The 53,134-nt window shown below is 64.5% G+C and carries 58 protein-coding genes and 2 pseudogenes; 31 read left to right on the top strand and 29 right to left on the bottom strand.

Features of this window, described 5'->3' with window-relative positions; translation table 11 throughout:
* Positions 1 to 76 precede the first annotated feature (76 nt).
* Genes RFM68_RS23355 through RFM68_RS23370 form a run of 4 tightly spaced genes read right to left on the bottom strand, consistent with a single transcriptional unit; the run spans position 77 to position 3,981 of the window.
* A complete protein-coding gene (locus tag RFM68_RS23355) occupies positions 77 to 322 on the bottom strand; it encodes a MoaD/ThiS family protein (RefSeq protein WP_320235375.1) in 246 nt (81 codons plus the stop codon).
* 54 nt (positions 323 to 376) lie between these two features.
* Positions 377 to 2,641, bottom strand: a complete 2,265-nt coding sequence (locus RFM68_RS23360) for a xanthine dehydrogenase family protein molybdopterin-binding subunit (protein WP_320235376.1) — start codon at positions 2,639 to 2,641, stop codon at positions 377 to 379.
* A gap of 3 nt (positions 2,642 to 2,644) precedes the next feature.
* Positions 2,645 to 3,121, bottom strand: coding sequence for a (2Fe-2S)-binding protein (locus tag RFM68_RS23365; RefSeq protein ID WP_320235377.1), 477 nt, complete (start codon positions 3,119 to 3,121; stop codon positions 2,645 to 2,647).
* On the bottom strand, positions 3,121 to 3,981 hold the full coding sequence (locus RFM68_RS23370; protein ID WP_320235378.1) for an FAD binding domain-containing protein: 861 nt from the start codon (positions 3,979 to 3,981) through the stop codon (positions 3,121 to 3,123). Before RFM68_RS23370 ends, RFM68_RS23365 begins: the two co-directional genes overlap by 1 nt.
* A 199-nt stretch (positions 3,982 to 4,180) precedes the next feature.
* On the opposite strand from RFM68_RS23370, the gene RFM68_RS23375 reads away from it, so the two are divergent.
* Positions 4,181 to 5,050 (top strand): tetratricopeptide repeat protein, encoded by an 870-nt coding sequence (locus RFM68_RS23375; protein WP_320235379.1) that lies wholly within the window; start codon positions 4,181 to 4,183, stop codon positions 5,048 to 5,050.
* Here RFM68_RS23375 and RFM68_RS23380 read toward each other — a convergent pair.
* On the bottom strand, positions 4,988 to 5,704 hold the full coding sequence (locus RFM68_RS23380; RefSeq protein WP_320235380.1) for a hypothetical protein: 717 nt from the start codon (positions 5,702 to 5,704) through the stop codon (positions 4,988 to 4,990). The genes RFM68_RS23375 and RFM68_RS23380 overlap by 63 nt on opposite strands.
* A 294-nt stretch (positions 5,705 to 5,998) precedes the next feature.
* Between RFM68_RS23380 and RFM68_RS23385 the strand changes: the two genes are divergently transcribed.
* The 7 genes and pseudogenes from RFM68_RS23385 (at position 5,999) to RFM68_RS23415 (ending at position 12,916) form a co-directional block, all read left to right on the top strand.
* Positions 5,999 to 6,979 (top strand): GlxA family transcriptional regulator, encoded by a 981-nt coding sequence (locus RFM68_RS23385; protein ID WP_320235381.1) that lies wholly within the window; start codon positions 5,999 to 6,001, stop codon positions 6,977 to 6,979.
* A 188-nt stretch (positions 6,980 to 7,167) separates the two neighbouring features.
* A pseudogene (locus RFM68_RS23390) lies at positions 7,168 to 7,926 on the top strand (aspartate aminotransferase family protein); the annotation flags it as partial.
* Positions 7,927 to 7,975: 49 nt separating this feature from the next.
* Positions 7,976 to 8,425, top strand: a complete 450-nt coding sequence (locus tag RFM68_RS23395) for a hypothetical protein (protein WP_320235488.1) — start codon at positions 7,976 to 7,978, stop codon at positions 8,423 to 8,425.
* 17 nt (positions 8,426 to 8,442) lie between these two features.
* Positions 8,443 to 9,615 (top strand): NAD(P)/FAD-dependent oxidoreductase, encoded by a 1,173-nt coding sequence (locus RFM68_RS23400; RefSeq protein WP_320235382.1) that lies wholly within the window; start codon positions 8,443 to 8,445, stop codon positions 9,613 to 9,615.
* A 216-nt stretch (positions 9,616 to 9,831) separates the two neighbouring features.
* The gene (locus RFM68_RS23405) at positions 9,832 to 10,113 is read left to right on the top strand and encodes a hypothetical protein (protein ID WP_320235383.1); all 282 of its coding nucleotides are present in this window, start codon (positions 9,832 to 9,834) and stop codon (positions 10,111 to 10,113) included.
* Between the two features lie 101 nt (positions 10,114 to 10,214).
* Positions 10,215 to 11,170: pseudogene (locus RFM68_RS23410) on the top strand (DMT family transporter).
* Positions 11,171 to 11,359: 189 nt separating this feature from the next.
* Positions 11,360 to 12,916: a bifunctional AfsR/SARP family transcriptional regulator/alpha/beta hydrolase gene (locus RFM68_RS23415; RefSeq protein WP_320235384.1), complete on the top strand. Its 1,557-nt coding sequence runs from the start codon at positions 11,360 to 11,362 to the stop codon at positions 12,914 to 12,916.
* Positions 12,917 to 12,934: 18 nt separating this feature from the next.
* Here the strand turns inward: RFM68_RS23415 and RFM68_RS23420 are convergent, their stop codons facing one another.
* From RFM68_RS23420 to RFM68_RS23460, 9 genes are all read right to left on the bottom strand, one after another.
* Positions 12,935 to 13,426 (bottom strand): MaoC family dehydratase, encoded by a 492-nt coding sequence (locus RFM68_RS23420; protein ID WP_320235385.1) that lies wholly within the window; start codon positions 13,424 to 13,426, stop codon positions 12,935 to 12,937.
* Positions 13,423 to 14,700, bottom strand: coding sequence for an NAD(P)/FAD-dependent oxidoreductase (locus tag RFM68_RS23425; RefSeq protein ID WP_320235386.1), 1,278 nt, complete (start codon positions 14,698 to 14,700; stop codon positions 13,423 to 13,425). The genes RFM68_RS23420 and RFM68_RS23425 overlap by 4 nt, the downstream gene beginning before the upstream one ends.
* 12 nt (positions 14,701 to 14,712) lie before the next feature.
* The gene (locus RFM68_RS23430) at positions 14,713 to 15,939 is read right to left on the bottom strand and encodes a flavin-containing monooxygenase (protein ID WP_320235387.1); all 1,227 of its coding nucleotides are present in this window, start codon (positions 15,937 to 15,939) and stop codon (positions 14,713 to 14,715) included.
* 65 nt (positions 15,940 to 16,004) lie between these two features.
* Positions 16,005 to 16,583 carry an OsmC family protein gene (locus tag RFM68_RS23435; RefSeq protein ID WP_320235388.1) on the bottom strand — a complete coding sequence of 193 codons (579 nt, stop codon included), beginning with the start codon at positions 16,581 to 16,583 and terminating at the stop codon, positions 16,005 to 16,007.
* Between the two features lie 267 nt (positions 16,584 to 16,850).
* On the bottom strand, positions 16,851 to 17,096 hold the full coding sequence (locus tag RFM68_RS23440) for a YjiS-like domain-containing protein (protein ID WP_320235389.1): 246 nt from the start codon (positions 17,094 to 17,096) through the stop codon (positions 16,851 to 16,853).
* Between the two features lie 205 nt (positions 17,097 to 17,301).
* Positions 17,302 to 18,462: an ABC transporter ATP-binding protein gene (locus RFM68_RS23445; RefSeq protein ID WP_320235390.1), complete on the bottom strand. Its 1,161-nt coding sequence runs from the start codon at positions 18,460 to 18,462 to the stop codon at positions 17,302 to 17,304.
* Positions 18,455 to 19,597, bottom strand: coding sequence for an ABC transporter substrate-binding protein (locus RFM68_RS23450; protein WP_320235391.1), 1,143 nt, complete (start codon positions 19,595 to 19,597; stop codon positions 18,455 to 18,457). Before RFM68_RS23450 ends, RFM68_RS23445 begins: the two co-directional genes overlap by 8 nt.
* Entirely contained in the window at positions 19,594 to 20,433 is an 840-nt protein-coding gene (locus RFM68_RS23455) for an ABC transporter permease (protein WP_320235392.1), read from the bottom strand. Before RFM68_RS23455 ends, RFM68_RS23450 begins: the two co-directional genes overlap by 4 nt.
* Positions 20,430 to 21,308, bottom strand: coding sequence for an ABC transporter permease (locus tag RFM68_RS23460; RefSeq protein ID WP_320235393.1), 879 nt, complete (start codon positions 21,306 to 21,308; stop codon positions 20,430 to 20,432). Before RFM68_RS23460 ends, RFM68_RS23455 begins: the two co-directional genes overlap by 4 nt.
* A 459-nt stretch (positions 21,309 to 21,767) precedes the next feature.
* On the opposite strand from RFM68_RS23460, the gene RFM68_RS23465 reads away from it, so the two are divergent.
* Genes RFM68_RS23465 through RFM68_RS23480 form a run of 4 tightly spaced genes read left to right on the top strand, consistent with a single transcriptional unit; the run spans position 21,768 to position 26,825 of the window.
* Positions 21,768 to 22,922, top strand: a complete 1,155-nt coding sequence (locus tag RFM68_RS23465; protein ID WP_320235483.1) for an acyltransferase family protein — start codon at positions 21,768 to 21,770, stop codon at positions 22,920 to 22,922.
* A gap of 2 nt (positions 22,923 to 22,924) precedes the next feature.
* The gene (locus RFM68_RS23470) at positions 22,925 to 24,034 is read left to right on the top strand and encodes a glycosyltransferase family 2 protein (protein WP_320235394.1); all 1,110 of its coding nucleotides are present in this window, start codon (positions 22,925 to 22,927) and stop codon (positions 24,032 to 24,034) included.
* Positions 24,031 to 25,050 (top strand): glycosyltransferase family 2 protein, encoded by a 1,020-nt coding sequence (locus RFM68_RS23475; protein WP_320235395.1) that lies wholly within the window; start codon positions 24,031 to 24,033, stop codon positions 25,048 to 25,050. Before RFM68_RS23470 ends, RFM68_RS23475 begins: the two co-directional genes overlap by 4 nt.
* Positions 25,047 to 26,825 (top strand): ABC transporter ATP-binding protein, encoded by a 1,779-nt coding sequence (locus tag RFM68_RS23480; protein WP_320235396.1) that lies wholly within the window; start codon positions 25,047 to 25,049, stop codon positions 26,823 to 26,825. Before RFM68_RS23475 ends, RFM68_RS23480 begins: the two co-directional genes overlap by 4 nt.
* 108 nt (positions 26,826 to 26,933) lie before the next feature.
* Here RFM68_RS23480 and RFM68_RS23485 read toward each other — a convergent pair whose 3' ends face one another.
* From RFM68_RS23485 to eglC, 3 genes are read right to left on the bottom strand one after another with little or no spacing between them, the layout of a single operon-like run.
* Positions 26,934 to 28,250, bottom strand: a complete 1,317-nt coding sequence (locus tag RFM68_RS23485) for an HlyD family type I secretion periplasmic adaptor subunit (protein ID WP_320235397.1) — start codon at positions 28,248 to 28,250, stop codon at positions 26,934 to 26,936.
* A gap of 3 nt (positions 28,251 to 28,253) precedes the next feature.
* The gene (locus tag RFM68_RS23490; protein WP_320235399.1) at positions 28,254 to 29,990 is read right to left on the bottom strand and encodes a type I secretion system permease/ATPase; all 1,737 of its coding nucleotides are present in this window, start codon (positions 29,988 to 29,990) and stop codon (positions 28,254 to 28,256) included.
* 11 nt (positions 29,991 to 30,001) lie between these two features.
* The gene (gene eglC, locus RFM68_RS23495) at positions 30,002 to 31,429 is read right to left on the bottom strand and encodes an endo-1,3-1,4-beta-glycanase EglC (protein WP_320235400.1); all 1,428 of its coding nucleotides are present in this window, start codon (positions 31,427 to 31,429) and stop codon (positions 30,002 to 30,004) included.
* Between the two features lie 383 nt (positions 31,430 to 31,812).
* On the opposite strand from eglC, the gene RFM68_RS23500 reads away from it, so the two are divergent.
* Together RFM68_RS23500 and RFM68_RS23505 are read left to right on the top strand one after the other, a co-directional pair.
* Positions 31,813 to 32,256 (top strand): SRPBCC family protein, encoded by a 444-nt coding sequence (locus RFM68_RS23500; RefSeq protein WP_320235401.1) that lies wholly within the window; start codon positions 31,813 to 31,815, stop codon positions 32,254 to 32,256.
* Between the two features lie 88 nt (positions 32,257 to 32,344).
* Positions 32,345 to 32,572 carry a hypothetical protein gene (locus tag RFM68_RS23505; protein WP_320235402.1) on the top strand — a complete coding sequence of 76 codons (228 nt, stop codon included), beginning with the start codon at positions 32,345 to 32,347 and terminating at the stop codon, positions 32,570 to 32,572.
* Positions 32,573 to 32,914: 342 nt separating this feature from the next.
* Here RFM68_RS23505 and RFM68_RS23510 read toward each other — a convergent pair whose 3' ends face one another.
* The 4 genes from RFM68_RS23510 to RFM68_RS23525 form a co-directional block, all read right to left on the bottom strand.
* Positions 32,915 to 33,619: an SDR family oxidoreductase gene (locus tag RFM68_RS23510; protein WP_320235403.1), complete on the bottom strand. Its 705-nt coding sequence runs from the start codon at positions 33,617 to 33,619 to the stop codon at positions 32,915 to 32,917.
* Positions 33,620 to 33,747: 128 nt separating this feature from the next.
* Positions 33,748 to 35,007: a patatin-like phospholipase family protein gene (locus RFM68_RS23515; protein WP_430694915.1), complete on the bottom strand. Its 1,260-nt coding sequence runs from the start codon at positions 35,005 to 35,007 to the stop codon at positions 33,748 to 33,750.
* Between the two features lie 124 nt (positions 35,008 to 35,131).
* Positions 35,132 to 36,394 (bottom strand): DNA polymerase IV, encoded by a 1,263-nt coding sequence (gene dinB / locus RFM68_RS23520; protein ID WP_320235404.1) that lies wholly within the window; start codon positions 36,392 to 36,394, stop codon positions 35,132 to 35,134.
* 309 nt (positions 36,395 to 36,703) lie between these two features.
* Positions 36,704 to 37,084: a cupin domain-containing protein gene (locus RFM68_RS23525; RefSeq protein WP_320235405.1), complete on the bottom strand. Its 381-nt coding sequence runs from the start codon at positions 37,082 to 37,084 to the stop codon at positions 36,704 to 36,706.
* 255 nt (positions 37,085 to 37,339) lie between these two features.
* Between RFM68_RS23525 and RFM68_RS23530 the strand changes: the two genes are divergently transcribed.
* Both RFM68_RS23530 and RFM68_RS23535 read left to right on the top strand, forming a co-directional pair.
* Entirely contained in the window at positions 37,340 to 37,501 is a 162-nt protein-coding gene (locus RFM68_RS23530) for a hypothetical protein (RefSeq protein WP_320235406.1), read from the top strand.
* Positions 37,494 to 37,685 (top strand): hypothetical protein, encoded by a 192-nt coding sequence (locus tag RFM68_RS23535; RefSeq protein WP_320235407.1) that lies wholly within the window; start codon positions 37,494 to 37,496, stop codon positions 37,683 to 37,685. Before RFM68_RS23530 ends, RFM68_RS23535 begins: the two co-directional genes overlap by 8 nt.
* Here RFM68_RS23535 and RFM68_RS23540 read toward each other — a convergent pair.
* The gene (locus RFM68_RS23540) at positions 37,661 to 38,170 is read right to left on the bottom strand and encodes a hypothetical protein (protein WP_320235408.1); all 510 of its coding nucleotides are present in this window, start codon (positions 38,168 to 38,170) and stop codon (positions 37,661 to 37,663) included. The two genes, RFM68_RS23535 and RFM68_RS23540, sit on opposite strands and share 25 nt — an antisense overlap.
* Before the next feature lie 215 nt (positions 38,171 to 38,385).
* Here RFM68_RS23540 and RFM68_RS23545 point away from each other — a divergent pair, with 215 nt between their 5' ends.
* The gene (locus RFM68_RS23545) at positions 38,386 to 38,685 is read left to right on the top strand and encodes a polymerase (protein ID WP_320235409.1); all 300 of its coding nucleotides are present in this window, start codon (positions 38,386 to 38,388) and stop codon (positions 38,683 to 38,685) included.
* A 71-nt stretch (positions 38,686 to 38,756) separates the two neighbouring features.
* Positions 38,757 to 38,993, top strand: coding sequence for a hypothetical protein (locus tag RFM68_RS23550; RefSeq protein ID WP_320235410.1), 237 nt, complete (start codon positions 38,757 to 38,759; stop codon positions 38,991 to 38,993).
* 65 nt (positions 38,994 to 39,058) lie between these two features.
* Here the strand turns inward: RFM68_RS23550 and RFM68_RS23555 are convergent, their stop codons facing one another.
* Positions 39,059 to 40,276 (bottom strand): TadE/TadG family type IV pilus assembly protein, encoded by a 1,218-nt coding sequence (locus RFM68_RS23555; RefSeq protein ID WP_320235411.1) that lies wholly within the window; start codon positions 40,274 to 40,276, stop codon positions 39,059 to 39,061.
* 251 nt (positions 40,277 to 40,527) lie between these two features.
* On the opposite strand from RFM68_RS23555, the gene RFM68_RS23560 reads away from it, so the two are divergent.
* The 4 genes from RFM68_RS23560 (at position 40,528) to RFM68_RS23575 (ending at position 43,815) form a co-directional block, all read left to right on the top strand.
* A complete protein-coding gene (locus RFM68_RS23560; protein WP_320235412.1) occupies positions 40,528 to 41,808 on the top strand; it encodes a TadE/TadG family type IV pilus assembly protein in 1,281 nt (426 codons plus the stop codon).
* Positions 41,809 to 41,813: 5 nt separating this feature from the next.
* Complete coding sequence (locus RFM68_RS23565; protein ID WP_320235413.1) at positions 41,814 to 42,254, top strand: TadE/TadG family type IV pilus assembly protein; 441 nt, start codon at positions 41,814 to 41,816, stop codon at positions 42,252 to 42,254.
* 19 nt (positions 42,255 to 42,273) lie between these two features.
* A complete protein-coding gene (locus RFM68_RS23570) occupies positions 42,274 to 42,669 on the top strand; it encodes a TadE/TadG family type IV pilus assembly protein (protein ID WP_320235414.1) in 396 nt (131 codons plus the stop codon).
* A 360-nt stretch (positions 42,670 to 43,029) separates the two neighbouring features.
* Positions 43,030 to 43,815, top strand: a complete 786-nt coding sequence (locus RFM68_RS23575) for a hypothetical protein (protein ID WP_320235415.1) — start codon at positions 43,030 to 43,032, stop codon at positions 43,813 to 43,815.
* 351 nt (positions 43,816 to 44,166) lie between these two features.
* Here the strand turns inward: RFM68_RS23575 and RFM68_RS23580 are convergent, their stop codons facing one another.
* Positions 44,167 to 44,709, bottom strand: a complete 543-nt coding sequence (locus RFM68_RS23580; RefSeq protein ID WP_320235416.1) for a DnaJ domain-containing protein — start codon at positions 44,707 to 44,709, stop codon at positions 44,167 to 44,169.
* 247 nt (positions 44,710 to 44,956) lie between these two features.
* On the opposite strand from RFM68_RS23580, the gene RFM68_RS23585 reads away from it, so the two are divergent.
* Both RFM68_RS23585 and RFM68_RS23590 read left to right on the top strand, forming a co-directional pair.
* Positions 44,957 to 45,451, top strand: coding sequence for a cytochrome b (locus tag RFM68_RS23585; RefSeq protein WP_320235417.1), 495 nt, complete (start codon positions 44,957 to 44,959; stop codon positions 45,449 to 45,451).
* 418 nt (positions 45,452 to 45,869) lie between these two features.
* Entirely contained in the window at positions 45,870 to 46,277 is a 408-nt protein-coding gene (locus tag RFM68_RS23590; protein WP_320235418.1) for a heme-copper oxidase family protein, read from the top strand.
* A 255-nt stretch (positions 46,278 to 46,532) separates the two neighbouring features.
* Here RFM68_RS23590 and RFM68_RS23595 read toward each other — a convergent pair whose 3' ends face one another.
* Both RFM68_RS23595 and RFM68_RS23600 read right to left on the bottom strand, forming a co-directional pair.
* Positions 46,533 to 46,880 carry an exopolysaccharide production repressor protein gene (locus RFM68_RS23595; protein ID WP_320235419.1) on the bottom strand — a complete coding sequence of 116 codons (348 nt, stop codon included), beginning with the start codon at positions 46,878 to 46,880 and terminating at the stop codon, positions 46,533 to 46,535.
* Positions 46,881 to 47,166: 286 nt separating this feature from the next.
* Complete coding sequence (locus RFM68_RS23600; RefSeq protein WP_320235420.1) at positions 47,167 to 48,063, bottom strand: DUF1236 domain-containing protein; 897 nt, start codon at positions 48,061 to 48,063, stop codon at positions 47,167 to 47,169.
* 271 nt (positions 48,064 to 48,334) lie between these two features.
* On the opposite strand from RFM68_RS23600, the gene RFM68_RS23605 reads away from it, so the two are divergent.
* Together RFM68_RS23605 and RFM68_RS23610 are read left to right on the top strand one after the other, a co-directional pair.
* Positions 48,335 to 48,634, top strand: coding sequence for a DUF1236 domain-containing protein (locus RFM68_RS23605; RefSeq protein WP_320235421.1), 300 nt, complete (start codon positions 48,335 to 48,337; stop codon positions 48,632 to 48,634).
* Positions 48,635 to 48,837: 203 nt separating this feature from the next.
* Positions 48,838 to 49,059 carry a hypothetical protein gene (locus RFM68_RS23610; RefSeq protein WP_320235422.1) on the top strand — a complete coding sequence of 74 codons (222 nt, stop codon included), beginning with the start codon at positions 48,838 to 48,840 and terminating at the stop codon, positions 49,057 to 49,059.
* 308 nt (positions 49,060 to 49,367) lie between these two features.
* Here RFM68_RS23610 and RFM68_RS23615 read toward each other — a convergent pair whose 3' ends face one another.
* A complete protein-coding gene (locus tag RFM68_RS23615) occupies positions 49,368 to 49,709 on the bottom strand; it encodes a DUF982 domain-containing protein (RefSeq protein ID WP_320235423.1) in 342 nt (113 codons plus the stop codon).
* Positions 49,710 to 49,920: 211 nt separating this feature from the next.
* On the opposite strand from RFM68_RS23615, the gene RFM68_RS23620 reads away from it, so the two are divergent.
* From RFM68_RS23620 to RFM68_RS23640, 5 genes are all read left to right on the top strand, one after another.
* Positions 49,921 to 50,220: a DUF1236 domain-containing protein gene (locus RFM68_RS23620; protein ID WP_320235424.1), complete on the top strand. Its 300-nt coding sequence runs from the start codon at positions 49,921 to 49,923 to the stop codon at positions 50,218 to 50,220.
* 128 nt (positions 50,221 to 50,348) lie between these two features.
* Entirely contained in the window at positions 50,349 to 50,558 is a 210-nt protein-coding gene (locus RFM68_RS23625; protein WP_320235425.1) for a hypothetical protein, read from the top strand.
* Between the two features lie 117 nt (positions 50,559 to 50,675).
* Complete coding sequence (locus RFM68_RS23630; RefSeq protein WP_320235426.1) at positions 50,676 to 50,918, top strand: DUF2934 domain-containing protein; 243 nt, start codon at positions 50,676 to 50,678, stop codon at positions 50,916 to 50,918.
* 335 nt (positions 50,919 to 51,253) lie between these two features.
* Positions 51,254 to 51,757: a porin gene (locus tag RFM68_RS23635; RefSeq protein ID WP_320235427.1), complete on the top strand. Its 504-nt coding sequence runs from the start codon at positions 51,254 to 51,256 to the stop codon at positions 51,755 to 51,757.
* 18 nt (positions 51,758 to 51,775) lie between these two features.
* Positions 51,776 to 52,279, top strand: coding sequence for a porin (locus tag RFM68_RS23640; protein ID WP_320235428.1), 504 nt, complete (start codon positions 51,776 to 51,778; stop codon positions 52,277 to 52,279).
* 11 nt (positions 52,280 to 52,290) lie between these two features.
* Here the strand turns inward: RFM68_RS23640 and RFM68_RS23645 are convergent, their stop codons facing one another.
* Together RFM68_RS23645 and RFM68_RS23650 are read right to left on the bottom strand one after the other, a co-directional pair.
* Entirely contained in the window at positions 52,291 to 52,500 is a 210-nt protein-coding gene (locus RFM68_RS23645) for a hypothetical protein (RefSeq protein ID WP_320235429.1), read from the bottom strand.
* A 220-nt stretch (positions 52,501 to 52,720) separates the two neighbouring features.
* The gene (locus RFM68_RS23650; protein ID WP_320235430.1) at positions 52,721 to 53,065 is read right to left on the bottom strand and encodes a hypothetical protein; all 345 of its coding nucleotides are present in this window, start codon (positions 53,063 to 53,065) and stop codon (positions 52,721 to 52,723) included.
* Positions 53,066 to 53,134: the final 69 nt, after the last annotated feature.

The raw sequence follows: 53,134 nt of genomic DNA on the forward strand, positions 1-53,134 counted from the left end.
CGCCGACGGCATCGTCGGAATGACTGTCATGGGCGCAAAGCGGTCGTTCGCTTAGCTCGCGTGCTCGCACCCCCCATCACCCCCCCGCCAGCCGCGGCAGCAGAAACACCTCCGCCCCCTCTGGCAATTCCTTCGACCACGTATCCCTATAAATCGTGCCATCAATCGCCACCGCTATCCCCCGATCGATCCACGGCTCGATGCCGGGATACTGTTCCGCAAGTTTGCGGAACAGCTCCCTTATGTCCTTGGCCTCGATGTCGTGCTTGGCCTTGCCTCCCGCGACGGCGCTGAGCGAGCCCCATAGGGTGACTTCGACCATTATCGCATGATCCTCATTGGACCGTGGCCGAAAACCGCTTCGCGCTTTTCGACCTCAGCCTTCCCGTTCCGCCTCAAGCGCCGCGAGAATGCGCGGCGGCGACATCGGGATGTGGGTCATGCGCACGCCCACCGCGTTCGACACCGCGTTGGCGATCGCCGCCAGCGGCGGCACGATCGAGGTTTCGCCGACGCCGCGCACGCCATAGGGGTGGTTGGGGTTGGGGATTTCCAGGATCTGCGTGTCGATCATCGGCAGGTCGGAGCATACCGGGATGCGGTAGTCGAGGAAGCCCGCATTCTGCAGCCGCCCGTCCTTGCCGTAGATATACTCCTCGTTGAGCGCCCAGCCGATGCCTTGCGCCGCGCCGCCCTGGTACTGGCCCTCGACATAGGTCGGGTGCACCGCCTTGCCGGCATCCTGCACCACCGTGTAGCGGATCACCCTGGTCGAGCCGGTCTCGGGGTCGACCTCGATGTCGCAGATATGGGTGGCGAAGGAGACGCCGGCGCCGTCGGCGACGAGCTCGCTATGGCCGGCGATCGGCCCGCCGGTCGTGCCCGATTTGGCCGCGATGTCCTTGAGCGACAGCGGCGACAGGTTGCCGTATTTCTCGCCCTTGGCGATGGCATGGCCCTTTTCCCAGGTGACGTCCTCGACCGGGATGTCCCAGGTCTGCGCCGCGCGATCGCGCAGGATCAGAATAGCGTTGCGCGCGGCCGAGATCGTCGCCATCGAGGAGGAGAAGGTGCCGCGGCTGCCGTCGGTCATGTCGTTGTAACCGAGGCTCGAGGTGTCGGCGACGATCGCCTTGACCTGGGAATAGTCGATGCCGAGCTCCTCCGCCGCCACCAGCGACAGCGAGGCGCGCGAGCCGCCGACATCCACCGTGCCCACGGCCAGCGACACCGAGCCGTCCATGCCGATGTTGAGGTCGGTGCAGGTCTGGCCGCCGAAATTGAACCAGAAGCCGCAGGCCATGCCGCGCCCCTGGTTCGCTTTCAGCGGCGCCTTCATGTGCGGATGGTTCTTCACCGCCTCGAGCGTCGGCCCGATGCCGATCGGGCCGTAGACCGGGCCGTAGGACGAGCGCGTGCCTTCCTGCGCGGCGTTCTTGATGCGGAAGTCCACCGCGTTCATGCCGAGCTCGTGGGCGAGCTCGTCGACCACGCTTTCCACCGCGAAGGCCGCCATCGGCGCGGAGGGCGCGCGATAGGCCGCCGTCTTCGGCCGGTTGACCAGCACCTCGTAGCCGACCGTCTTGACGTTTTCGAGCTTGTAGCAGGCGAACGCGGTCATCGCGCCGATCTCGGCCCAGGAGCCGGCATAGGGGCCACAGCTATAGCGCAGCGTCGCTTCCGCGGCGGTGATCGTGCCGTCCTTGCGGGCGCCGATCTTGACGTCGATCGAGGTCGCGCTGGTCGGGCCCGAGGCGCGAAACACCTCGTCGCGGGTCATCACCAGCTTCACCGGACGGCCGGCCTTGCGCGACAGCGCGAGCGCCACCGGCTCGGCCCAGACATGAGTCTTGCCGCCGAAGCCGCCGCCGATCTCGGAGGAGGTGACGCGCAGCTTCGAGGCTTCCATGCCGAGCAGCTGGGCGCAATGCTGGCGGTAGACGAAATGGCCTTGCGTGCAGACCCACAGCTCCGCGGTGCCATCCGCATTGACGCTCGCCACGCAGGCATGCGGCTCGATATAGCCCTGATGCGTCTGCTCGGTCTTGAAGGAGCGCTCGACGATGAAATCGGCCTTGGCGAAGCCGTCATGGACATCGCCATGACCGAACTGCGTGCGCTTGGTGACGTTGGAAGCCTTCGTCGGCTTTTCCTCGAGGCCCTCGGTGAAGATGGCGTCGTTGATCAGCGGCGCGTGATGCTGCGCCGCCTCGTCGACATCGGTGACATGCGGCAGCACCTCATAGTCGACCTCGATCAGCTTCAGCGCCTGCCGGGCGGTGCGGGCGTCGATCGCCGCCACCGCGGCCACCGCATGGCCGTCATAGAGCGCCTTCTTGCGCGCCATCGAATTGTCGAGGATGTCGTACATGGCGGCATCGCCATCGGTGAGGTCGGGCAGGTCCTTCGCCGTGATCACCGCCTTCACGCCGGCGAGCTTTTCCGCCTTCGAGGTGTCGATCTTCCTGATCACCGCATGCGCGTGCGGGCTGCGCAGGATCCGGCCGACCAGCTGTCCGGCCATGTTGAAGTCGGCGCCGTAGCGGGCGCGTCCTGTCACCTTGTCGACGCCGTCGGGGCGGATGGGGCGCGTGCCGACGGAAGAGAAATTGCGTCCGGAATAGCGAGGATCGAAATTCATGGATTACGCTCCCTTCATCACTTCCGCCGCGTCCTGGACGGCGCGCACGATCTTGTCATAGCCGGTGCAGCGGCAAAGATTGCCGGCCAGCCCGAAGCGGATTTCTTCCTCGGTGGGCGAGGGGTTCTTCGCCAACAGGTCCTTGGCCGCGATCAGGAAGCCCGGCGTGCAGATGCCGCATTGCAGGGCCGCATGTTCCAAAAACTTCTGCTGCAGCGGGTGCAGCTGGTCGCCATGCGCCATGCCTTCGATGGTCTCGACCTTGCGGCCCTCGGCTTCCGCGCCCAGCACCAGGCAGGAGCAGACCAGCCGGTTGTCGAGGATGACGCTGCAGGCGCCGCAGTCGCCGGTGCCGCAGCCTTCCTTGGCGCCGGTGAGACCCAGCCGGTCGCGCAGCACGTCGAGCAGCGTCTCGTCGGGCTGGCAGAGATATTCGACGGCGTCGCCGTTGATCGTCGTTGATACAGCTACACCGGCCATTATTTGCCTCCCGCACGCTTGTAGGCGATAGCGGCGGCTCTTTGCGCCAGCACGCCCGCGACTTTTCGTCTGAATTCGATGGTGCCGCGCTTGTCGTCGATCGGCCGGCAGGCGCCAGCGCAGATCTTGGCCAGCCGCTCCAGCGTGGCTTCGTCGAGCCTGGAGCCGATCAGCACCTGGCCCGCTTCCTCGACCAGCAGAACCGTCGCCGCGACGGCGCCGAGCGCCACGCGAGCCGTCTTGATCGCGCCCTTGTCGTCGAGCGTCAGGTTCACGCCGGCGCTCACCACGGCGATGTCCATCTCGGTGCGCGGAATGAAGCGCAGATAGGCATCGCCCGCATGCTCGGGCCGCTTGTCGAGCAGGATCGCCTCGATGATCTCGCCCTTGGCCAGCGAAGTGCGGCCAGGTCCGGTCGGCACGGCCTCGACGGGAATGGTGCGCTTGCCCGAAGGCCCGGCGACAACCGCCCTGGCGCCGGCGGCCACCAGCGCCGGCACGCTGTCGGCGGCGGGCGAGGCGTTGCAGAGATTGCCGGTGATGGTGCAGCGTCCCTGCACCTGCTTGGAGCCGATCAGATTGGCGGCCTCGACGACGCCCGGCCATGCCTGCTTGAGCGCCTTGTTCTCGCCCAGCACCGCGCAGGGCACCGCGGCGCCGATGCGGAAGCCGTCGGCGGTTTCGGTGATATCGCTTAAAGTCCCGATCGACTTGATGTCGACGATCAGCTCAGGCTCGACGAAGCCGCCCTTCATCCTCACCAAAAGGTCGCTGCCCCCGGCCAGGATCGCGGCCGGGCCTACCGCCTTGGCAAGCTCGCCAACGGCATCTTCGATTGAAAGCGGACGTATGTAACGCATCGTCTCCCCTTGGTGGTCATAATCGGATCGCCCGTTATAAGGTGTCTGTTTATAATGACCATCCCGTTCGTGCATTGCACCACCCAAGTCAGGCAGGTTGGCCCTAATTCCTGGCCCAATCTTCCGAGCCCGGGCGCCGGAACCACTCGTTTGCGTTGAGCCGGCCGGTTCGCGCCACCATGGAGGGAGCTTCAATTCGGTGACCAGCAACGGTCAAGTCGGTAGCGAGGATCTGGTCCGCCGCGCGGTGGCCGCCTTCAATTCCGGCGACCACGCCCGGGCGATGGATCTGTGCGAGCTTGGCCTGAAGCGGCGCCCCGGAGATCCCGCGCTTTGCCACCTTCTGGCGGCCGTATCGTTCGCCAGGGCCGACCTGCCGGCGGCTCGGGCGCGCATCGACGCGAGCCTCGCCGCGCGTCCGGACAATATACCCGCCTTGATCCTGGCATGCAGGATCGCCCGGGCCGAAGGCCGGTTCGAAGCGGCGTTGCGGTTCCTGGATCGCGCTGCCGGGCAGTCGTCAAAGGCGGAAATCCTGCTCGAGCGGGCCCGCACCCTCGACCACGCGGGCGACGCCTCGGCCGCGCGCGCGTCCTGGACGCTCGTCTTGCAAGGCGATCCGAAATCCGTCGAGGCGATGGCTCGCCTCGGGCGCCTGGCGTGGCAAGCCGGCGCGCCCGTCGACGCGGAAGGCTTCCTCGAACGCGCCGTCGCCGGCGGCGGGCATCCGGCCCAATGGTTCGATCTCGGGCTGGTGCGCCAGGACATGCGCAAGTTCGCCGCCGCCGCCGAGGCCTACCAGCATGTCATGGAGATGAGTCCGGAAGCCGCGGAAGCCGCGGTCAATCTGGGCGTCGTCCTGCAGGAGGCGGGCGACCTCGACGGGGCGATGGCGGCCTATTCGCAGGCCTATCGCCTCGACCCGTCCACCTTCGGCGTCATCGCCATGGCGCTCACCTCCGCGCCAAGCGGCCGGCTCTGGCTCGACGAGGAAGCGCTGCGTCGCTCACTCGCCCTTGGAGGGTCCGCGCCTGGCGCGAAAACGCTTCCGGTAGACGCCCGGCGTTGACAGGACATCCGCGACCGTTTGCGCATAGGCGGCCTGCCGTTTTTCGTCGAACACTTCGAATTCCAGTTGCGGCGCCGCCCTCGGCACCGCGAAGCATTGCGCAACCGGGGTTCCCTTGCCGAGCACGCCGGAGAATTCGGGCTCCTTCCAGATCGCCGGGAAATTGATGCCGCCATCGCTGAACCGGTCCGAGTCCACCAGGCCGGTTACCAGCCTGAAGGGAAGGTCCTCGCGATTGACCGGGTGCGTCGCGTAGAGCGACCAGCCGTCCTCGACCTCGATGGTCCAGAAACTGTTGAATTTGAGCGCGGCCTGGCCAGGCTTGGCGAACGGGCTGCCGGCAAGCTGCCCCGGCGTGTGGAAGCTCAGCGGCGCTCGCGGGTGGTTCCCGGTGGCGGGTTCGGGGATATTCCAGTCCCAGGAAAACTTCCCCTGGTCGACGATGACGTCGCAAGGCAGCAGGATCATGAAGCCGTAGGTCATCGCGTCGACCACCGGCGGGCATTGCTTGAGCGTGCGGATGTCGCGGGCGTGGATCGCCGAATAAGCGGTGGCGGGCATGGCGCGCAGCCAGTCCGGCAGCGCGCCGCGCGCAGGCACCGGGCGCGGCAAATGCGCGGCCAGCATCGGATCACATCGGAAAATGACACGCATCGCCGCCTCCCGGCATTGCGATACCATGCCTGCCGGCTGTGCTCCAAGCGCGCATCGCCAGTCTTGTTGAAGCCGGCGTCTGCCTCCGCGGCCCGGCGATGATGGCTCCCATGCCGGATTGCGCCGCCCGACGGTCGCGCAAAGCGCGTGCGAGGAAGCGCGCATTGGCCCCGCGCGCTATTCAAGGCCATGTGCAGTTCAGTCCGGTCGCCGGTGTAGATAAATCCCGCGGCCGGTGCTCCAGGATAAGGTCCTGGCTTAACCACGCGCGAGAGAGGGCGGTTCCGGAAACAAATGGCCAAGAAGTTCGCTTTTCTCCTGGTGCGCGATTTCACCTTGTCGCCGCTATCGCTGTTCATCGACACGCTGCGGCTGGCGGGCGACGAGGGCGACCGCAGCCGCAGGGTCGAGTTCGACTGGCAGATCGTCGGCGAGCGCGGCCTGCCGATCCGGGCGAGCTGCGGCGTCGAGTTGCTGCCGACCAGGGCGATCGGCAATCCGGAGGATTTCGACAATGTCGTCGTGGTCGGCGGCCTGCTCGACACCAACCGTGCCTTGAGTTCGGAAAAGGAGGCGTTCCTGCTGCGCGCCGCCGAGAAGGGCGTGCCGCTGACGGCGCTCTGCACCGGCAGCTTCGTGCTGGCGCGCTACGGCCTGCTCGACGGCTATAGCGCCGCCGTCAGCTGGTTCCATATCAAGGATTTTCGCGCCGAGTTCCCCGATGTGAATGCGCATGCCGACAGCCTCTATTCCGTCGACCGCGGCCGCGCCACCTGCGCCGGCGGCACCGGCGCGGCCGATCTTGCCGGCTATTTCGTCTCGCAATTCATCGGCCAGAAGGCCGCGGAGAAGGCCGCCAAGATCCTCGTGCTCGACCGCATCCGCAACATCAGGGACGTGCAGCCGGTCGGCGACCTGTTTCCCGAAGCCGCGAGCCGCGCGGTGAAGCGGGCGCTGCTTTTGATGGAAAGCAATCTGCAGGAGAAGGTCTCGGTCGCCGAGATCGCCAGCCGGCTGAATTGCTCGCGCCGCCAGCTCGAGCGTCTCTTCGCCACCGAGCTGGGCACCAGCCCGATGGCCGCCTATCTGGCGCTGCGCGTGCATTACGCCAGGTCGCTGCTGGAAGGCAGCGACCTGGCGATCGGCGACATCGCCTATCGCTGCGGCTTCGAGAATGCCGGCCATTTCAGCCGCGTCTTCCGCCAGCACACCGGCATCACGCCGACCAATCTGAGGCATCCGAACCGCGCGGCCGCCGTCGCCGCGAAACGATAGCGGCGGGGCCGTGGTCGCGTCGCATGCCCGGCGTGGCCGATTGCGCTTGTGCGCAAACGGACCGTAGCTTGGCGACGAGCGGCGGTGCCGCCGCTGTTTAACGGTCAAATTCGCCTGCGAGAGCCATGCCGCATTATCCCGACGCCATGCCTGGATCAAAGACCCTGTTCGAGCGCGCCAGGAAGGTGATGCCGGGCGGCAACACGCGCACGACGGTCTTTGTCGACCCGTTTCCGATTTATGCCGCGCGCGGCGAGGGGTGCAGGGTCTGGGACGTGGACGGCAATGTCTATTACGACTGCATCAACAATTTCACCTCGATGATCCATGGCTACACGCATCCCGATGTCGCGGCCGCGGTGGTCGAGCAGCTGCCGTTCGGAACAGCTTTCGGCGCCCCGACGCTCGGCGAGATCGAGCTCGCCGAGCTTCTGGTCGATCGGCTGCCTTCCGTCGACCGGATCCGCTTCGCCAGCTCCGGCACCGAGGGTGTGATGATGGCGATCAAGGCCGCGCGCGCCTTCACCGGGCGGCCGAAGATCGTCAAGATCGAGGGCGCCTATCACGGATCCTACGATTTCGCCGAAGTGAGCCTGGACTCCTCCCCAGCCAATTGGGGCGACCTGCCGAGATCGACGCCCTATGCCAAGGGCACGCCGCGCGGGGTGCTGGACGACGTGATCGCCGTGCCTTTCAACGACACCGAGGCGCTGCGCGCGGTCTTTGCCGCCGAGGGTGACAACATCGCGGGCGTGCTGATCGACCCGATGCCCAATCGTGCCGGCCTTATCCCGGCGCGCCAGGATTACCTCCGCGCCATGGTCGAGATCGCTCACGCGGCGGGCGCGCTGGTCATCTTCGACGAAGTCATCTCGTTTCGCCTTGGCTGGTCGGGCGCGCAGGGACTGTGGGGCATTACGCCTGATCTGACGGCGCTCGGGAAAATCATCGGCGGCGGCTTTCCGGTCGGCGCCGTGGGCGGACGCGCCGACGTCTATGGCGGTCTTCGATCCGACGGGGGGCAAGCCCGCTCTTCCCCACGGCGGCACCTTCACCGCCAATCCGGTGACGATGCGCGCCGGGCTTGCCGCGATGCGGGCGCTGACGAAAGAAAGCTTTGTCCGTCTCGATCGTCTCGGCGCGTTCCTGCGCGATGGCGCCGCCGCCGCCTTCGAAAGGCACGGCCTTGCCGGCCAATGTGTCGGCCTCGGCTCGCTCTTCAAGGTTCATTTCACGTCGCGTCCCGTCACGGATTACCGGTCCGTCTATCCCGGCCAAGCGGAGCGCGGGAAGTTCGAAGCGTTCCACAAGGGCTTGCTCGGCCGCGGCGTTCTGTCCGCCAGCTACGGCCTGTTCGCGCTGTCGACGCCGATGACCGAGGCGGACGCCGGCACCATCCTTCACGCGATCGACGAGACCCTGGGCGAGATCGCCGCGCAGTCCTGAAAACAGGTGGACCATAGATGATAGCTTCTCCTCATGTCGTGGTGATCGGCGCCGGCACGCTGGGCGCATGCACGGCGCTCAACCTTGTCGAACAGGGCGCGCGCGTCACGGTGCTGGAGGCCCAGTCGATCGCTTCCGGATCGAGCGGCAGGTCGGTCGGTGTCGTCGGATCGCAATTTACCGATTCGTTCGAAATCATGCTGCGCGCTCATTCGCTCCGCCGGTTCCGCCAGTGGGAGGGTGAGGGGCTTCAATTCAACCACATCGGCTATCTCAGGCTGGCCCGCACGCCCACGCAGATGGAACTGTTCGCGAGATCGGTGGAGATCCAGGGCGAAGCGGGGCTCAGGTCGCGCCTGATCCGCGCGAACGAACTCAGGCAGCGGGTTCCCCACATCAACCCCGAAGGGCTGGAAGGTGGATTGTTCGGGCCCGACAATGGCTTCCTCGATCCGCACGAGATGTGCAATTTCCTGGCGCAAAAGGTGCGCGCCAAGGGCGGGGAAATCCGTCAATATAGCAAGCTGCTCGGGGTGTTGAGGCGATCGGGCGGCTACAGGCTGGAGACCAGCGGCGACCCGATCGATCGCAAGCGACGACTGATCGATTGCGATGTCGTGGTCAATGCGGGCGGCGCCTGGGCGCCTCAGGTCGCCGACCTCTTCGGCCAGCGCCTGCATATCTGGCCCGAGCGCCATGAAGCCGTCGTCATCCACCTCGACGAGCCGCTCGACTATACGATGCCGATGGTCATGGATCTCGTGAACGGCGAAGGCAGCGGCCTCAATTTCCGCCACGAAAAGCGTACCGAGCTGATTGCCGAGATCCACAAGGTGAACTCCATCGCGCCCGAGGACCCGGACAATTATAACGACCAGTGCGAGGAACAATCGAAGGTCGATCTGGCCGAGCTCCTGCTGGAACGTGTGCCCGATCTGCCGGGCGCGCGGCTCGGCCGCGGCTGGGCCGGCCTTTACCCCGTTACGGCCGACCATCGCCCCTTTGTCGGGCCGATCGATACCTCGGAACCGACGCTGATCACCGCCGCCGGCGCCGGCGGCTACGGCATCCAGCTCGCCCCGGTGATCGGACAGATCGCGGCCGACTGGATTCTTCACGGCGCACCGGTTTCGGTGCCCGGTTCGCAGAGCCTGGCGCCCTCGGCCGGGCGCAACATCCCCGGCCATTGACCAATGCGTTTTCAAGCCGGGTCGGACGCCTAAGATGCAACCGTTCCCGTTAACCATCGATTAACTATCTGGTCGCCTTTAATACGGTTCTGGAGGATACTGATTTTTGGCCGCGAGCGATGAAGCGCGCGACCGCTGCGATCAGAAAAGAAGCGGCGGAACACCGTCGCCGTCTGCCGGGGAGGCGCCCAGCATCTTAGATGAGGAGCGCCGGAAATGAACATCGAAGAAGCAGTCACAGCCGCGACAGCGGCGTCGAGCGCGCTTCTGTCTTGTCTTGGCCAGCCTGTCGTCGCCTATCACGTCACGGCCATCATGCGCGAAACCGACAAAAGCCATGCACGGCAGATGCAGCTCGCCCTGATGCGGCGAAGCATCGAAGCTCTTGTCGACGACGGCCTCGAAGACCTCGAAGCCGAACGCTTTGCGTCGCAGTTCCACGGTCGGCTCGGCTCGGCTTGGGACCTTCTGCATATGGCCAACGACACGCCGCATTGATCGCTGCGGATGGACTTGCATCCGGCCATAGGTAACGCCCCCGACATGAGGTAGACTGCCGGCCGCGTCTGGGCTGGCGTTCATCGAACGGGGGGCATGCGATGCAGGCGATACCGATAGTCCATCAGCGGGAACCGCCGGCGATCACCGCTGTGTCATCCCTGGGCGGATATCCCACCGCCGTGCTGTGCTGGCTGCTGTCGGCCGGCGTTTATATCGCGGCGAAGTGGGTGGCGCCGGAAATGCCGCCCTGGGGTCTCTGCTTCTGGCGGCTTGCACTCGCCTGCGCCATCCTTTTGCCGATCGTGCGCCGCCATCACGGTGCTATGATTGGGCTGCTCAAATCCCGGCCCTTGGAGATCGTCACCGTCGGCGCTATCGGCCTCACGCTCTGCCAGGGCATGATCTACCATGGTTTGAACGACACCGACGCGACCACGGCCGGCATCATCATGGCGATGTCGCCGATCATGACCATGGTGCTGGCGCGTCTGGTGCTCGGCGAGCCGCTTGGGCTCGGAAGGCGCTCGGCGCGGTTGCCGCGCTCGCCGGCATGCTGGTCATCGTCGCGCACGGTGACCTGACTGCGCTCGTGCAGCTGCGATTCAATGTCGGCGAATTGTGGATCGTCGGCAGCGCGTTCTGCTGGGCGCTCTACACGGTGCTCCTGCGCCGCTCCAAATTCGGCCTCGAACTCCTGCCGCTGGTCGTCCTCCTGCTCGGCGCCGGCGCGCTGGTCGCCTTGCCGTTCCACCTGTGGGAAATCTTCAATGACGAACGTTCCGCCTTGAATGGCAATGGCCTGCTGGCGCTCGCCTATCTGGCCGGCCCCGGCGGCGCCCTGATGTACTACCTCTACAACCGAAGCGTGGAGACGCTGGGCGCGAGCCGGGCAAGCATGCTGCTCTATCTGCAGACGCTGTTCGTCGCCGTGCTCGCCTATCTGCTGCTCGGCGAAAGCCTGCATGACTATGATCTGCTCGGCGCGGCCTTCATCGTGGCCGGGGTCGTGCTGGCGACGGCGATCAAGCCGAGGGCTATTCCGGCAAAGGCGTGAAGGAGCGGCGAAGGGCGTCGACCAACATACATAGCTGTCCGCGCGGCCATGCCGATTTGGTTCCTCATGCCCTGTGCGGTGCGGACCAAGCTTTCCTAAATTAGCCGATTTTGCTATTGGCGGGCGGCTGCCCTTCGCAGCGCCGGTCAAGGCCGGGGGGACCGTAGCAATCGACAAGCGCGTGGACGCATGAACGGCAGTCGGCACATCGGGGTGCTGGAGCTGCGCGTGCTTGGCGATTTCCAGGTGACGCGCAACGGCCAATCGCTCGACCTGCCGCCGTCGCGCAAGACGCGGGCGCTGCTCGCCTATCTCGCCGTCACCGCCAGGCAGCACCAACGCGAGCGGCTGTGCGAGATATTCTGGGACATTCCCGACGATCCGCGTGGCGCCTTGCGGTGGAGCCTGTCCAAGATCCGCCAGGTCCTGGGCGGCGAATCCGCCCTCGTCACCGATCGCAACGCCGTCGCGCTCAACGTCGAGACGGATTATGCGCGGCTGGCGCCGCTGGTGAAGGCCGACCTTTCGTCCCGCACGACCGAGGAGCTTGAAGCCGTCGCTGCCTCGATCCATGGCGGCTTTCTCGCCGACCTCTCGCTCGAGCGCTGCTTCGAATACGAGGCCTGGCGGCAGGCCATCGCCAGCGAGTGTGAGATCGTCGAACTCGGCATCCTGCGCGAGCTGGTCGAGCGTCTGGCGAACGAGCCGCGGCGGGCGCTGCCGTTCGCCCGGCGCCTGAGCTGCCTCGTGCCCGACGATGAGAGGCTCGCCGCCGAGGCCGAGGCGCTGGAGGACAAGGTCCGCTCAGTCGCCGCTCAACCCACGGGCCGCGCGCCGCAGCCTGCCTCCCGAACGCCGCCGCAGTCGCCGTCGAAACCCGCGGGGTCACCGCAGGATCCCGGCCGCGCCGTGCAATTCTGCCGGGCTCTCGACGGCACCAGGCTCGCCTATGCCAGCACCGGCAGCGGCCCGGCGATCCTGCGCGCCGCGCACTGGATGTCGCATCTCACCTTTGACTGGGACAGCCCGATCTGGCGGCACTGGATGCTGGAGCTGTCGCGCCGGAACCGGCTGGTGCGCTATGACGAGCGCTGCAATGGCCTTTCGCAGCGGCACGTCGTCGACATCTCGTTCGAGACCATGGTGTCGGACCTCGAATGCGTGGCGGAGGCTTCAGGGCTCGACCGCTTCACCTTGCTCGGCCTGTCGCATGGCTGCGCGGTTTCGATCGCCTATGCCATACGCCATCCCGAGAGAGTATCGGGCATGATCCTTTATGGCGGATACGTCAAAGGCTGGCGGGCGCGCGGCGACGCGGGCGAGATCGCGACGCGCGAGGCCGCTGCGACGCTGATGCGCGAGAACTGGGGCAGGCCGAACCCGATGTTTCGCCGGGCCTTCTGCTCCATGTTCATCCCGGGCGCCACGCACGAACATTTCGCCTGGATGGATGAATTGATGCTGCGCACCGTCTCGCCCGACGATGCCTGGCGCCTTCAGAGCGCCTCTTCGGTGATCGATGTCAGCGAATTGTTGGACAAGGTGCGTGTGCCGACGCTGGTGCTGCATGCGCGTGACGACAACGTCGCTCCCGTCGAATCCGGGCGCACCATGGCCGCGGGCATTTCAGGCGCGCGCTTCATCGAGCTCGAGAGCCAGAACCATATCCTGCTCGAAGGCGAGCCCGCCTTCGAAGAGTTCATCGACCACGTCCGCGCCTTCATCGACGAGACGGCGGGCGCGTAACCAGGGCAGGAGACGTCCTCAGCCCCTGGCCAAAGGCACGGTGAATACCGTCGCGGTGCCGGTGAGGCAAAGCTCGCCGGCTTCGTTGCGCACCGATGTCTCCAGCTTGGTGATCGGCTTGTCGGCGCGCACTTCCTTGACCTCGACGCGGCCGGTGATCAGTTCGCCGACGCCGACCGCCTTGACGAATTTCCACGAGACTTCGAGGAACACCGAACCGGGGCCGGGGAGGTTTTCCGCCACCACCGCGTTCAGTATGCCGGAGGTGACGCCGCCCTGCACGATGAGCTTGCCGAACACCGAGGCCTCGGCGAGCGCCTTGTCGTAATGCAACGGGTTGCGGTCGCCGGTCATCTCCGCGAACGCATCGATATCCTGCGGCTGGGTGCGGCGCGAGCGCTCGGCGAAGGCGTCCACCTGGGGGCGGCCTTTGATGACGCCGACCCAGCCGTCCTGCATCAAATGTCCATCCTTCATCGAATGCCCATCCTTTATCGAATGCAAAGTCATGGTCTTGCTCCTGTCCGGTTGCGGGAAAGGTTTGCTTCGACCGGCGGCTTGTCCTGGTTCGCCGGCGCCCGATAGGTCGTCGGCTTCGACGCGCGGCGGGCCGGTGCGGGCTGCCCGGCCAGCGCCTGCACCTCGGCCTTCAGCACGACGCTGAAGCGGCGATGCCGCTCGCCGATATCGTCGAGCGTCCAGTCGAAGCCGGCGACGGCGTCGGTGGTGTCGAGGATCTGGTTGGCGATCAGATCGCGCCGCTGCTGCCAGGTCGCGAATGCAGCCTGCGAGCCGTCGAGGATGGCGCGCGCGAGGCTTTCGGCATCGCGCAGCGCATCGGAAATGCCGTGCGAGGTGATCGGGTCGCGGAAGAAGCCGGCATCGCCGACCAGCGCCCAGCCCGGGCCGTGCGCCTGGCGGATATAGCCCGGCACGCCCCGGAACGCCTGCAGGCGGGCATCCTTCGGCGCGCGGGCCGCCTGTGCGGCCAGCGCCGGCGAAAGCGCCTCCAGCACGTCCATGCGGGCGCGGGCGTGGCCGAGGCGGAAGCGCTGGTCGAACAGGCTTGTCGGCACCGAGGCGACGATGCAGGCGAGGCCATCATTGGTCGGGATGAAGGAGCCGGCGAGCCCATCGCGAAAATACCAGTGGTAGCCGGCGCCGGGCTCGACCGGCGCGTAGCCATAGACATGGGCGGCCGACACGGCGCCGCGCCGCGAGGGCTGGGCGTCCACGCACTTTGCCACCAGCGAGCCTATGCCGTCGGCGCCGACCACGATTTCGGCGCTGACCCGCAGGGACGCGCGACCGGCGGCGCGGATCTCGATGCCGCGGATGCGGCCGCGCGTGTCGGCGAAGAGGTCGCCGACGGCCACATCGTGCAGGATCTCCGCGCCGGCCTTGCGCGCCGCATCGACAAGGATGCGATCGAGTACGGTGCGCCGCGGCGCGATCAGGCCTGGAAGCTCCAAGTTGCCGGCAAGCGGGACGGTGATCTCCTCGTCGCCATAGTGGAAGGTCGTCGTCTCGACCAGCGGCGTGCCGGCCTTGAGCAGCGGCTCGAGCAGGCCCCAGCGCCACAATTGCAGCACGGCGGGCCGCATCAGCGCATGCGTCGACAGCGTGTCGGAGCCGTAAGGCTTGCGGTCGATCGCAAGCACCTTGAGACCCGCGCGGGCGAGCAGCATCGCGGTCGCCGCGCCCGCGCAGCGCGCGCCGACAATGATGGCGTCGTAGTGGCCGCGCCTGGGGCTGGCCATGAGGGAGATCGGGTTGGTTGCCATGTTCATTTGTCCTCAGGCCGCCTTGCGGCCGTTGCAGTCGAGATGACGGGAGATTTCGGCGGCGATCGCTTTCGCGTCCGTGCCGACGCCGCCGATGAAGTTGGAATCGCGCTTTCGCAGGAAGCGGAAGCCGAGCGCGTAGAGGCCGGGCACGCTGGTGATGCCGCCGCAATGCGCGAGCTCGCCGTGGGCGCCGAGCGCCAGCGGCTCCAGCCAACCGAACGAGCGGGCATAGCCGGTCGCCCAGATGATGCTGCGGATCGATCCGTCGGCCAGCGAAAGCCGCTCTGCGCAGGCCGATGGCATCGCCACCGGCTCGCGCCGGTATGGTGTCGCCGCGCCCGCGAAGTGGTCGATCCGGTCGAGCAGACGCGTCTGCTTCGCTTCCGCCGCCGCGATGTGCTGGCAAAGATCGCCGGCGAAGGTGATCTCGCGATCGGCAACGCCAAGCACCCGCCCGGCCAGCTGCACGCCAAGCGCCTGCAACGTGGCGAGGTCGACGTCGACCTTGTCCGGCCGGCCGGCGAGCTGCAGCGAAGGCTGGCGCCGGGCGCCCTCCGGATTGGCGAGATCTTCCTGGCGCTGCGCCATCAAGCCCATTTCGCAAAGCCAGAAAAAGATGTCCTTGCCGCGCCATGTTCTTGGCAGGCGCGTATGCTTGCCGACCGAGAGCACCACGCGCCGCCCGGCGCCGGCGAGTTCGTCGGCGATCTGCACGCCGGAGGATGAGGCGCCGACGACCAGCACGCCGCCCCCCGGCAGCTCGCCGGGTGAGCGATATTGCGAAGCGTGAATGCCGAGCGGTCCGCCGACGGCCTCGACCGCAAAGGGTATGATCGGCCGGTCGCAGTGTCCCGTCGCGACGACGACCGCGCGCGCCGACCAGTCGCCGGCGCTGGTGCGCAAGGCAAAGCCGTCACCGGTCCGCTTGCATGAGATGACCTCGACGCCGGTTTCGACAGCCGCATCCCATCGCCTGGCATAGCGCTCCAGGCCTTCCACGAAAGCCCCTTTGGTCATGAACCCGTCGGGGTCGGTGCCGCCATAGGGCAAGCCGGGCAGGGCGTTCAGCCAGTTGGGCGTCAAGAGCTTGAGCGAGCGCCAGCTCTGTGAGCGCCAGCGCTCCCCGATGCGGCCGCGCTCCAGCACGGCATGATCGATGCCGGCCTGGCCAAGGCAATGGCTGAGCGCAAGGCCGGCCTGGCCCGCGCCGATGATGACGACGTCCGCGCGTCTCATGATTCTGGTCCGTCTGAGGGAAGGAAGCGGTCCGGATCGGGTCCGGACCGCCTGCCGGTTTCAGCTCACTGGATGGTCTTGATCCCGACGGTGACCGGGACACCCTTGGTCAGCACGTCGAAGACGGCCGAACGGGCGCGCGACTGCTCGACCAGCTGCTGGAGCTTCTCGGCCGGCGCATCGCCTTCGATCTCGAACGACACCTGGATGTTCTGGAAACCGTTGCGGACCTCGTCGGAGATGCCCAAGATGCCGCGCAGGTCGATGTCGCCGTCCACGGAGCACTTGACCCTGGTGAGCTTGATGCCGCGCGCGGCGGCGATGTTGGCGACGCCCGCCATCAGGCAGCCCGCCAGACCGTGCAGCAGCCACTCGACCGGGGTCGGCGCATCGTCGGCGCCGCACAGGATCGCCGGATGGTCGGCGTCGGCATAATGAGGCTTCTCGTGCTTCTGCTCCTGGCCGGCGCCGAAGAAGCCATTCATGACGGTCTTGCTGTGCGTGCCTTCGATCCACTCATTGTGGGCGCGGAACTGGAATTTGGCCAGCTCCGGCTGCCCGGCGACGAAATTGATCGTCGCCATCAGGTTCGGCGTGTCGACGCCGTTGAGCGGAAGCCGTGCGGGTTTGGGGTTGGGTTGCATCTTCATCTCCAAGGTTTGTTTGCGGCTTGGTTGCCGTGACGGCCTCTGTTTGCCGATGGAGCGTTTGAACGAGAGTGGATGCGACCGTGGAATTTTTCATACGCCTGCCGTGGAAATTGCGTTGGACGTATCGTTTGAAACGAATTGTGAATTGCCCGATACGGTGGGCCGGATATTTGCTTGATCGCAATGCCCGGGACGGCAAGACCTCAGGCATGGGAGGCGCCCGGGGCCTATCGGCAGCGTTGCCACGGTCGCCATCGGCGGTCATCTGAAGTTGCTGATATCCATCCGGTCGGTGTTGGACGGCGCATAGCGCATCGAGGTGTAGTGGTCGATTTCCGAACGCCCGACGCCCATGTCCTTGAGCAGATAGTCGGGCATGGCCTGCAAGGCAGCGCGCTCGTTGCGCATCTTCATCGCACGATAGGCAAGCCGCAGCGCGCGGCCGGCAAAGCCGATCAGGCCGAGGCGCGCACGGGTTTCACAGGCGGTGTGTTCCAAAGTCGTCATCGTCGTCTCCATCCTTTTGCGCCGCGGTCTTCGCGTGCCGGATGGGAGGACTATCGCTGACGACCGGGGGAACCAGCGTTGGAGCGGGCGTCGAAGTTGCCGTGGAAATCGAGGTTTTGCGACTGACGCGTCGCCGCCGCGTTGGCGCGTCGATCGATCAGGAATCCTGCACCCGCCCGATGCTTGCTTGAAATGGTCGCGACCGTCAGAAAATCCGCTGCCCGGCCTCGTCCAGCAGCACGCAGTCGTCCGGGTCGAAGCCCAGCTCGATCGCTTCGCCTTCGCGCAGCACGCGGCCGTCGATCGGGGCGTTGGCGCGGATGTTCGTCTTGCCGCCGATGTCGACCTCGTAGATGGCGCTGCCGCCGAGATAGGAGGCCGACACGACCCGGCCGGGCAACCGGTTGGCGCTCGCTTTGGCTCCCACCGCGAGCTTCTGCGGCCGCACCACGACCGTGACGGCGCTGCCCCGCGGCAGCGGCTTGGGCGACAGCACATTGACCGTCTGGCCGCTGGCCAAGGTGACCGCCGTCGGCCCCTCGGATCGGCTCACCATGCCTGAAAGCATGTTGGCCTTGCCGAGGAAGTCGGCGACGAAGGCGGTGGCGGGCCGCTCATAGACCTCTTCCGGCGTGCCGACCTGCTCGGCCGAGCCGGCATTCATCACCACGATGCGGTCCGACATGGACAGCGCTTCTTCCTGGTCGTGCGTGACGAAGATGGCGGTGATGCCGGTTTCCTTCTGGATCTTCTTGATCTCGACCCGCATCTCCTCGCGCATGTTGGCGTCGAGCGCCGACAGCGGCTCGTCGAGCAAAAGCACCTGCGGCTCGAAGACGATGGCGCGGGCCAGCGCGATGCGCTGCTGCTGGCCGCCCGACAATTGCGAGGGCAGCTTCTTCTCGCTGCCCGGCAGCCGCACCATGTCGAGCGCCTGGCCGACCTTGCGCTTGATCTCGGGCTTGGCCACGTTGCGGTATTTCAGCCCGAACGCGACATTGTCGAACACGGTCTTGTGCGGGAACAGCGCGTAGCTCTGGAAGACCAGCCCGATATTGCGCTTGTAGATCGGCACGTCGTCGACGCGCCGGCCGCCGATCATGATCTGGCCGGCCGAAATGTCGACCAGCCCGGCGATGGAGCGCAGGATCGTCGTCTTGCCGCAGCCCGAGGGGCCGAGCAGCGTGACGAAGCTGCCCTTGCGGATCGACAGCGAGAAATCGCGCACCGCGACGAACTTGCCGTAGGCGATGTCGATGTTGCGGAACTCGACCGCCGGGCTGCTCGCCCCGGCGGTCGCGCTCGCGCCTTCCGCCCCGGCCGAGGCCGGCCGGGGATGGATTTTCGTGTCCTGGCTGTCAGGCACCTTTCGAGATCCTGTTCCACTGCTTGGTCCAGGCGTCCTCGTTGGTCGCCCAGTAGGTCGGATCGGCGAAGGTCAGCGACTTCATCGTGCCGGTCTTGTCGAACGCCGGCAGCTTCTCGATCTTCTCTGTGAGCTTGACCTTGGTCGGGTCGAGCGACGGCGGGTAGCTCTGGCCCTCGGCCACCGCGATCGAAGTCGCCGGATCGAGCATGAAGTTGATCAGCTCCTCGCACTCGGCCATCGGCGAGCCTTTCAGGATCAGCATGTCCTCCATCCAGGCATAGGAGCCGGCCGGATCGAGATAGCCGATCGGATGGCCCTGGTCCTGCAGCGCCGCGACGCGGCCCGACCAGGCGTCGGTCACCACGATCTCGCCCTTGGAAAGCAGGTCCATCAGCTCGGCGCCGGAGCTCCAGAACTTCTTGGCGAGGTCGCGCGTCTCGCGCACCTTGGCCCAGATCGTGTCCATGTCCTTGAGGTTGTTGGGATCCTGTCCGGTGGCCAAAGCCGCGTACCAGACGCGCGTGGTCATGTCGGAATAGCCGCCGACCTTGCCGGCATATTTCTTGTCGAGCAGCAGCGCCGCGCCCTTTTCCTTGGCCTCTTCCGGCGAGATCACCTTGGTGTTATAGGCGATGCCGGTGGTGCCGTAATCGTAAGGCACGGCCGACAGCTTCGGCGTCAGCTTGCGGAACGGCTCGATCATCGGCTGCAGCACATTCACCATGTTGGGAATGTTGGCCTCGTTGATCTCCGAGGTCAGGCCGCCATTGACGTATTTGATGTAGTAGTTGACGCCTGAGGAATGGATGACCTGGTAGTCGCCGGGCTTCGCGGTCTTGATCTTGGTGATGATCTCGTCCTCGTCGCCGAACGTGCCTTGCACCACTTTGATCTTTGTCTTGGCCGTGTAGGGCTGGAAGGCGAACTTATCTATCGCGTCCTGCACCGTGCCGCCCCAGCCGTCGAAGCGGACTTCCTCGACCGCGGCGAGCGCCCGGCCCATCCACGGCATGGAAAGGCCCGCCGATGCGGCGGCCGCCGCCGTTAGCGTCAGGAAAGTGCGGCGGCTGAGGTCGCCATTGGCATATCGGTCTTGCAGCCGTTCCAGCCGCTTGGTGGTGGTCAGTTTCATTGTACTTCCTCCTTTGGTTCGCCACGTCTTTTCAATCTTGTCAGGCTCTGCAGGATCAGGCCGCCGATCAACGGGATGCCGACGGTCACCAGGATCATCACGGTGCCGAGCGCGTTGATCTCCGGGCTGATCGAGATTTTCAGCATCGAAAGGATCTGCGTGGGCATGGTCTCGACGCCCGCCGGCCGCCAGAACAGGCTGGCCGAGGTATTGTCGAACGAAATGGTGAAGGCGAGCAGCGCGCCGCCGACGACCGCCGGGATGAGCAGCGGCAGCGTGATCTCGCGGAAGGACGAAAAGCGCGAGGCGCCGAGCGAAAGTGCGGCTTCCTCGTAGACGCGGCGGATTCCGACCATGCGCGCCTGCGCGATCAGCACCACATAGGGCACGGCGAGCAGGATATGGCCCAGCACCAGAAGCAGCATGGTGCGCGGCTGGTCGATCGCCTTGATCAGCACCAGGAGGCCGACGCCGAGAATGGTTTCCGGCACCAGCGCCGGCAAGATCACCAGCGTGCTCAGCGCCTGCTTGCCGGGAAATTCGAAGCGCACCAGCGCGAACGCCGTGACGACGCCGATGGCGGTGGTGACGGCGGCGGTGACCAGCGCGATCCACAGCGAGGTGCGGAAGGCCGTCAGCACCGCTTCATTGCCCATCAGCTTGGTGTACCATTGCAGGGAAAAGCCGGTCATCGGGAAGCCGCCGAACATCGAGGCGTTGAACGACAGGATGACGGTCGCCACGATCGGTGCGAACATGAAGATGTAGACGCACAGCGTGACGAAGCCGGTCAGCCGCCACGCCCATCTGCCTTCCTCCTTGCGCCGGGCTCTCATCCGCTCAAGCCTTTGACGATCTGCGACATGCCCATGTAGCGGGTATAGATGGCGGCGAAGAAACCGAGCACCAGGAACAGCACGATCGACAGCGTGGCGCCCATCGGCCAGTTCAGCTCGCCCATGATGGTGTCGTAGATCAGATTGCCGAATAGCGCGTCGCGACCCGAGCCCAGGAGCTGCGGCGTCACATAGCTGCCGGCCGCCAGCACGAAGCAGAGCAGCAGCCCCGCCGCGAGGCCGGGCAGAGAGAGCGGCAGGGTCACCTCGCGGAACGCCTGCGCGCTGGTGCAGCCCATTGAGCGCGCCGCAGAGATCAGCGTGCGGTCGATGCCCTCGAGGCTGACATAGACGTTGAGGATCATGTAGGGCAAAAGGAAATGCAGCAGCCCGAGGATCACCGCGCCCTCGTTGTAAAGCATCGGCAGCGGCTCGTTGATGATGCCCAGCTTGAGCAAGGTGACATTGATGACGCCCTGTTCGCCCAGGATGTTGATCCAGGAAAAGGTGCGGATGGTGAAGCTGATCCAGAACGGCACGATGAGCAGCAGCAGCAGCAGCCACTTGTGCTTGAAGCTCGTCGCCCAGATGAAATAGGCCGGGAAATAGCCAAGCACGCCGCACAGCAGCGCAGTGATCGCACCGACTCTGAGCGTCTTCAAAAGGAAGCCGGAATAGTAGCTGTCGGTAAGGAATTCCTGCCAGTTGGCGGTGGTCAGCGCGCTGGTTTCGACGCCGGCGGTGACGAAGGTGAAGAACGTATAGGCCGCCATCACCGCGATCGGCAGCACCAGGAAGAAGATCAGCAGCAAAAGCACCGGTGCAACCAGCATCCAGGCCAGGCGTGGATCATACAAGGTCCAGCGATTGTTCATGCGCACCCGAAGGTAGGCGCCTTCTTCGAGGCGCTTATGTTCCCTAGGGCGAGATTGGGTGATTGGGAGCGCGATGTCTACAGGCGGCGATTGAGCCAGGGAGGTGAGAGCGACGAGGGTGACCGCCTTTTGGTATGTCGCCGGGGGTGCATGGTGGCCTGTCTGAGTGGTCTCCAGCCGCTTTTCGAAGACCTTAATGCCACCGCATTGGTCGGCGGATGGCGCTTCGTCAAAAGGGGCGGAAAAGCGGCAAAGACGTGTTATTTCCTGGCACGAAAGATCACGTTTTCATTCAGCCTGATAACTATTCTGTGTTGCACCGCACCATTTCGTGCTGCAGTCCTTTAGCTTACGCGAATATTCGGTTCAGGAGTCGGCAGGCTTGCGTTTTCCGTTGACCGGCACGGATGTTGCGGCCGGCGGCCGGGGTCACGTCGTCAGCGCTAGCGGCTGCGAATGATGGCCGGCGGTCGCGACCTCCAGCTTGACGCGCTGCGGGCTGTTGCCGTCACGCTGGTGCTCTATGCGCATTTCCTTGCGCCCGGCGGCACGTCCTTCCTCGGTCATCTCGGCGTGCGGCTGTTCTTCGTGCTTTCCGGCTTTCTGATCACCAGGCTTTTGCTGGAGGCGCGCGACGCCGCCCAATTCGTGCCCGGACCGGCGCTGCGTTCTTTCTATGCCAGGCGGGCGATCCGCATATTCCCGCCCTATTTCGCCGTGCTGGCGCTCGTCTGGTTCACTGATCTGGAACAGTCGAGATCCTCGCTGGCCTGGCATGCGCTCTACCTTTCGAACTTCTGGTATGCGCTGCGCAACGATTGGAACCCCTGGCTGCTCTGCCATTTTTGGAGCCTCAGCATCGAGGAGCAGTTCTATCTCGCCTGGCCGCTGATCGTGCTTCTGGCGCCCCGCAGGCGCATCGAGGCGATCACCATCGGCGTCATCTGCTTCTCGCTCGCCTACCGCTTCTACTGGCCGCTCACCGCCGATCCGGCGCTCGCCCGGGACCTGTTGCCGCCGGCCTCGATGGATGCGCTTGCCTGCGGCGCCCTGCTTGCCGTGCGTCGTGCCAGGGGCGCCGGTGTGCCACGCTGGATGCGCCTCGGCTGGCCGGCCTTCGCTGTCGTGTTCCTCGCCGTCGTGTGGTCCGACCCGGGGCCGGCAAATTCGACATGGGAGTGGCCGCGCTGGCTGCTGGTGCAGGTGCTGCCGCTGGTGCCATTGGTGGCGATCGTGGCCGCTTGCTCGAACGGCCTCGGCGGCAGGCTCGGCTGGCTGGCCGAGCTGCCACCGCTGCTCTTGGTCGGCCGCATCAGCTACGGCATCTATCTCTATCACCCGATCCTGCTCGCCTATGCCGTCAAGGCGCAGCCGTGGATCCCGCTCAATGTCTCGGAACAGGGGCCGGGCCGCTTCCTGGTCGCGGGCGCCGCCACGCTGATTGTGGCCTCGCTGTCCTGGGTGCTTTTCGAAAAGCCGCTCAACCGCCTCAAGCGCTACTTTCCCTATATCGCGCGGCCACGCGCTCATGCGCCGAGCGAGACCCGCCGGTTCGGCGCCACGTATCCTGGCGCAAAAGCGGCGCTCGATCTGCGGCCGACCGACCGGAGCTGACCATGACGCGCCCGCTCATCTCCGTCCTGCTGCCGGTCTACAATGCCGAGCTCTATGCCGACGCTGCAATCCAATCGATCCTGCAGCAGGACTACGACCGGCTCGAAGTTATCGCCATCGACGACGGATCGACCGACAGGTCGCTGGAAATCCTCGAGCGCTCCCGCAAGGCGGACGGCCGCGTATCCATAATCTCGCGCGAGAACCGCGGTCTCGTCGCCAGCCTCAACGAGGGGCTGGCAATCGCCCGCGGCGAATTGGTGGCGCGCATGGATGCCGATGACTTCGCCTATCCCTGGCGCCTGTCGCGCCAGGCGGCGCTGTTTGCCGCGCGGCCCGAGCTCGGCTTCTGCGGCTCGCTTGTCGACACGCTGCTGCACGGCCGCGTCGCCAAGGGGCGGCTGGATCCCGTGTTCCGCTTCGGTCTCCTCCCGGTGCTGTCGAAGTTCTTCACGATCTTCATGCACCCGACGGTGGTCTACAACCGCCGGGTCATCGGCGAGGACGACCTGCACTATGACGGCCGCTACCGGCATGCCGAGGATTTCGACCTCTTCCGGCGGCTTGCCGACCGCTATCCGGCGGCACTGATGCCGGAAAGCCTGCTCGTCTACCGCGTCCATCCCGGCAGCGTGACCAGCCTGCACGGCAAGGAGATGCGACGCACGCATCTGAGGATTGTCGGCGAAAATCTCGAGCGCGAGGGGCTGGCGGACGAAACGCAGGATCTTCGCGCCATCGGCGACAGCGTCTCCTTCGACACGGTGCGCCGGGCGGCTGCCTTCATCCGCGCCCTGGAGGAGCGGATCGCCGAGTTGCCGGCCGCGTCGCGGCCGAGCTTCGAGGCCGGCGCGCTGAACCTGTTCTATTTCCTCTACCAGCTCGTCAACGACCAGCAGCGGCCGGCGCTGGCGCATGAGCTCCTGACGCTGACGGCGAAGTGGAACGTCATCCGCCGCCGCGAGAAATACGCGCTCAGCCCCGGCGCCTGGGCGCCCTGGCTGAGCCAGGCCTCGATGTGGGCCGGCAGGCGCGCCGACTGGATGGCTTATCGCTTCAAATCCGCGCCGGCGGCATCCGTGCTTGGGCCCTATCGGATGGGGGCGGCATGAACGCCGATCGCCATCCGCTGCTGCAGCATCTGCGCTCGCCTCCCGGCCCGACCCAGCGGCCGGAGGTCTCCTTCATCGTCTGCACGCGCGACCGCGCGGCGGTGCTGAAGGCCTGCATCGATTCGATCCGCGCCGCCTGCCGGGCGCATCCCGCCTTCGCCGCCGAGCTGGTGGTGGTCGACAACGGCTCGCGCGACGATACGGCCGAATATCTTTCGCGGGTCGCCACGACGTCCGGCATAGCGCTGACGGCGATCTGCGAGCCACGGCGCGGACTGGCGGCTGCGCGCAATGCCGGGATGGCGCGGGCGCGCGGGCGCGTGCTGGTCTTCGTCGACGACGATTGCCGGCTCGACCTCGACTATCTCGTCGACCTCGATCGGCATTATTCGAGTGGCGAAAAATGGCTGATCCGCGGCGGCCGCGTCGAGATCGGCGACGCCAGGGACCTGCCCTTCACCATCAAGCGCTGCGAGAAGCGCGAGCGGCTGACGCCCGCCGTCCATCCGGGCGGCTTCGTGCTCGGCTGCAACATGACCATGCACCGCGACGTCGCCGCCCGCATCGGCCCCTTCGACGAACGCTTCGGCGCCGGCGGGGCGCTGCGCTCGGCCGAGGATACGGATTATCTGGTGCGCGCCATGCTGGCCGGCATGGCGGTGGAATACGTGCCCGACATGACGATCTTCCACCATCATGGACGGCGCGACCGCGGAGCGATCGACCGGCTGCACCGCGACTATCATTTCGGCAACGGCGCGCTCTGCCTGAAACATATGCGCCGCGCGCCCTGGCTGCTTCGCCACTTTTACTGGGCGATGCGAGCCGCGACGCGCGAGCTCATCGGCGGTCCGCGCTTCGACCAGGAGCTCAGCCTGTCGCACTGGCCGATCGTGCTGATGAACCTGGCGGGCGCGACGAAGTTCATGGCCCTGGTGCTGGCCGGGCGGCCTGACCGGCAGGAGCGGCCCGCCCAGGAAACCACCGAGGCCAGGGCGGAGGCCGGCGCGCGATGACCGGGCGCAGAGCCCCAACGCTCGTAATACTGAGGCGCGCATTCGGCCGCGGACAGTTCGGCCTGCTGCCCGCGGTCGTCTTGCTCGGGCTTGCCAGCGCCGCGCTCGAGGGCTTCGGCATCGGCCTCGTCATCCCGCTGCTCGGCATCATCATGGGGCATGACGAGGCGGCCGGCATGGCGGGCCTGTCGGCCATGCTGCAGAAGGTCGGCGGCGGGCTTGGCGAGCGCGAGCGGCTGATTGCGATTTCGGCTGCGATCCTCGGCTCGATCCTGCTCAAGAACCTGCTTGCCTTTGCCAATTCGGTGCTGACCGCCCATATCTACGGCAAGGCGAGCCAGGCGATACGCGGCGCGCTGGCGGAGCGGCTGCTCAATGTCGGCTACCCCTTCTTCCTCCGGCAAAGCCCGGGGCGCCTGCTCAACATCATCTCCAGCGAATCCTGGCGGGCGTCGGACGCCATCCAGGGGATGCTCAGCGCGATCGTCAGCGCCTCGGCGGCACTCATCCTGCTCGCCTTCCTGTTGCTGCTCTCGTGGCCGATGACGCTGCTGGTGATGCTGGGGCTGGCGCTGGTGCAAGCGGCGCATATGGCGCTGTCGGCGCATCTCAGGGCGCCCAGCCGCAATGTTTCGGCGCGCAACAGCGCCTTGGCCTCGCAAATGCTGCATCTGGTCCATGCCGGCCGGCTGATCCGCATCTTCGGCCAGGAGGCGCGCGAGAAGGCCGCGTTCGAAAAGGCATCCGACGGCGTGCGGCGCGCGGCCTTCCTGCTTTCCAATCGCCAGGGCGCGCTGGGGCCGCTGACCGAAGTCCTGCACGCCATGCTGTTCCTGGCGGTGGTGATCGGCGCCTGGCTTGCGGGCCTCGGCTTTCCGCTGGTCGCGGCCTTCCTCATCCTGCTCTACCGTCTGCAGCCGCATGTCAGGGCGCTGCAGATGACATGGAGCCAGTTGCAGGGGCTTTCCGGCTCGCTGGAGGAGGTGACCTGGCTGCTCGACCCCGAGGGCAAACCCGCGCCGCCCGAGGGCAGCCGGCCGTTCGCCACCTTAAGCAAAAAAATCGCCTTCGAGGGCGTGAGCTTCAGCTATGCCAATGAGGAGCAGCGCGCGGCGGTGCTGCACACGGCGAGCTTCGACATCGTGAGCGGCCGCTCGACGGCGCTGATCGGCCGCTCAGGCGCTGGCAAGACGACGATCGTCAACCTGCTCTGCCGCTTCGTCGAGCCGGACGCAGGCAAGATCCTCGTCGACGGCGCGCCGCTCGGCGAGATCGACCCGGCCGACTGGCGCCGCCACATCGCTCTCGCCAGCCAGGAGCTGGAACTGGTCGACGGCACGATCCTCGACAACATCACCTATGGCAAGGACACGGCGACGTCCGAGGAGGCCTGCCGCGCCGCCGAGCTTGCCGAGGCGCATGGCTTCATCGAAACGCTGCCGCAAGGCTACCAGACGGTGGTCGGCTATCGCGGGATGAACCTTTCGGCGGGGCAACGGCAGCGCATCGCGCTCGCCCGCGCTCTTGTGCGCGACCCCGACATACTGATCCTCGACGAGGCTACCAACGCGGTGGATGGGCTTTCGGAAGCGGCGATCGTCGAGACGCTGAAGTCGCGCGCCGGCCGCCGCACCACGATCGTCATCAGCCACCACCGCAGCACGATCTCGTTCTGCGACGACCTGGTGATCCTGGAGCATGGCAGGGTGAGGAAGCAGGCGCCGTTCGCGGAGTTGGCGAAGCTCAGTATGGATGAGTTGTATCGGCCGGAGTGAGGAGCACGAACTCGCGTCCCATCTTCTTTGTCATCACCTCTTCCTATGTGCCGAAGCGAGGACGGTTCTGGCGCAAAGCGGCCACTCCGAAGCGATGGGAAGGGCTGCCTACCTCTCCCTGAACGCCCGTGCGAACGAATCCATCATCGGGCGTACCAGATACTCGAAGAAAGTCCGGTCGCCGGTGCTGATGAAGGCGTCGACAGGGGTGCCGGGATAGAGCTGTTCGGCTTTCACGCCGGCGGGCAGGGTGTCGGCGATCTTCAGCTTGGCGCGGAAATAGGGCTCGTGGGTGGCCTCGTCGATCAGCCGGTCGGCGGAGATCTCGCTCACCGTGGCCGGAACTTCCGGCGTCAGGCGCGTGTTGAGCGCGGACAGCCTGAGCTTTGCCGGCTGGCCGACATGCACTTCGTCGATGTCCTTCGGTCGCAGCTTTGCGTCCACCACCAGGCCGGATGCCGTGGGCAGGATCTCCATGATCTTTTCGCCGGGCGCGACCACGCTGCCTTGCGAGTTGTAGGTCGAGGACACCACGATGCCCGCCGTCGGCGCGGTGATCGTCGTGCGCGTCAATACCGCCTGCGCCGCGCGCATCTGCTCTTCGATGTCGGCGAGGTTGGTGCGCACATCGTCGAGCTTGGTCAGCGCTTCCTCGACGCGCTGGGTGGTCGCGCGTTCGGTCTGCGCCTCAGCCTCCACGATCTGCGTGCTGGCCGAGGCGAGGTCTGCCTCCAGCGCGCCGGCCTGGCCGACGAGGTCTGCCTCCGAGCGCAGCAGCTGCGAATATTCGCTGCGGTTGGTGAGGCCCTTGCCGAGCAGGTCGGTCTTGATGCCGAGCTCCTTCTTCACCACCTCGGCCTGCTGCTCGATGGCGAGCTTCTGCGCGTTCAAGCCTTTGACCGATTCGCGATGCATGGCGACGCGCTGCGCCAGGATCGACTGCTCCGTGTGGAAGCGCGCAACCCTGGCGTCGAACTCCTTCTGCTGTTCGCGGATCAGGTTTTCGAAATCCTGCTGGAACGGCGCGGGAGCGGGCTCGGCGATCGGCGCCAGCCTGTCCAGCCCGTCGCGCTCGGCCTCCAGCCGCGCCGCACTGGCCTTGAGCGCGATCCACTGCCGGGTCAGCCGGTTGAGCTCGGCCTCCGGGGCGGTCCGGTCGAGCAGGATGAGCTCCTGGCCTTCGCGCACGCGGTCGCCTTCATGCACCAGCAACTGCCTTATGATGCCGCCCTCGCGATGCTGGATGAGGATGTTGCCGCCGGTGGCCGCGATCGTGCCTTGCGTGATCACCGCGCCGGCAAGCGGCGCGCTCGCGGCCCAATAGCCGAAGCCGCCGACCAGAAGTGCGATTGCCGAATAGCCGGCGAAGGCCGTGCGCCGGAAGTCGGTGCGGGGCCGGCCTTCGAAAGTGAGGCTCTGCGTCATCGTCTAGGACCCGTGCCGGATGGTCTGCGAGGCGCGTATGGTCGGCGCGAACGAGCCCGTGACCACCGTGTTGCTCTGTGCGCCTTTCCCCGGCTGCCGCAACACCTCGGCGCTCGGTCCGAACGCTTCGATGACGCCGTCGCGCAGAACCATCACGCGGTCGCAGGCGGTGGCAATCGAAGGGCGATGCGTGATGACGATCGTCGTGACGCCGGCGGCGCGCGCGGCGGCGAGCACCGCTTCGAGCGCTGCTTCGCCGGCGCCGTCGAGATGCGTGCTCGGCTCGTCCAGCACCAGGATGCGCGGATTGCCGTAGAAGGCGCGCGCCAGCCCGATCCGCTGCCGCTCGCCGCCCGACAGCGTCCCGGCGATCATCGTCTGGTAGCCGTCGCGCAGCGTCAGGATCAGCTCATGCGCCTCGGCGCGCCTTGCCGCTTCGACAATTGCCTCGTCCTGCGCGTGCGCGTCGAAGCGGGCGACATTGTCGGCGATCGTGCCGGGAAAAAGCTCCACCTCCTGCGCCAGATAGCCGATATTCCGGCCGAGCTGGTTCTCGTCCCAGGTCCTGAGCTCCGCGCCGTCGATCCTGACCGAACCGCCGCTCGGCTGGGCGGCCCCGACAAGCAGCCGCGCCAGCGTCGATTTGCCCGCGCCGCTCGGGCCGACGATCGCCACCGCCTCGCCGGCGCCGATGGCAAAACTCAGCCGCTTGAGGATCGGCTCGGCGCCGAAGGCGGCGTTGGGCGCGATGAAGAAAAGATCCTGCGCTGAAATCGCGCCGGCCGGGTCGGGCAAAGTGAGCTTGCTCGCCTCCGCCGGCTGCGCCGCAAGCGCAGTTCCCAGTCGCGACCACGCGCGCCTGGCCTCGACGATCTGCCGCCAGGACCCGATCAGCTGGTCGAGCGGCTGCAGCGCGCGCGACGACACCAGCGAGGAGGCGAAGATCATGCCGGCCGTCATCTGGCCCTTGAGCACCAGCCACGCGCCGGTGCCGAGGATCGCCAGCTGCAGCATCATGCGCAGCGCCCTGGAAGCGCCGCTGAAGACGGCGTTGGCGCCGGCCGAACGGTCATGCAGCACAAGCGCTTCCGCAACGTGTCGCCGCCACACGCGCGCGGCGTTTTCCACCATGCCCATGGCGCGCAGTGTCTCGGCGTTGCGGGCAAAGGCCTGCTCGGCCTGGCTGGCCAAGGCCGAACGCTCCGCCGAGCACGCATCGTTCCTGCCGATGGCGAGCTGGTTGGCCACGACCAGGATGACGAGCAGCACCGTGCCGCCGAGCGTCACCCAGAACAGCACCGGATGGATCAGATAAAGCAGGCCGAGGAAGATCGGAGCGAAGGGCAGGTCGAACAGCACCGCCACGCCGCGCGAGCGGATGAAGGCACAGACCGAGGCAAGGTCGTGCAGCGGCGACAGCGCCTTCCTGGCGCTGAGCGACGCGGCGAAAACCGTCGCGCCCAACCTGTCATTTACCGTAGCCGCGATGCGCTGCGTGTAGACGGCGCGAACAGAGTCGAGGAAGCCGAGGAAACCAAGCGCCGCGACCGCGATGACCGACAGATAGACAAGCGTCTCGACGCTGGAGGAGGGCAGCACCCGGTCATAGACCTGGAGCAGGTAAAGCGGGATCACCAGCAGCAGAAGGTTGATGAGCAGCGAGAACAGCCCGACATCGGCAATTGCGCGCAGAAATACCGGCCGCAATGCCGGCCCGGTCGGAGCGTGCTCCCGCGACATCGCCCCGCCTCCTAGGCTGTGTGCTCGCCCGTGACGTTCAAATGGCTCTGCTGTACTTCGTTCAGCGTGTAGGCGTGGATATAGTCGATCTTCATCTCGGCCGGTGTGGCGAGATGGTCCGGCGGCGCGCCGGCTTGACCGCCCACCGCGAGATCGACCAGCATGTACATCGGCTTATGCATGTCGGACGGTGTCGCCGCTTCCGCGACCTGCACGCCGTCATACGTCCACACGAGCTTGTCCGGCGTCCACAACAGGCCATAGGTGTGGAAGCCGGCGGTGTCCATGACGTTCACGGTGGATCCCACCGTCGTATGCTGGCCCGTCTGGTTGGTATGCGCGGTCACCAGCAGCGAATTCGGCTTCTGTCCATACATTTCCATCACGTCGAGTTCCGGCGGCCACGAGCCTTCTTCCGGCAGCAGCCAGAAGGCAGGCCAGGCGCCGGCGTTTTCCGGCAGGTCGGCCTTCATTTCGAAATAGCCATAGGTCTGCGAGAACGAGTCATGCGTGGTCAGGATGCCGGAAGTGTATTCGTAATTATTGATCAGCGGCTTGATGTCGGCCGGCGTCTGTGCCGCGGTGATCGTCAGCACGCCGTTGCCGACGCTGAACGCATGCACCGAGCTCGTCGGCCCGTAATTGGCGTCGATGTACCACTGCAATTCGCCATTGCGGGTGAGCGTGCTGCCGTTCGGTGCGCCCCACCAGAAATTGGTGTCCCAGGTGCCGCCCTGGGCATTGTGAAGATTGAGCGTGTTGAATTCGTCGCTGAAGGACAGCGTCATGCCCGACTTGTCGATCGGCAGCTCGAACTGGTTCGGTTGTAACTTGTCTATCGTCGTGTTCTTGAATTCGAGGATCTCGCCCGATCCTAGGTTCAGCACCACATTGGGTCCCGCCTGGATCATGCTGTCGTGAATGGCGGCGAACGAAGTGAATCCGTAGCCATCGAGGCGCACGGTATCGTTCGACGCGAAATTGACGATCGAGTCGCTCCCGTTGCCCTTCGCGACGATGAAAGTGTCGGCGCCGCCGCCGCCATCGATCAGGACATCGTTGCCCGCGCCGCCGTCCAGGGTCTGGCCGCCCGCCGTGGCGGTGATGATGTTGTCCAGCGCATTGCCGAAGGCATAGTTGTGAGCGTTGGTGACGACGAGGTTTTCGACATTGTTCGGCAGCGTGTAGCTCATCCATGTGTTGATCGTGTCGATGCCCTCCCCAGGGTTCTCGACCACCTTGTTGCCCGCCGAATAGAGGTAATAGATGTCGTCGCCGGGGCCGCCATACATGGTGACGTTGACGCCGCTGGCGCCCCAGATGGAGTCGTTGCCGCTGGTGCCGTTCAATGTCGGCCCGGAAGAGGACGCTGAAAGCCAATGGTTGGACGCGCCGCTATAGTAAAGAGGAACGCCTACCGCGTTGACGACGAAACTCATCGAACAATCCTTCCGCGCTGCCCCGCCCGGATGGCTCGCTGCAAGTTCAGGCGACTGCCCCGAACCAACTTGCAACACGGGCTATCGTTCCCGAAAACAAGCAAATAGTACAGAGAAAATCGGCAGTATTTTTATCGATATTTTGCGTAGATAGAATAAGTGATATCTAATACAATTATGGCGTGAGTTCTTCTCAATTTTACTCGATTTTGCAAGATTTTCTGCCAAAAAATTGTGCAGATAGTCGTGGATGGATGCATACCGAAAAACCGCTTCAGACTTTTCGGCGTCATGCTCCAGTCAAAAATCTGACAGCCTCTGTCGGGTCGGCCACAGCCCGCCCGTCCTTGGGGCATCGATCAACCAGGGAAGGATATCGAGATATGCCGAGCACCATCCATCTGCACCGCGTCCTGGCGACCAGGCCGGAGAAGGTCTACCGCGCATTCACCGAGGCCGATGCGCTGGCGAAGTGGCTGCCGCCGAACGGCTTCACCTGCACGGTCCACCAGTTCGAGGGGAAGGTCGGCGGCGCCTACAAGATGTCCTTCCGCAACTTCACCACCGGCGACAGCCACGCCTTCGGCGGCGAATTTGTCGAGCTCGTTCCGGGTGAGCGCCTGCGCTACACCGACCGCTTCGACGACCCCAACCTGCCGGGCCAGATCGAGGTGACCGTGATCCTGAAGAAAGTGTCCGTCGGCACCGAGGTCAACATCACGCAGGCCGGTATCCCGGACGCCATCCCAGCCGAGGCCTGCTATCTCGGCTGGCAGGAATCGCTGCGCAACCTGGCCAAGCTCGTCGAGCCCGAGATCAACCAGTAGGTTTGGCAGCGGGCGGCGGCCGGTTTCCCGGCCGCCGCCTGACCCAAGGTAAGTAAAATTTCACCAAGCGCTGTTAAAAGCCGCTCTCATGGATCGAAAGATCAACTACGTCATTGTCCTGATGGCCGCGTTCGCCGCCCTGGCGGCGTACAACATCGCTTACGGCCTGAAGATGGGCGAAATCCGGGGCAGGCTGCACTGGATCGCGCTTGCCGACGATCCGACGCGCTTCTGGAACATCGTCGTCGGCAACGGGCTGAACATCGCGGCATCGCTCGCCGTGATGTGGCTGCTCAATTCGCGCAGCCGCGGCTGAGGCGACGTCCTCTTTACCCCCACCGACGATAAGCAAAACTTCATCGGGCGCAGCTAGATGTGCTCCATGGATAGCGAGAAAAACAAAGCCAGAAATAAACTCATTGTCTTGATGGCGGCACTCGCTGCCAGCGCGATCTATAACATTGCGCACGGCCTGAGGACCGGGGAAATCACGGAAAAACGAACTGGATCGCCCTGGCGGACGATCCGGAACGCTTTTGGAACAATGTAATCGGCAACGCGCTCGCTGTCGTGGTGTTTGTAGCCGTGCTGTGGGTCCTGAGGCTCCGCAGTCGCTGATGATCTGAGGCGGCGCTCTCTCTGCCCCACAGCACTCCTTTCACAGCGCCCTTGTAATGCCGCCATCGACGCGGATGTTCTGGCCCGTGATATAGGCCGCCCCGTCCGAGGCCAGGAAAGAAATCGTCGCGGCGATCTCCTCCGAAGTGCCGTAGCGCTTCATCGGCACGCTGCCCCGGCGCTCTTCGGTCGCCGGCAGGCTGTCGATCCAGCCGGGCAGCACATTGTTCATGCGGATGTTGTCGGGGGCATAGGTGTCGGCGAAGATCTTGGTGTAGGCGGCAAGCCCGGCGCGCGCCACGGCCGAGGTCGGGAACATCGCGCTCGGCTCGAACGCCCAGGCGGTCGAGATGTTGATGATGACGCCTGATTTTTGGCTTTGCATCACCGGCGTCACCAGCCGGGTCGGGCGTACCGCGTTGAGGAAGTAGGTGTCGATGCCCTTATGCCAGTCCTCGTCGCTGATCTCGATGATCTGCGCGCGCGGCCCGTGGCCGGCGCTGTTGACCAGCACGTCGATGCGGCCCCAGCGTTCCAGCGCGCCGTCGGTAAGGCGCTTCAGGTCCTCGTTCGACTGGTTGGAGCCGGTGACGCCGAAGCCGCCGAGTTCCTTGCCCAGCGCCTCGCCCTTGCCGGAGGAGGACAGCACGCCGACCTTGAACCCGTCCGCCGCCAGGCGCCTGGCCGCCGCGGCCCCCATGCCGCTGCCGCCCGCCGTCACCAGAGCTACTTTTTCTCCTGCCATGTCCTGATCCATCTTTTAGGGCGGAGAGACCGCCGATTTGCCGAAGGCGCTTCTGTTAGCATGTGGAGGGCAGGGGATGAACCAGATTGGATTGCGCCAAGGATTGGTGATGGCGGCGAAGCCGCAGCTCAAACCTTGAACATACCCATCACCATCTTTGACAGCTTCGCGCAGCGGCCGGGCTTCACGTCGCCGGCCTTCAGCGGCACGCCCTTGCCGGCAACCACCGCCGGCGCGTACCAGCCGCGCAGCGCCTGGTCGGTGGCGCAGTAGCCCCAGTTCACCAGATCGACCGTCTCCTTGGCTCCGAGGAAATGAAGCGAGGTGCCGATATCGGCTGGCGCGGTGGCGGCGGTCTGCACGAAATTCGGCTCGCTCGCGTCCGGCTTGCTGGCGATCGACCAGAAGACGCCGCGCGTCGACGCGTAGTCGGGCCGGGTCGCGTCATTGGGCAGGCCGAGATCGTCGGCGTCCTTGGCCGCCTGGAAGCGCGCCACGAGATCCCGGCGCCGCAGCGAACGCACCTGGTTGTCGGTGGTGTCCAGCACGCGCTTGAGCTGCGAGAACCAGTTCCAGTAGCCCGCGTTCGAAGCCAGCCACGGCGCGCCGGCATCGCTGACCAGCAGCCAGCGGCAGCGCTTCAGCGCCGGCTCGATACCGTGATTGTCGTAGACGCCGCCATCGGTGAGCACGGCGCGGGAAGGCGGCACCGGCGGACCGACGCTCAGGTCGAGCTTGTCGTTGCGCCACACGAACGGCTTAAGGTCGAGCCGGAGCGGCGACAGGAAAGGCGGGAAGGCCGAGGAGGCGGCGACCGCGGTCGCGACCGGCAGGTCGGCTTGGTACGCGACGCCGATGCGGTAGTCGGCAATGTAGCGCCGCGACAGGCGAAACAGCGAGCCGGTGCCGAGATTGCTGGAGCAGAACACGAACCAGGGCTTTTCCGGCAGGCTTTTCAGCATCGGCCTGGAGCCCTCGAACAGGTACCGCTCGTAGCAGGCGGCGACTTCTCGCGCCGCGCTCGAAAACGGGTTGAACAGGCCCTTGAAGATCGACGGCGCGTCGAGGAAGACCTGCGAGAATTTCAGTATCCTGTCGAGATAGATATCGAAGTTGGTGCCGACGCCGTCGACAAATTTGAAGCGCGGCCAAAGCACCGCCAGCAGCCCGGCGGCGATCGAGCCGCCCGAGACCGAGCTCACCATGTCGAGTTTTTCGAGCAATCCGGCCTCGTTCAGCCGGCCGAGCGCGCCTGCGTGGAACAGCATGGCGCGGTAGCCGCCGCCTGACAGGCAAAGGCCGAGATCGTAGCGCTCGACCTTGTCGTCCGTACCGTGCATGCCAACTGGCGATACCTCTGTGTCCGGCGCTGCCGTCTCACTGGGCATGAATGACTCCGATCGTTCGGCTGGGGCGGGCGGGTTTCAGCGCATAATCCAGCCTAGCGCGGCCGTTCTGGCAATTGGCGGGATCGCGGAACTTCGGCGTTGCAAAGCTTGAGGAACCCACCCCTCACAGCTCCTTCTCGGCCAATTCCCGGAACCCGTCCGGCACCGAGCGCGTGCCCTCCAGCGCCACGGTGCCATAGCCGACCGCTTCCTTGCCGAAGCGCTGGCGGATCTTGTCGATGGCGCGGTCGGCGCCGAAGCGGGCCAGCCCCTTGCGGCTGCCGGGCTTGAGCTTCTCATCCGCCAGGCCGAGCGGCAGTTCGAGCTGCAGCTCGGCATGCTCCTCCAGATGCGAGACCGAGATGGCGAGCAGCGAGATGTCCCGCTCGCCCGGATGGGCGGCCAGCACGCCGCGCACCAACTCCTCGGCGATCTCGGCCAGCATCGCGGTCGCCTGGATCGGCTGCTCCAGCGTCACCGAGCGGGTGACGGCGCGCAGATCGGCGAAGCGCACTCGCACCGTCACCGTGCGCCCCGGCCGGTCCTTGGCGCGCAGGCGGCTGGCGACACGGTCGGCCAGATGCAGGAGCGTCGGCACGAAGACACGCGGCAGGGCGGGCTTGCGACCCAGTGCCGACTGCGCGCCGGCGGAATGCGCGCGGCGATGCGTCTCCAGCCGGCGCGGATCGCGGTTCCAGGCCAGCGCCGCAAGCTTCTGGCCGGCGGCGTGGCCGATCAGCCGCTCCAGCGCGCCGCTATGCGTGCGCGCCAGTTGCCCGATGGTCTCGACACCGATCTCGGCGAGCCGCGCTTTCGTCGCCGGACCAACGCCCCACATCAGCGTGACAGGCAGATCGTGCAGGAAGGCCAGCTCGGTGCCGGGCTCGACCACCACCAGCCCGTCGGGCTTGGCCACCTGCGAGGCGATCTTGGCGAGATGCTTCGTCCGCGCCACGCCGATCGAGATCGGCAGGCCGAGTTCGGCCTTCACGCGCTGGCGGATTCTTCGCGCGATCTCGTCGGGCGGACCAAACAGGTGCGTGCAGCCGGCGACGTCGGCGAACGCCTCGTCGATCGAGATGCGCTCGACCACCGGCGTGAAATCGTCGAGCACCTTGATCGCTGCGTCGCCGAGGCGCTGGTACTCGGAAAAATGGCCGCCGACGAAGATGAGTTGCGGGCAGAGCTCGCGCGCCTTGCGGCCGGGCATGCCGCCGCGCACGCCAAACACCTTGGCCTCGTAGGATGCGGCCAGCACCACGCCGCCGCCGACGGCGATCGGCTTGCCGCGCAGCGACGGGTCGAGCAGTTGCTCGACCGAGGCGTAGAAGGCGTCGAGATCGGCATGCAGGATGGTGGCGGCCGCGGCGGTGTTCGTGGCGGCCATCGCGCGCTCCCATGGCCATTTGTGTGGCATTGCAGCATTAGCTGCGTCTATTGTAAGGGGAATTGGCAGAACATAAAGAGAACAAAAGAAGCTCTATGTCAAGCCGCCACGCTTGAACGTGCAAGTTTCCACAACCTGAAGATACAGCCACGTATAGAGCGCAGGTTGCACAATCGAAGATGTTGCCGCAGCGATAGAGGGGGCGCCACACGTGGCGACCCATTCTTCGCTTCTAGGGTGCCGTGGTCTATGCGAGACGACCCCTCCGGTCGCTTCTGCCGTCTTACCCTCGGGGGGTGACTATTTGCGCTATGCCGGCTTGGCGTATTGTTCGGCGCTCAGCACCTCGATGCACTGGAATGGCTGGTTGCCTTCCACCCAGGCGTCATGGCCGGGCGGAATGGTGTAGGAAGTGCCGGCCTCGAGGGTCTTTTGCGTGCCGTCGGTCATCCGCACGGTGATCGATCCAGACACGACATAGCCGACATGCGAGACCTGGCAGCTGTCGGTCTTGACCACCGGCTTCACGCATTCGGACCATTTCCAGCCCGGCTGCATGTTCATCCGCCCGAGCGTATACCCCGGCAGCCGCACGATTTCGACACGCGTCTTGGCGGGCGCGCGGACCTCGTCGGGATTGTTGTGCGATTTGGATTCGAGCTTTGTCACGTTCATTGCAACTTCGGCCATGGTTTCCTCCCATGAGTGAAGCGGAGCCTGACGTTGCGATCGTCGGCGACCGCTGTCTCATTCATACGCCTTATTATGAGAGATCGCTAATGCAGTTGAAGGCCACTCTCGGCCCTCGCGGATTTTTGCTGCTTCTTATCGGAAGTTAATGCGGGACCGGATTGTCCGGTGCTTTCCTGGCCTCGCGCTGGCACGGCGGTGGTTGAGGGACCATCCGTTCTCGCCCGAAAGGGAGAATTCGATGCAACCCTCGGCATGAATCAAGGCAACACCGCCATGACTTTCGCAATCTCCCATCAGCACGATCCCGAACTTGCTCCTGCGCTGGCCGTGCGCCGCGCCGGACGCAACGTCGTCGGGGGGAGAAGCTTTTGGGCGGGGATAATCAACAACCATCAGGAGGAAACCGATGCTTGATCAGGCCGTGAGAGGCTATTCCCGTTCGCCGGTCGTCACCGCCCGTCGTGGCCCGCCGGAGCTTCGCCAGTGCTGCGACAGCTATGTCTGCCCGGCCTGCAGCCAGGTCGTCGAACTGACGGATTATCGCCAGGTGCTATGGCATCAGCAGCTCGGCCATCAGCCGATGGATGCCGGCGACTGAATATCTATTTTGGACTGAATATCCATTCTGAATTTCGCGAATAATGCAATTTCGCGAACAATAATACTTGGGGCGGCTCGACGCCTGTTTAGGAAGCGGAGCCGATCCAAGAAACAGCCCGCGGTTCCCAAGAATACGCGGGCCCAAGCTGGAGTGGCGACACCAACGCCCTGCCGGGCAGCCGGTTGGATTCCGCCATCGTCAGCCACCGCTTGCCCGGGCCAGCGCGCTGGAGCCGGTGCCGGGGCAGCCAGCGCATCCGATGGCGTCTTGGTCGGCGCCGCGGGCGTTTCGACCTTGGGCGCCTCGATCTTGGGGGCATCGATCTTGACGTTCACGTCCTTCGATCCGACACCCCCGCCGACATCGATGATGCCGGTGAAGAACAGCACCCCGATGATCGCGATGATGGCAAGAACGATCGCGACAGCGGTTCCGCCGCCGCCACCGCCGCCCGTGTTTACAACTGTGGGTCCGTCGGCCATGGCTTCCTCTCCTTCGTCGATTTCGATTGCCGGGCAACGGCAACCGAAGCGATTGTTCCAGGCCTCGGGCGACGGTCTGGGGCGATGTTCAGACTGAAGTCTCACCCATCGAACGCAGAGGCCCGAGGCGCCGATTTTTAAGAAACAAGACGGGCGTCAATTCATTGGCTTGCAAGCCGCCGGACAAAGTCCCTTCATCGGCGGTCGACCACGGAGTGCCTGCCATTCCTGCGATGTGGCGGGCACTCCTTCCGCTGGAACGGCTCTTGGAGTTGCTGGCCATGCAGCCCGGCGAGATGATCGCAAACCTGTTTGCCACGTTGCTTCTGGGAGCTTTGATCGGCGGCGTCTTCCTGGTCTTCGGCAGGCCGCTCTGGCCGGAACGGCATGCCCAGATGGTGATCCTTCTGCCGATCGACACGATTGCCACCGGCTCGGTGCGCAAGACCTGCCTCGAGCCATGCCTGCCGGCCCGCTTCGATCTCAGGCTCGCGCCCGCCAGGCCGCCCGGTTAAGTGAGGCTCGGGAACCAGCCCGCGTCTCGCACCGTTGATTGAGTGAAGGGATGGCGCTGGCGGAGGCCGCCATGGATAATTTCGAACTCATCGATCTTCTGTGCGTCATCGACGCCTGCGCGAGCGACCGTTCTGCCGGGCGCCTCGTGCCGATGTCGAAGGCCGTCGAGGAACTGCGCGTGCTGACCGGCGATTTCGTCTCGTCGGATGAGGATGCGGCCAACGCCTTGACGCAGGTTGCGCTCGAGCGCGGTTGCGCGGTGCTCTTCGACGAGCAACCTGGCGCCGACATCGTCGCGGAAGTCTAGGGCAGCGGCCCGAGCTGCCAATTTCGGTCATGGTGATCCTTGCACGCCACGGCCGTGTTCTCGTCTCACTTCGCCAGGGTGATCATCCGTCCCGCATACATCTCGCGGTTCCCGAGTTCGGCCGTGCAGTCCGACTTTACGGCAGAGTTCCCCGTCATTGCGATAGTGTCGCCGACCAGCCGCAGGCAACCGCCCTGGGCGTTCATGTCCGAATTTCCGGCGTAGGTGATGGCTGCGTCCGGGGCGTAGATGAAGCCGTTCACCACCGAGCCGGATCCGCCGTTCAGCGTCAGCGCCTGCGTGTTGCCGTGCGCCTGGAAGATGGTGATGCCGGCATAAGGCCCGCTGGTCGGTGGCGAGAGGTTCACCTGCTCGTTGGCGTTGATGTAGAGCTGCGAGTTCTCCATCAGGAAGATCGTCACGCCCTGGCCGCTCAAGCTGCCGTTGCCGCCTGGCTTGATCGTGACGTTGCGCAGGATGTAGGTGCCCGGATTGAGGGTGATCTTCCCCGACAGGGTCTTGTCGCAATAGGTGCCCGGCGAGAGCGTCACCGTCTTGCCGTTGGGCACCGGCAGGCAGAGCGTGAAGGCGGGAGGAACGACGTCGGCCAGCGGATCGAACGAGGCATACTGGTTCTCGCGCGGCGCGCCGCAGGAAAGGGTGGCGCTGGGCGGCGTCAAGCCTTGGGTGCCGCCGACCGTCGAGACGCAGCCGGCGCCGACGACCGCGGAGCCACCCCGGTTTACGGCGTCGGCAGCGTCCGAATTGGCCGCGATCACGCAGCCCGTCATCGCCACATCGGTTGAGCCCTGCAGATTGACCGCGTCGTCGGCGTGCTGGTCGAGCGCGAGCACGCAGGCTTGCGCGCCCGGTTTGAGCTTGACCAAGGCGAAGCGCGTCGCCTGCCAGGCCGGCATGCCGCTGACGAAGGCCGGCCGGCTGATGCTCGACGACAGCGAAATGAAGTATGCGCTCGGGTCGCCGCTCGCGCCGGCCTGGAAGGCGGCGACGCTGCCCGATAGCTCCTGCGCGTCGGCGGCGCTCATATTGGCAGCGAAGAAGGTCTGGCCGAGTTGCTGCACGTCGCTCGCCGGCATGCTCGGCTGGTATTTCGTGCCGATCGCAAGGCCGGCCGCGTCCAGCGAGTTTTGCAACTGAGCGGCGTCGTCGCTGGTGCCGATCAGGTCGATGGAAGCTGCCAGGCCAAGCATCACCGGCACCATGGCGACCGCGGTCGCGATCGCGAAGTTGCCGCGCCTCGAAGCCCAAAAACGTGCAAACATGGAGCCCGTCCCTCGCCGTATATGCGAGAGTGATATGCATGCCGTCTCTACGAGCGATTTCCAAAAAAGATAAAATGCAGAAAATGCTAAAATATACGCATTTCCTGATACTTACACCTTAGGTCCGAAACTTGTTGGGCCTTAAGTCCTAGTGCTCGCGGCGCAAGATGGGGACAGCGGCCCGCTGCGGTCCTACCAGCGCAAGTCGAGCGAAATAATTAGGCATTCGTTCATACGGCAATGATGACGTCATGGCTGGGATAGTATGGGTGCGTTCGGCCATGGCCTTTTCGGGTCGGTTCTTCAGACAACTTTTTTCTCTGCTCGCCTCTCGACGCTTTTGTGAAGGCCAGAGCGGCAATGTCGCGACCATATTCGCGCTTACCCTGCCGATCGTCGTCGGCGGCGCGGGGCTCGGCGTCGAGACCTCCTATTGGTATTATTCGAGCCTGAAGCTGCAGGCGACGGCGGACACCGCCGCCTATGCCGGCGCGCTGGAAAAGATCCAGGGATCCGATACGGCGGCAATCACGGCGGCCGCAACCCAGTCGGCGACGGACAATGGCCTCGGCACCGGCACCATTGTCGTCAACACGCCGCCGGCGTCCGGGCCGAACACGGCCAAGAAGGCGGTCGAGGTCATCCTCAACCAGAACCTCGACCGCATATTCACCTCCATCTTTACGCAGACCAAGGTGCCGGAGCAGGCGCGGGCGGTGGCGTTGATCACCGATGGTGCCTATGCCTGCAATACGGCGCTCAATCCGTCGGCCTCGCAGGCGGTGAGCATTTCCGGCAACACCAGCCTCAAGCAGATCGGCTGCGTCATCAATGCGAATTCGATCGCCGCCGATGCCATCAAGGTGCAGGGCTCGGCGACCCTTCAGACCGACTGCCTGATTGCGGTTGGCGGCGTTTCGCTGAACAGCCCACCCACGATGGTCTGCAAGGCCCCGATCACCCAGGCCTTGCCTGCGTCCGATCCGTTTGCCAGTCTGCCGACGCCCGCGGCCAGCGGCTCTTGCCAGAAGATCAACGGCAACAAGACAACGCAAACGATCCAGCCCGGGACCTACTGCAGCGGCATGAACCTCAACGGCAATGTCACGCTTTCTCCCGGCGTCTATGTCGTTCAGGGCGACGTGAAGATCAATGCGGGGGCCGTCATCCAGGGCAGTGGCGTTACGATCTACATGTCCGGCAGCAGCACCGTCGGCATGAACGGCAACGCCACCGTGACGTTGAGCGCGCCAACGTCCGGCATCTATTCCGGCGTGCTGTTCTACGGCGACAGGACGGGAACGGCGGCGCAGAGCACCTTCAACGGCACCGCGGACTCGCTTTTGACAGGTGCCATCTATTTCCCCAGGCAGCAGGTCAGCTACCTCGGCAACTTCTCGGGGACCGGCGGGTGCACGCGGGTCGTCGCGGACACGATCCAGTGGTCAGGCAGTACGACCATCAAGCAGGACTGCACCAGCCTTGGAATGAAGAACATTCCGGCTGCTCAAACCGTGCAGATCGTCGAGTAGTGCCCATGGGGCTACCTGCAATCCGTTTTAGTAGGGACCGCGCCGGCATCGCCGCGGTGGAGCTCGCGATGGTGATGCCGGTACTGTGCGCCGCTCTTCTCGGCGTCACGGACGGCTGGTCCTATGTCACCAGTTCGCTGGCGATGCGGGCAGGCGTGAAGACGGCGGCGAACTTTGTGATGGCTGGCGCCACCGACGACAACGCCATCCAGGCAGCGGCGCTGGCAAGTTGGGAACAGAAACCGGCCGATGCCGCCGTTGCGATAAACCGCGTCTACCAGTGCGGAACGACCGTGGTCACGTCGACCACCATCTGCAGCGGACCGAAAGTGCCGTCGATCTTCGTCCAGATCCAGGCATCGGGCACCTGGACGCCGCCTTTCACCTTCGGCCCCTACCCAGGCAACACCGCGATCGGCCATCTGCAGGTGGTCCGTGTCCGCTAAGGCAATTCCACACAAACAAATGCTTCGGGCATTTGCCGGCGATGCATCCGCCGGCGCCGGCATCGAGTTCGCGCTGGTTGCGCCTTTCCTCATCATGCTTCTGTTCGGCATCTTCGCCTTCGGCTGGTCGATGAACAACGCATCCAGCGTGCGCTATGCGCTGGAAGCGTCCGCGCGCTCGCTGCAGCTCAACAACACGCTGACGCAGGCCGACATCCAGGCCGTCGCCACGCAGAAGCTCAAGGCGCTTGGCCTGCATGATGTCAACGTCACCATCACCACAGACCCGGCGAGCGGCGGCTTCCGCATGGCGCACGTCAACGCCAGCTATGCCTTCGTCATCAGCTTCCCCTATTTCAGCAACTACCCGATCAGCTACACGACCTCGGTGACCGTGCCGCTGGTCGGCGGCTAGAAGAGAGGTCATGGCTGCGCTCCTGAAGTGGATACAGCGAGTCCCCGGCATTCCTGGCGGGCGTCTCCCGTTGCAAGCCAGCACGGCGCCGGCGCAGTGCATCATTGGAGCTTTGGACCATAGTCTGGCGGGATCAGGGCCCTCTTTGTTCCAAACGGCCCAGAGATGCTCAGCCCATTGTATTTCCATTAAATTTCAATGGGTTAACGCAATATGCCGCGACGATTATTGTGCAGCGCAGGCCTTGCTCTCATTTTGCAACTGCAATTGCCTAAAGTTTATCCGACGCCATTAGGGAATTCTCATAAGAGGCTGCCTAGCGGTTGGGCCATGAAGAAGATTCATCTGCGGAGAAGCACAATGACAATGCGCAAAACACTTCTGGCATCCCTTGCCGTCCTGGCGCTCGCGGCGGCTCCCGCGCTTGCCGGCGCGGGCGGCAATGGCGGCGGTAACGGCAATGGCCATGGCGGCGGCAACGGCAATGGCGGCAACGGAAACGGCGGCGGCAATTCCGGTGGCAACGGCAACAGCGGCGCCTCGCATGGCAAGTCGGCCTCGGCTCCGGGCCACACCAAGGGCACCGACGACACCGCGTCGGACGTTTCTTCGACCGACGACACGGCGACCGATGACACGACCACGGCCGCGACGCCGAAGGAAAAGAACATCCACTCCAAGCTCGGCCGGCTGAATTCGCTGCAGCGCAGTGCCCAGGCCTACGCGCATTCCAAGAGCAAGAACTTCGCCGGCGTCCAGGCTTACGCGTCGCAGGCCGCGGCGGCCAAGAACGCGCAGGCCGCGGTCGACGCTGCGACCCAGGCCGTGGCCGACGCCCTGGACGCGCAAGCCGCGCTGACTGCGAAAGCTACCGACCCGACGACCCCGGCCGATCAGGTTCCAACCCAGCAGCAACTCGATGATGCGCAAGCCGCGGTGGATGCGGCCAACGCGGCGCTCACCGCCGCCACGACCGCGGCTGGAAACACCGTCGCCCCCACCGATCAGTCGTTGGATGCGGCCCTTGCCGACATGGCCAACAAGCCGGTCGACGCCGACGTCACCGCCTGGGCCAAGGATACGCTGGCGAGCAAGATCGACGCCGAAGCCGCCGCCACGGCGACGACAACGACGACAACCCCATAAGGCCGGGCGAACCGACCAGAGGGCGAACGAAGACGCCGCCGGCCTTGGCTGGCGGCGGTTCGTTTGCGATTGGCTTTGGCGCGGCAAAGGCGGGCCAAATGCGGCGGCGCGTCGGACCTCAGTCGCCTTGCAATCGATGACACGCAGCGCCTATGTCACCGACGCGCTCCCTGTTCTTGCCCCCCTTGGCGCATGGCTTGGACTCCGCTGCCCCCCGGTGGAACCGAGCCCAGATACAGGGAGTCGAGGAGACGACAGTCGATTCCTCCGGGATGTAGCTGCTCCTTCATCGAGCCCGCCGCTGGTTCAGGCGCCAGTAGGCGGGCTTTCGATGGGCGACGCCAGGCTGGCTCAATCAGCGTGATTGAGCAGGCGGGTGGCGTCGGGACGATCCTGGCCGTGTTTAGTCCCGGCGTGGTCGATGCCATCGACCGTGATCGCGAATGTTCCGTTCTCGGTCCTGCCGATAAAACCCTTCGCCTTGAGATACCACAGATGAAACTCCAGGTGCTCGCGAGGGCAGCCCGACAGGCGTTCGAGCTCTTCATCACCGATGCCCGGACTGTTGACGTCCCGCCGCCGCCTCACATAGAGAAGCGACAGCAGATTGGCCTGGATGACGGAATCCCTCTCCATGCCACCACCGTCTCGCGCTCCCTCCGCAAGCTCGTGACGAAGGCCCAGATGTTCGCGATAAAGGATGTCGTACTGGGCCCGTTTTACCGGATCCCGCAGTGCATTGTGGGCTTCGACGATCTCGCTGAAGCGCGATTCATTGCCGGTTTCCCGATTGTCGGGATGGTAACGCATGGCAAAATAGCGGAAAATCCGCTCGATTGTTTCAGAATTGGCGTTCGGGCTTATTTCCAGAATTTCGTAGTAGTCGATGAACATGTAATTGTGCTTCCGAAATCACGGAAACCACTCCCCAGGGCACAGCATTGCTCAAACGCCGCGCGCATGCAAGGCGCCGGGCCAGGCTTTGAACAGCTATGGGCCGGGCAGGGCGCCCGCCATACGAAACCGTAAGATTGCAGCCACAATTGCGGGAGGTTTCGAGCCAAAATTTGGCCATCGTCTTTTCGCCTATACAGTAACACGGAGGCGTGGAACGCCTTCATATTCAGGGGAATGGATGTGCATGGAAAACAGACGAGGATATTCAGTCTATCAAATCGCGCTGCACTGGTTGATAGCCGTGTTCGTTTTATTTCAGCTTTTCTTCGGCGAGAGCATGACGACCGTCGTGGACGCTGTTGAAAACGGACAACCTGTATCTACAACAGACCAGGCGCTCGGATCCGCTCACTACTGGGCCGGCCTGGCCATCCTTGCGCTCGTGCTTCTTCGCTTGGTTCTCAGGCTCGCATCCGGCGCGACGGCGTCTGCCAACCGGGGGCCGAGATGGATGCAACTCGCCGCGCATGCATTGCACGGTTTGTTCTATATGCTGTTGTTGGCGACGCCGGTAGCGGGGCTTCTGGCATTCTATGTGGGCGATCCCTGGGGCGACATTCATTCGCTTGCCAAGCCCGCGTTAATCGTGCTGATCGCCGCCCACGCCCTTGCCGCGCTGTACCATCAGTTCTGGCTGAGGGACGGGACGCTGAAGCGCATGCTTTCGCCCGCTGGTTAGAAGAGCGGACGTCCCGGAAAACCTTACCGGATCAGTCCACTATCCCTATGGAATAAACCTCAGCCTCTGCTACATTAGCTCAGTTCGGAATTCAGGTGGCAACCTGAATGGGGGCCGACCTCAAGCCCGGCTCCCTTTTTTGGCTCGCCTCGAAGGAGGCGAGCCATTTTTTGGAAGGCCACCACCGGCCTGACGGGCAACCTCGCGAGGCTTTCGCCCGAAGGCCGCACCGCCCTAAAGTGCGTCGCGATGAAACGGATTCAGGCGACGCGCTTTAAATCTTTGTTTTGATGCATGTCGTGATCCCAAAACCGCTGCGCACTTTTGGGCGACATGCATTGGGTGTGTGATAGCTAATAAGGCTTGCAAGATGTAGACTTGAGTCGGGTTTACAACGGCATTGGGAAGGACAAGCAGAATGCCACGGATATCGGAACTCTTCTTCAAGACGGCCATCATCTTTTTCCTGCTGGGCATCGCCATCGGCATCAAGATGGGCATTTCGGGCGATCACGGAGCCTTCCCGGCGCATGCGCATTTCAATCTCCTGGGCTGGGTCACCAGCGCCATCTTCGGCGGCTACTATGCGCTCAATCCGGCCAAGGCCGAAAAGCGTCTCGCCATGATCCATTACGGCCTCTACACGCTTGGCCTGGTGGTGATGCTGCCGCCGCTTTATCTGAAATACGCCTACGGAATGGACGCCGTCGAGCCGATACTGGGTATTGGTTCGCTGATCGTCGCCGCGGGCGTGCTGGTCTTTGCCTATACGGTGTTCTCGCCCGCCCAGCCGGTGCGCTCCGCCACGGCTGCCACGGCGCGCTAGACTGCCAGTAAAGCAGGGGCTTCACGCCGACGCCTCCAAAGACGCTGCAAGCCGGGCCATTGCGTTGCGCCGCACCAGCTTAGCTTAAGGGGCGGCCAACTGGCGGCGATGCAAACTGATTGCGCCTCGGAACCAAACCGAGGCGTAAGCCTGGCTCGTGCATTCGAACAGAGGAATGCAGCGTGCCGGACTATTCAGTGAGGCGGTTTGCCGGCGAGAGAAAGGATCACCGCGGGATTGATGCCGCTGACGCGGTTAAGGCAGCAGCCTCGGGAACAGCAGCGAGATGAGAGCGTGGATGATGCCGTCGCGCTCGAATGGACCGGGCATTTCGGCCGGCGCCGGATTGGTGTCTGCCTTGCTTTCGTCGATCTCGCGGCTTTCACCGTGCACGAGCCAAAGCACCGCCACGAAGTAGCCGGCCTGCAACACCACGGCCGCCAGAAATGCCCAGCCAATCGCCATCCAGATCGATCCCGTGGAAGTGTAAGTCCAACCGAGGATCACCAGAAGCGTTGCCACCATTCCCACAAGAAACTGCGGAAAATACATTTGCCCAATCGAGCGCCGTGACCATGTCCGGTCATCGACGATCTCGCCCATATCTCTACCCGTCATGACCCATGCACCTTTTCCGGTAGGACCGCAAGCTTGAACGGCTTGCCGGCGGCCCCATCGCCCTTTCGTCCAATCCAACAGGGACCACCGACGCAGGACTTCTGGTGACAACTGGGAATTCCGCCACATCGTTCCCGGCGCACTGACATTCAAGAAGCACCTAATGGATCGCGGGCGCCTGACGGAAAGCCCGGCACCGTCTGGAGTCCTCTTCGGCCCGCAAAAAAGGCCCGCCACATCGGCGGACCTTTGATCGTCATGCGGTTCTGGGTCAGGTCAGGACAAGCACGATCTTGTAGGTGTCCGGGTCGACTATGACGATGCGTCCGTCGGCGAGCACGAAATACTCGTAGGACTCGTAGGCAGGCACGATCTTGACGATGCGGGCCGGCAGACGGTGCAGGCGCACCTTATGACGTGGCACCTCGACGCCGACCGAGATGTCGAAGCTGACGTCGCGAACCGGCTCGACCTTGGTCTCGTGGATGATCTGCGTGACCTGCGTCCTCTGCTCCACCGTCACGTTATTGATCGAGGCCGTCTTGTTCTGGTCGGTCTCGACGTTGGTGTTGCCCTGAGCGTTCTGCTCGGTGTTCGTTCCGGTCTTGCCCTGGGCGTTCTGCTGGGTCTGCATCTTGGTAGTGCCGCCCTGAGCATTCTGCTCGGTGGTAGTGCCGGCCTTGCCCTGAGCCTGCTGATCGGTCTGGATCTTGGTCTTGTTCTGGGCATTCTGCTCGGTGGTGGTTCCGGTCTTGCCTTGAGCGTTCTGCTCGGTCTGCATCTTGGTGTTGCCCTGGGCGTTCTGCTCGGTCGTGCCAGCCTTGCCCTGGGCCTGCTGCTTCTTCTTCTTCAGCTGTGTATTGTCCTGGGCGTTCTGGTCGGTGTTGGCGCCGGCCTGACCCTGGGCCTGCTCACCGGTCTTCATCTGGGTCTTGCCCTGAGCCTGCTCCTGGGTGTTGGCGCCGGCCTTGCCCTGAGCGTTCATCTCGGTTTTGGATTTCATCTCGCCCTGCGCCTGACCGCCGGCCTTGCCGCCCTTCTGACAATCGGCCTGGCCTTGGGCGCAGTTGTTGTCGCCGCTGGGCTGTACGGACTCAGTCTGTGCCATCGCAGCGCCACAACCGACGCTGAGCGCGATCATGCTCGTGATAAGCAGATGATGTTTCATTGGATTTCTCCTCGGAAAAGTCGGTCCCTTCGTTTTTGGTAAACCCGGCCCGAAACGCATTGTTCCGAAATTGTTGCGGCGGGCGCCGGGGCGTTTTCGCGAGGAGCGGCAGCCGTAATTTTTGCACGCGGAAGCCCCAATTTTGCAGGAACAAAGGCCAATTTTTGCAGGAACAAGGATTGGCCAATGGCGTTAGGACAGTGCCGACCGGGCTGTGGGAGATCGCAGGCGCAGCATTGGAGGCGATTTGATCCACAAGGAGTGACGACCTATGAAAATGCACCTCACCACCGCCGCCGCGGGCCTGCTGCTTCTCGCCGGTGCCGGCGCCGTAGCCGCGCAGGATGTCGTGATCGAACCCGAGCAGGAAACCGTCATCAAGGAATATGTGCACAAGCAGCCGCTGGCCTCGGTCGAGGTTCCCGGCGTCAAACTCAGCGTCGGCAGCGTTCTTCCCGACACCGTCGAGCTGCATGAGGTTCCGAACGTTAAATACCGCTACGTTGTCGTGGACAACCAGACGGTCGTCGTCGACCCTGGCACGCGCAAGATCGTCAAGGTCCTCCAGTAAATCTATTCGCAACTGAGCACGGCTCGCCGCCTAGGCGGCGAGCCGTTAATCAATTCGTTACCATATCCTAATGGAACCTTCGTCCCGCTCTTCAGTTAGCGGCTCTGGGTCTGCCCTGTCTCAGAGACAACACAAAGCGACGGCAGGGTGGAGATTCGGGCGGTGGCGAACAGGTACGGGCGGGGTGAGGAGGACTGACCAACATGTCGAATCGAGAAATCGGAACATCCCGTTCGCTCGGGATGCGGGTCGCCGATCTCAGAGCCAGGATGCGGGACGCCCGGATCACCGAGCATGAGATGAAGACCTTCCAGAAGGTCGCCGCCATCATGGGGGGCGCCGAAGGCTCCCTACGCATAGACGCGGACGATCTGATCGCCGCGTCCTTCGTTACCGAGGCGCTGGGTGAATCGACGCCGCACTGACAGCGCCCAACAGCCGAAAATCACCGGTAATCCAGTCGACCGCCAGCCGGCGAGGCGGCGGTCATTAGGCAACGGGCCAGGCGGCGCGCGGCAGCTCCGAGATATGCCGCCTAAAACTTGCAAGCAAGGCCGGCGCGCACGGCGCTTGGCTGCCGTCGTCGGGCTCATTGTAACTTCGTAGTCCTGGTCCCGTGACGCTATCGAAGTCCGTATTCCGCGCGTGCAATCCCAGTTCGATATGAAGGCGTGCTTGGTGTCGGCGCCAGGGAAAACGGCGCCAGGGAAAAGCCGAGGCGCCTGCGAGAGGCTTATCCCGGCAGGTGTGCCCGGCTTTCACGGACCCGATTGCGCCTGACCTTGGCTTCGCGCAGCACCGCAACCGGATCGGCGCCGGTCCACTCGATACCCGCCTTTCTCGCGAAGACCAGGAATGCCTGCCGCGCCTTGTCGAGATCGATCTCTCCGGCCCGCGCGGCCTCGCAGGCCCGCACCGCCATGTTATAGCTCCCGCCCCGCGAGACTGCTGGCCATTCCTTGAGAAAGTTCTGCATCGCGGTGAGCGAGGCGATCTCGCGCTTGAAGCCGGCGCCGACAGCGATCGCCACCGGGGTTGCAAATTCGATGTCACTTCTGATGGAACCTTCTCGCATGATGCCGCCGCCCTATGGATTTCAAAGCCTTGGGGATTCAAAGCCTTCCAATGCGGAGCCAATGCGAAGGTTCCGCCAGATCAATTAGTCGTCGCTGACGGAACAACACCTTGCCGAACGGCGTTTGCCCCGGGAGCTCCCAGTTCGACCTGTCCGTGTTTCCGCTCCCGCGGAGGCATGCGGAGCTCGCCAACGCAACAGGAGAGAAACGATGAAAACCACCTTCATTCCAGCTGTCGCCGGCCTGGCTCTGATGGCCGGCATCGGCATCGCGGCCGCGGACGAGGTGATCGTCACGCCCGAGCAGCAGACCGTGGTCAGGGAATATGTCCACAAGCATCCGGTCGCCTCGGTCAACGTGCTCGGCCTTGAGCTCGGCATCGGTTCGACTGTGCCTGACACGGTAGAGCTGCAGTCGGTACCCGACGTGCAGTATCGTTATGCGGTCGTCAATGACCACACGGTGCTGATCGATCCCGGCACGCGCCGCGTCGTTCAGGTGATCCAGTAACGCCTGGCGGATTGGAGCCCGATGCTGCTCCCGATGCATCGGGGAAGGATCGGGCTCTTCTCGCATCCGAGCATATCGCCTAAAGTGAGCAACGGTTTGGGAGGCAACGAACGAAAGGAGTCGTTGCCATGCATCATCCACACGTCGAATCACCAGATATCGCCCGGCAGGTCGACAGACTGCTGGCCGAACGCGGCGATGGGCTGCTGTCGATCAGGCAGGCGGTCGCGCTGCTGCGCGAGCGAACCGGAACCGAGCGTTCCGACGCCGACTTGGCCGGACTGATTGCCAAGAAGGCTGCATATCTCGGCATTGTGGTGCTTTCCGACGACCGGTGAGCCATCACCCGATCTTGCTTCAAGAAGTGTTCGCGCACCGCTTCTACACCCAAGACGCCGCGCGAAAATTCGGCTAATGTTCGCGCCGGGGAACCGTCCCAACCTTAGGAGGCGACAGTGACGGACGACAGGCACGAACGCATTCGCCAGCGGGCGCACGAGATCTGGGAACAGGCCGGCCGTCCCGAAGGCTCGCATATGGAGCACTGGGACCAGGCCACGGCTGAGGTCGATGCCACGGGCAAGCCGAAGGCGAAGGGCCCGAAGAAGACCGCCGCCGCCAAGGTCGAGAAGCCGAAAGCCGCGAAGGTTGAAAAGCCGGCCAAGGCGAAGGCGACCAAGCTCAAAGCCAAGGGCTGAGCCATTTCGGCGACCAATTGGCCGCACCCCCCCGTTTTGATCTTTGCGGCAAGGTGAGGCGCGGCCGCGCCTTTTGACGATTCACGGCCGAGCACCGGCCTGCCAAATAGCCTTAGAAGTAGCGACTGCTAATATTAGCGATATTTAATAGATAGACTTTGGGTCGACAGGAATTTACCGATTATCTCAGGTCATCCCTGTGTCATCCCGGCAATACGGAGTCTTTCTGTTTCAATCGTCCCAGTAAAAGTCAGATTTTGATCAGACCAGCCGGTTGACTCGTCGTCCTTTATCATGCGCTTTTCCCGTCCTGGCTTCAACTTGGGGATTGGCTAATGCAGGGTATCAACCGTTTCATTTCATTAGCATTTCTGGCCGCGGCAAGCGGCTTTTCGGTGTCGGCGCTGGCGGCGCCGCCGGTCGAGTATGTCAAGGTGTGCACGTCCTATGGCGCGCGATACTACTACAGCCCCGGTACCGACACCTGCATCAATGCCAATACCGGCGAGACGCGCCGCGCGATCGAAAATGGCGTGGTTGACGGCAAGACGGCGCTGGCGAGCAAGGTCGACGACATCGATGGCCGCGTCCAGCGCGCCTTCGAAAGCGCTTCCGTGGCCACGGCATTGAGCAGCCCGGATCTGGTGCAGGGCGAGCATTTCGGCGTGCGCGTCAACTGGGGCAATGCCGGCCAGTCCAACGCCATGGGCATCACCGGCGCGGCCGTGCTCGGCGAGGGCTTCATGTCCGGCGGCAAGGGCCGGCTGGCCGGTGCAGCGGGCATCGGTTTCTCCGGCAAGACGGTCGGCGGCAATGCCGGCCTGCAACTCACCTGGTAAGCGCGGCCGGGGGGCATCATGTTCAGATATCTTCTTGCGCCGGCGATCCTCGTCGCAGCAACGCTCTTCGCGGCACCATCTCAGGCCGCGGTCGCTATCTTACTTAAGATCTGCTCGAGCTATGGGCCTAACTACTACTACAGTCCGGGCACTGACACTTGCATCAACGCCGACACCGGCGTCACCAAGCGGGAAGTCAATGACGGCGCGGACGGAACCACCACCGTCACCGGCAAGACGGCGCTCGCCAGCCAGGTCGACGATATCGACAATCGCATCACCCGCGCTTTCCAGAACGCCTCGATCTCGGCCGCTCTTTCGGCGCCCGACCTCGTCCAGGGCGAGCATTTTGGCCTGCGCGTCAACTGGGGCAATGCAGGCGATGCCAATGCCTTCGGCATCACCGGTGCCGCGGTTCTGAGCGAAGGCTTCGCCCATGGCGGCCGCCTGACCGGCACGCTCGGCATCGCCTTCGCCGGCAACCAGGTCGGCGGCAATGCCGGGCTGCAGTTCAGCTGGTAGGGGACGAACCGCTACCGCCCCGCTTGCTTCCTGGCGTAGAGGGCGACCGCGCCGAGGAAGGCAAGCGCGGCGGTATCGCAGGCGGCCCGCGACGGCCACGGACCCTTGGCGAAAAGGACCGCGTCCGCGACCGGGACCGTCAGCCCGTGCTTTCTGGCGAATAGGGCAACTTCGTAGGGCTGATCGTCAGGTCGTGCGCCGATGTCGATTTGCTGTTCCATCAAACGTATTCCTCCCTGGTATGCGGCTATGCCCTTCCTTCGCCCGGGAGAATTAACGCCCGGCCGCTCGCCCGCGTCCACCAATTGGCGATTGTGTGAAACGATGCATTTCTCGAGGTGTGGAGCCGAAGGTTGCAGAGGGCCGCCTGAGTTCCGCGGACAACCGTCTTCGCCGCGTAATTCGCGCCCCTGCCGGCCTATCAGGTTCTTCCGACGGGTCTCACCACGCATCGCTCGACATCGCAAACCTCACCCCCGCCGCGATCATCGCGCTTTCGCATTCGCTGATCAGCCTGAGATTGCGCAGATACCGCGCCACCGTCTCCGCCAGCCAGGCCGCGCAGGCTTCGACATAGGCGCGGCCATGCACCAACCTGCCGGTCGAAAGCCGCTCCTCCTTCTCGGCGATCACCTTCAGATATTGCCGGATGAAGCGGATGTCGTCGGCGATGTCCTGGCTAGCAATGCGCCAGGCGCCTGCGAGGCGCTCGCGCTCGCGGAGCGGCAGTGGCGACAGCAAAGGGCGGGAGAGGTCGGCAAAAGCGGCGTGGTTCGCGGTGTTCAAGCAAATTCCCTCAAAAGAAGGGAAATATCGTACTTTATGTACGAAAAACAGTCAAGCGAGATTCGTACA

Origin of the sequence: Mesorhizobium montanum (genome assembly GCF_033977145.1) — a bacterium.
Lineage (GTDB): Bacteria > Pseudomonadota > Alphaproteobacteria > Rhizobiales > Rhizobiaceae > Mesorhizobium > Mesorhizobium montanum.

What these genes read in the sequence shown, in the direction of transcription:
- RFM68_RS23355 (WP_320235375.1), bottom strand. Translation starts at nt 322, where the DNA reads ATGGTCGAAGTCACCCTATGGGGCTCGCTCAGCGCCGTCGCGGGAGGC.
- RFM68_RS23360 (WP_320235376.1), bottom strand. Translation starts at nt 2,641, where the DNA reads ATGAATTTCGATCCTCGCTATTCCGGACGCAATTTCTCTTCCGTCGGC.
- RFM68_RS23365 (WP_320235377.1), bottom strand. Translation starts at nt 3,121, where the DNA reads ATGGCCGGTGTAGCTGTATCAACGACGATCAACGGCGACGCCGTCGAA.
- RFM68_RS23370 (WP_320235378.1), bottom strand. Translation starts at nt 3,981, where the DNA reads ATGCGTTACATACGTCCGCTTTCAATCGAAGATGCCGTTGGCGAGCTT.
- RFM68_RS23380 (WP_320235380.1), bottom strand. Translation starts at nt 5,704, where the DNA reads ATGCGTGTCATTTTCCGATGTGATCCGATGCTGGCCGCGCATTTGCCG.
- RFM68_RS23385 (WP_320235381.1), top strand. Translation starts at nt 5,999, where the DNA reads ATGGCCAAGAAGTTCGCTTTTCTCCTGGTGCGCGATTTCACCTTGTCG.
- RFM68_RS23395 (WP_320235488.1), top strand. Translation starts at nt 7,976, where the DNA reads ATGGCGGTCTTCGATCCGACGGGGGGCAAGCCCGCTCTTCCCCACGGC.
- RFM68_RS23400 (WP_320235382.1), top strand. Translation starts at nt 8,443, where the DNA reads ATGATAGCTTCTCCTCATGTCGTGGTGATCGGCGCCGGCACGCTGGGC.
- RFM68_RS23405 (WP_320235383.1), top strand. Translation starts at nt 9,832, where the DNA reads ATGAACATCGAAGAAGCAGTCACAGCCGCGACAGCGGCGTCGAGCGCG.
- RFM68_RS23415 (WP_320235384.1), top strand. Translation starts at nt 11,360, where the DNA reads ATGAACGGCAGTCGGCACATCGGGGTGCTGGAGCTGCGCGTGCTTGGC.
- RFM68_RS23420 (WP_320235385.1), bottom strand. Translation starts at nt 13,426, where the DNA reads ATGACTTTGCATTCGATAAAGGATGGGCATTCGATGAAGGATGGACAT.
- RFM68_RS23425 (WP_320235386.1), bottom strand. Translation starts at nt 14,700, where the DNA reads ATGGCAACCAACCCGATCTCCCTCATGGCCAGCCCCAGGCGCGGCCAC.
- RFM68_RS23430 (WP_320235387.1), bottom strand. Translation starts at nt 15,939, where the DNA reads ATGAGACGCGCGGACGTCGTCATCATCGGCGCGGGCCAGGCCGGCCTT.
- RFM68_RS23435 (WP_320235388.1), bottom strand. Translation starts at nt 16,583, where the DNA reads ATGCAACCCAACCCCAAACCCGCACGGCTTCCGCTCAACGGCGTCGAC.
- RFM68_RS23440 (WP_320235389.1), bottom strand. Translation starts at nt 17,096, where the DNA reads ATGACGACTTTGGAACACACCGCCTGTGAAACCCGTGCGCGCCTCGGC.
- RFM68_RS23450 (WP_320235391.1), bottom strand. Translation starts at nt 19,597, where the DNA reads ATGAAACTGACCACCACCAAGCGGCTGGAACGGCTGCAAGACCGATAT.
- RFM68_RS23455 (WP_320235392.1), bottom strand. Translation starts at nt 20,433, where the DNA reads ATGAGAGCCCGGCGCAAGGAGGAAGGCAGATGGGCGTGGCGGCTGACC.
- RFM68_RS23460 (WP_320235393.1), bottom strand. Translation starts at nt 21,308, where the DNA reads ATGAACAATCGCTGGACCTTGTATGATCCACGCCTGGCCTGGATGCTG.
- RFM68_RS23465 (WP_320235483.1), top strand. Translation starts at nt 21,768, where the DNA reads ATGGCCGGCGGTCGCGACCTCCAGCTTGACGCGCTGCGGGCTGTTGCC.
- RFM68_RS23470 (WP_320235394.1), top strand. Translation starts at nt 22,925, where the DNA reads ATGACGCGCCCGCTCATCTCCGTCCTGCTGCCGGTCTACAATGCCGAG.
- RFM68_RS23475 (WP_320235395.1), top strand. Translation starts at nt 24,031, where the DNA reads ATGAACGCCGATCGCCATCCGCTGCTGCAGCATCTGCGCTCGCCTCCC.
- RFM68_RS23480 (WP_320235396.1), top strand. Translation starts at nt 25,047, where the DNA reads ATGACCGGGCGCAGAGCCCCAACGCTCGTAATACTGAGGCGCGCATTC.
- RFM68_RS23485 (WP_320235397.1), bottom strand. Translation starts at nt 28,250, where the DNA reads ATGACGCAGAGCCTCACTTTCGAAGGCCGGCCCCGCACCGACTTCCGG.
- RFM68_RS23490 (WP_320235399.1), bottom strand. Translation starts at nt 29,990, where the DNA reads ATGTCGCGGGAGCACGCTCCGACCGGGCCGGCATTGCGGCCGGTATTT.
- eglC (WP_320235400.1), bottom strand. Translation starts at nt 31,429, where the DNA reads ATGAGTTTCGTCGTCAACGCGGTAGGCGTTCCTCTTTACTATAGCGGC.
- RFM68_RS23500 (WP_320235401.1), top strand. Translation starts at nt 31,813, where the DNA reads ATGCCGAGCACCATCCATCTGCACCGCGTCCTGGCGACCAGGCCGGAG.
- RFM68_RS23505 (WP_320235402.1), top strand. Translation starts at nt 32,345, where the DNA reads ATGGATCGAAAGATCAACTACGTCATTGTCCTGATGGCCGCGTTCGCC.
- RFM68_RS23510 (WP_320235403.1), bottom strand. Translation starts at nt 33,619, where the DNA reads ATGGCAGGAGAAAAAGTAGCTCTGGTGACGGCGGGCGGCAGCGGCATG.
- RFM68_RS23515 (WP_430694915.1), bottom strand. Translation starts at nt 35,007, where the DNA reads ATGCCCAGTGAGACGGCAGCGCCGGACACAGAGGTATCGCCAGTTGGC.
- dinB (WP_320235404.1), bottom strand. Translation starts at nt 36,394, where the DNA reads ATGGCCGCCACGAACACCGCCGCGGCCGCCACCATCCTGCATGCCGAT.
- RFM68_RS23525 (WP_320235405.1), bottom strand. Translation starts at nt 37,084, where the DNA reads ATGGCCGAAGTTGCAATGAACGTGACAAAGCTCGAATCCAAATCGCAC.
- RFM68_RS23530 (WP_320235406.1), top strand. Translation starts at nt 37,340, where the DNA reads ATGAATCAAGGCAACACCGCCATGACTTTCGCAATCTCCCATCAGCAC.
- RFM68_RS23535 (WP_320235407.1), top strand. Translation starts at nt 37,494, where the DNA reads ATGCTTGATCAGGCCGTGAGAGGCTATTCCCGTTCGCCGGTCGTCACC.
- RFM68_RS23540 (WP_320235408.1), bottom strand. Translation starts at nt 38,170, where the DNA reads ATGGCCGACGGACCCACAGTTGTAAACACGGGCGGCGGTGGCGGCGGC.
- RFM68_RS23550 (WP_320235410.1), top strand. Translation starts at nt 38,757, where the DNA reads ATGGATAATTTCGAACTCATCGATCTTCTGTGCGTCATCGACGCCTGC.
- RFM68_RS23555 (WP_320235411.1), bottom strand. Translation starts at nt 40,276, where the DNA reads ATGTTTGCACGTTTTTGGGCTTCGAGGCGCGGCAACTTCGCGATCGCG.
- RFM68_RS23560 (WP_320235412.1), top strand. Translation starts at nt 40,528, where the DNA reads ATGGCTGGGATAGTATGGGTGCGTTCGGCCATGGCCTTTTCGGGTCGG.
- RFM68_RS23565 (WP_320235413.1), top strand. Translation starts at nt 41,814, where the DNA reads ATGGGGCTACCTGCAATCCGTTTTAGTAGGGACCGCGCCGGCATCGCC.
- RFM68_RS23570 (WP_320235414.1), top strand. Translation starts at nt 42,274, where the DNA reads ATGCTTCGGGCATTTGCCGGCGATGCATCCGCCGGCGCCGGCATCGAG.
- RFM68_RS23575 (WP_320235415.1), top strand. Translation starts at nt 43,030, where the DNA reads ATGACAATGCGCAAAACACTTCTGGCATCCCTTGCCGTCCTGGCGCTC.
- RFM68_RS23580 (WP_320235416.1), bottom strand. Translation starts at nt 44,709, where the DNA reads ATGTTCATCGACTACTACGAAATTCTGGAAATAAGCCCGAACGCCAAT.
- RFM68_RS23585 (WP_320235417.1), top strand. Translation starts at nt 44,957, where the DNA reads ATGGAAAACAGACGAGGATATTCAGTCTATCAAATCGCGCTGCACTGG.
- RFM68_RS23590 (WP_320235418.1), top strand. Translation starts at nt 45,870, where the DNA reads ATGCCACGGATATCGGAACTCTTCTTCAAGACGGCCATCATCTTTTTC.
- RFM68_RS23595 (WP_320235419.1), bottom strand. Translation starts at nt 46,880, where the DNA reads ATGGGCGAGATCGTCGATGACCGGACATGGTCACGGCGCTCGATTGGG.
- RFM68_RS23600 (WP_320235420.1), bottom strand. Translation starts at nt 48,063, where the DNA reads ATGAAACATCATCTGCTTATCACGAGCATGATCGCGCTCAGCGTCGGT.
- RFM68_RS23605 (WP_320235421.1), top strand. Translation starts at nt 48,335, where the DNA reads ATGAAAATGCACCTCACCACCGCCGCCGCGGGCCTGCTGCTTCTCGCC.
- RFM68_RS23610 (WP_320235422.1), top strand. Translation starts at nt 48,838, where the DNA reads ATGTCGAATCGAGAAATCGGAACATCCCGTTCGCTCGGGATGCGGGTC.
- RFM68_RS23615 (WP_320235423.1), bottom strand. Translation starts at nt 49,709, where the DNA reads ATGCGAGAAGGTTCCATCAGAAGTGACATCGAATTTGCAACCCCGGTG.
- RFM68_RS23620 (WP_320235424.1), top strand. Translation starts at nt 49,921, where the DNA reads ATGAAAACCACCTTCATTCCAGCTGTCGCCGGCCTGGCTCTGATGGCC.
- RFM68_RS23625 (WP_320235425.1), top strand. Translation starts at nt 50,349, where the DNA reads ATGCATCATCCACACGTCGAATCACCAGATATCGCCCGGCAGGTCGAC.
- RFM68_RS23635 (WP_320235427.1), top strand. Translation starts at nt 51,254, where the DNA reads ATGCAGGGTATCAACCGTTTCATTTCATTAGCATTTCTGGCCGCGGCA.
- RFM68_RS23640 (WP_320235428.1), top strand. Translation starts at nt 51,776, where the DNA reads ATGTTCAGATATCTTCTTGCGCCGGCGATCCTCGTCGCAGCAACGCTC.
- RFM68_RS23645 (WP_320235429.1), bottom strand. Translation starts at nt 52,500, where the DNA reads ATGGAACAGCAAATCGACATCGGCGCACGACCTGACGATCAGCCCTAC.